This window comes from Actinomadura sp. 1N219, from assembly GCF_044326405.1.
Taxonomy (GTDB): Bacteria; Actinomycetota; Actinomycetes; order Streptosporangiales; family Streptosporangiaceae; genus Spirillospora.
Map to the genome: position 1 here is coordinate 229,034 of NZ_JBIRAY010000007.1, position 57,026 is coordinate 286,059.

Consider the following 57,026-nt stretch of genomic DNA (forward strand, 5'->3'; position numbering starts at 1 on the left):
CACCTTCGTCCTGCGCGAGACGGCGCCGAAGACCAGGACGGCGACGAGCGCGCCCACCAGCAGCACCGTGCTCTCCACGGACGCGATCGGCCACTCGACGGAACTGGTGTCGTTGTAGATGGTCACCGGCAGGAACTTGACCCGTCCGCCGCCCAGGATCGACGGGATGACCAGCGACCCGAGCACGAGCGTGAAGCAGATCTGCGCCCCGGCCACCAGGCCCGGCAGCGACAGCCGGAACGTGACCCGCCGGAACGTCGTGAACCAGCTCGCGCCCAGGTCGGACGACGACTCCAGCACCTCGGGCTCGATCTGCTGCAGCGACGTGTAGACCGGGTAGACGACGAACGGCAGGAACATGTGGACCATGCCGATGACCACGCCGCTGGTCTGGAACAGCAGCTCGGGCGGATGGTCGCTGAGATGGGCGGTCTTGAGGAACCAGGCCAGCGGGCCGTGGTCGGCGAGGACGACCTGCCACCCGTACGCCCGGACGACGGAGCTCACCAGCATGGGCAGGAAGGCGACGACGCCGAGCGTGACCCGCAGCCAGTCGCTGTCCGTCCGCCACATCGCGTAGGCGAGCGGGTAGCTGACCAGCACGGAGAACACGGTGGCGATCGCGGCGATCTTGACCGTGCTCAGCAGGATGTCGGTGTAGTAGCTGTCGGTCAGGAACGACCGGTAGTGCTCCAGGGTGAAGCCGGAGTCGCCGATCCCGTTGTCCTCGGTGGTGCCGAACCCGTACCTGAAGAAGATCACCATCGGCACGATGAAGAACAGGACGATCAGCAGCAGCGCCGGGAACAGCAGGAACCAGCCCGCGGCGGCGGAGCGCACGCGGGCCCCGGAGCGTCCGGCGGCGCCCGGCTTCGAGGACGTCGCGGCGGTCATGAGGCGAGCGGGATCGCCGCGTCCGGGTCCCAGCCGACGCGGATCTTGGCGCCGATCGGGTACGGGGACTCGACCCCGGTCCGGGGCACCTCGGCCACCAGCTCCCGCCCGCCGCCGTCCAGCCGGACGCGGTAGCGGATCGAGCCGCCGAAGAAGACGACCTCCTCGACCGCCGCGTCCGCGACGTTGGCGCAGTCCAGCTCGTCGCCGACCCGGACGCGCTCGTACCGCAGGCTGAGCGCCTCGCAACCGCCGTCGCCGGCGGCGGCGCGGTCCGGGGCGGCGAACGTCCGGCCGCCGACGGTCATCCGGCCGTCGCGGACGGGCTCGTCCAGCTCCAGCAGGTTGGTGTCGCCGATGAAGTCGGCCACGAACGCCGACCGCGGCTCGTCGTAGATCTCCTGCGGGCTGCCGATCTGCTGGACGCGGCCGTCCTTCATGACCGCGATCGCGTCCGACATCGTCATCGCCTCGCCCTGGTCGTGGGTGACGAAGACGAACGTGGTGCCGACCTCGCGCTGGATCCGCTTCAGCTCCAGCTGCATCTGGAGCCGCAGCTTGAGGTCGAGGGAGGCGAGCGGCTCGTCCAGCAGCAGCACCTGCGGCTCGATCGCCAGGGCGCGCGCGAGCGCCACCCGCTGCTGCTGCCCGCCGGACAGCTGGCTCGGCCGCTTCGCGCTGTGCTCCTCCAGGCCGACCAGCGCTAGCAGCTCGTCCACCCGCGCGCGGATCCGCTGCTTGCCGGCCTTCCGCAGGCGGAGCCCGTACGCGACGTTGTCCCGGACGTTCATGTGCGGGAACAGCGCCCACCGCTGGAAGACCATCGCGGTGGGGCGCCGGTTCGGGGGCGCGTCGGTCATGTCCCGCCCGGCGATGTGGAGCGTTCCGGCGTCCGGGGGCTCGAATCCGCTGATCACGCGGAGCAGGGTGGACTTCCCGCAGCCGCTCGGCCCGAGCAGCGAGAAGAACGAACCGTCCGGGACGTCGATCGACACGCCGTCGAGCGCGACGGCCCCGTTGAAGGCTTTCCGGACGCCCCGGATCTCGACCGCGTGGGGCGGCCCGGCCTGGCCCTGGTCTTTCATCGGGAGTACGGCCTCACTTCATCCGTGACTTGACTTCGCTGTCCCAGCGCTTGCGCCATTCGGCGTCCTGGGAGGCGACCGCGCCCCAGTCGAACCGCATCGCCTTCAGGCCCACTTCGGGCTGGAGCTCGGGGTCCTTCTTCTGCCGCTCGGTCAGCACCGCGTTGTCGGTCGCGGCGATGGTGCCGGTGAGATCGGCGTAACGACCGGCGGCCTTGGCGTCGAGCAGCCGGTTGATGATCTGCTGCGCGACGTCCTTCTGCTCCGAGTTCAGGTTGGACACCATGGCGAGGTAGGCGGGGAAGGAGACCGCGCCCTCCGCCGGGGTGACGTACTCGAAGGGGGCGCCGCCCTTGATCCACTCCTTGGAGATGCTGTACCACCAGTAGCTCAGCGCCGCGTCGCCGCTGGACATCAGGTTGAGCAGCTGGTCGTTGGAATTGAGCAGGGCCTTGAACTGGCTCGCGTGCTCGGCCCACACCTTGAATCCCGGGTCGATGTTCGTCTCGCTGCCGCCGTTCAGCCGCGCCGCGAGGACGAGCGGGATCCACTGGTAGTCGAAGACCGCCACCTTCCCGGCGAAGGCCGGGTCCCACAGCGCCTTCCACGAGGTGGGCGCGGCCGGGGCGACCTTCTTGTTGTGGAGCAGCCCGGCGAGGGTGAGCTGGTAGCCGGCGCCCAGGTTGTCCTTCACCTGGTACGGCTTGAGGACGTGGGACATGTTCGTCACGGCGGACGGGTTCAGCGCGTCCCACATGTCGTCCTCGACGCCCTGCGCGAAGGTGGAGGCGTTGAAGAACCCGAAGTCGACGTAGTTGTCGTCGGGCGTCGTCTTCTTGGCCGCGACCATCTTCGGATAGGTCACGGTGTTGTTGGACTCGACGAAGTCGATCGACACTTCGGGGTTCTCGGCGAGGAACTGCTTGACCACCTCGCGGGGCAGGACGCCCTGGTTCGAGCCGGCCCAGATGAACATGTTCAGGTGCAGCTTGCCGTCCTTGGACCCGCCGCCGCCCAGCGATCCGCAGCCGCCGAGGGCCAGCGCGGCCGCCGCGCCTCCCGCGATGCCGAACAGACGGCGCCTGCTGAGGACGGGCTCCGGTGCGCTCATGGTCAATACTCCTCCGGATCCATGGACGGTCCAGGCGTCGAGTTTCGGTCGGGACGGTGCCGCGTGGCCGGGCACGTGAGGGATGACGGTATACGATTCAACGTCTCGCGACAAGATAGTCCCAAGTCGCGAGATGGAGAGGAAGCGTTTTCGTATACAGTCCTCGGAATCCCCTCGATCATTTCGCCCCCCGGGAGTTGAGCCCATGCAGACCCGTCCGGAACTCAACGGCAGCTTCGGCATGGTGGCCAGCACCCACTGGCTGGCGTCCGCGTCGGCGATGAACGTGCTGGAGCGGGGCGGCAACGCGGCCGACGCGGCCGTGGCGGCGGGGTTCGTCATGCAGATCGTCGAGCCGCACCTGTGCGGACCCGGCGGCGACCTGGTCGCGCTGACCTGGAGCGGGCGGGAGCAGGCGGCGAGCGTCGTCTGCGGGCAGGGGGTGTCCCCCGCCGCCGCGACGGCGGAGCACTTCGCCGGACTCTCGCTCGGCCTGGTGCCGGGCAGCGGCCCGCTGGCGGCGGTGGTCCCCGGCGCGTTCGACGGCTGGCTCACGATGCTCGCCCGCTGGGGGAGCTGGGAGCTGGAGGACGTCCTCGCCTACGCGATCCACTACGCCGAGACCGGCTTCCCGCTGCTGCCGACGACGAGCGCGGCGATCGACGCCGTCCGCCCGCTGTTCCTCGACCACTGGCGCACGTCGGCCGAGGTGTGGCTGGACGGAGCCGTAGCGCCCGCGCCGAAGGCGTGGTGGCGGCTGCCCGCGACCGGGGCGACCTACCGGCGCATCCTCGCCGAGGCCACCGGGACGACCCGGGAGCAGCGGATCCAGGCCGCCAGGGACGCCTTCTACCGGGGCTTCGTCGCCGAGGCCATCGACCGTTTCCGCGCCACCGCCTGGCGCGACTCGTCCGGCGCCGACCACTCCGGCCTGCTCACCGGGGACGACCTCGACGCCTGGAGCGCCTCCGTCGAGGACCCCGTCTCGGCGCCCTTCGCCGACCGCTACACCGTGTTCAAGGCGGGCCCGTGGAGCCAGGGGCCGGTGCTCGCCCAGCAGGTCCGCCTGTTCGACGCCCTCGGCCTGTGGGACCACGAGGTCCGCTCGCCGGGCTGGGTGCACCTGATCACCGAGGCGGCCAAGCTCGCCTTCGCCGACCGGGAGGCCTGGTACGGCGACCCCGACCACGCCGACGTCCCCCTCGCCCGGCTGCTGTCCGAGGACTACGCGCGCGAGCGGGCCGCGCTCGTCACCGACCTGGCCGATCTCGACCTGCGGCCCGGCCGTCCCGACGGGCGCGCGCCCCGGCTGCCGCACCTCGCCCCCGCCGCCGGGACGGAAACGGCCGGTGAGCTGGGCGAACCGACCCTCGGCAAGCTCGGCGCGGCGCGCGGCGACACCTGCCACGTCGACGTCGTCGACCGCTGGGGCAACTTCGTCTCCGCGACCCCGAGCGGAGGCTGGCTGCAGAGCTCGCCGGTCATCCCCGAACTCGGATTCGGGCTGGGGACGCGGGCGCAGATGTTCTACCTCGACCAGGGGCGTCCCAACTCGCTGCGGCCCGGCGTCCGTCCGCGCACGACCCTGACGCCGTCGCTGGTGTTCCGCGACGGGGTTCCGTGGATGGCGATGGGCACCCCCGGCGGCGACCAGCAGGACCAGTGGCAGGCCGCGTTCCTGACCGACGTCGTCGCGCAGGACCGGCGCGGCTCGAACGACCTCCAGGCCGCCATCGACGCGCCGCTCTTCCACACCACGCACTTCCCCGCCTCGTTCTATCCCAGGGACTCCCGGCGCGGTGAGCTGGTCATGGAGAGCCGGTTCCCGGAACAGGTCCGGGAGGAGCTCACGCGGCGGGGGCATCGCGTCGTGGTGCCCGGCCCGTGGCGGCTCGGCCGCCTCACCGCCGTCGCCAAGGAAGGCCGGCGGCTCAAGGCGGCGGCCGACCCGCGCAGCGCCCAGGCGTACGCCGCCGGCCGCTGACCGGCCCGGAAGCTGACCGGCCCCGGAAAAGGAGCGCTCAGCCGATCCGGGGCAGGAGACGGTGCCGGACGCTGAGGACGTGGGCCCGCGCGGTCGTCTCCGCGAGTTCCTCGGCGCCCATCTCGATCGCGGCGATCAGGGGCTCGTGCTCGTCCCAGGCGTGCGGGTTCTTGAGCGAGGAGTGCTGGAGGAGCAGCCACTGCCCCCGCCGCACGATCGGCAGGGCGACGCTGATGAGGTGGTCGTTCCGCGACATCTCGAAGATCTTCGAGTGCAGCTCGGTGTGCAGGTCGGAGAGTTCCTGCGCGCTGCGCCGGGCGCCGTCCTGCTGCGCCATCGCGAGGATCTTCCGCAGCAGGTCCACCGCGGGCTGGGTGACATGGCGCGCCGCCAGCCGGGCGCCGAGGGGTTCGAGCGCGAGCCGCAGGTCGAACAGATCGTCCGCCTGCTTGATCGACAGCGTGGCCACGGACGCGCCGCGGCGGGCGGCGACCTGGACGAAGCCCTCGGCCTCCAGCGTCCGGAGCGCCTCCCGCACCGGGTTCCGCGAGACGCCCAGCTGCTCGGCCAGGTGATCCTCGGGCAGCCGCTCCCCCGGGCTCAGCCCTCCGGTGAGGATCAGTTCCCGGATGCGCCTCGCGACGACGTCACGAAGAGGAAGTTGCGCCTCGGCGCCCGCGTCCTCGCTCGTTTCCATGACGGGATTCTCGCACGCCCGGACAGGTGACGGTCAGGACGCGTTTGTCCGACCCCGCGGGCGGGAACCTCCGCATCCTTTCCACCGGGGGGCGGCGGACGGCTGATACGGCCGGGGATCGTGGGTAGGGAGGAGATATCGCGGGTGCGGCGGACCAACCGGGGGACGCGTGATGCATGACGCTGGCAGCCGTGGCATGGAGTGGCTGGCGCTGGAGGCGTTCGGCCCGACGCCGGTCGCGGTCGCGCTGACGGCCGGGCCCGACCACCGGGTGGCGTACACCAACCTCGCCTTCCGGACCCATGTCGGCGACCCTCCGCTGGGCCTGCCGATCGCGGACGCGTTCAGCGATCGGGTCCAGCGGGACTACGGCGGCCTCCTCGACCATGTGCTGGCCACCGGGGAGCCGGTCACCCTCGTCGAGGCGCCGGTGCGGACGGCGTCGTCCGCCGACCCGGACCGGTTCCTGTCCATCAGCCTGTCCCGGTTCACCCACGGGCGGCCCGGCGTGCTGATCATCGCCGTGGACGTGACCGAGCAGGTCGCCGCCGCGCGGCGGGCGGACCGGGCCACCAAGGAGCAGGAGCGGACCCGGCGCCGGTTCGAGAGCCTGGTGTGGCTGAGCGCGCAGATCGTGTGGGTGGCGGACCCATCCGGCCACGTGACGGAGTCGAGCGGCGTCTGGGAGGAGGTGACGGGCCAGTCGTGGGAGGAGTACCGCGGCGACGGCTGGTCGGACGTCCTGCATCCCGACGACCGCGCGCCGGCGCTGCGGTCGTGGCGGGAGACGTGCGGGCGGGCCCGTCCGTGGCACTACACCTATCGGGTGCGGAGGCGGGACGGCGAGTACCGGCACTACGACGTCCACGCCGCTCCCGTGTTCGAGGGCGACGTCGTGGTGGAGTGGGTCGGGACCTGCACCGACGTCGAGGAGCAGTGGCAGCAGCGGCAGCGCCGGGAGCTGCTCGACCGGGCCGCGGCGGCGGCCGGGGAGCAGACCGACCTGGCCGGGATGTTCGCCGCGCTCGCGGACGTGCTCGTCCCCGACCTCGCCGACGGCTGCGGGGTGCACCTGCTGCCCGACCTCGTCGACCGGCCGGCGGGCGCGCCGATCGTCGCGCACCGCATCGCGACCGCGTCGCGGGGCGGCGTGCGGCGGCAGCCGCCGGTCGGCGCGGAGCGCTTCGCCCCCGACAGCGGGTTCGCCCGCGCGATCAAGGCGCGCCGTCCGCTGCGCCGCACCTTCCCGCCGGGCCGCCCGCCCGAGGACCTGCTGCCCAGGACGACCGTCGCCTGGCTGAAGCGGGCCGAGGCCACCAGCGTCGTGCTGATGCCGGTCATCGTCGACGGGACCGTGGCGGCGGCGGTCACGGCCGCCCGGCGCGGCGACCGCGCGCCCCTCGGCCCGGCCGACATCGCCCTCATGCAGCAGGTCTTCAACCACACCCACGACGCGCTGAGCAGCGCCGTCCAGCACCACCGCACCCAGCAGCTCGCCCTGGCCCTGCAGCACAGCCTGCTCGCCGACCCGCCCGAGCTCGCCGACCTGCGGCTCGCGGCCCGGTACCTGGCGAGCCCCGCCGCGGCCGGGGTGGGCGGCGACTGGTACGACTCGTTCGTCCTGCCGGACGGCGCGACCGTCATGGTCATCGGCGACGTCGTCGGCCACGACCTGGCCGCCGCCGTGGAGATGAGCCGGCTGCGCAACATGCTCCGCGTGCTGACCGCCGATCGCCTCACCCCGCCCTGCGAGATCCTCCGCCGCCTCAACGCCGCCATGGAGACGGTGGACCCGGACGCGACGGCGACGTGCGTCCTGTCCCGCGTCGAGGAGGCCGCGCCCGGCCGGTGGCAGTTCACCTACGCCGTCGCCGGGCATCCGCCGCCGCTCCTGATCCCGCCCGGCGGCGACGGCCGCTTTCTGGACGAGGTCGCCGACCCCCTGCTCGGCTCCCCGCTCGACCAGCCCTACAGCAGCGCGACCGAACCGCTGCCGCCCGGCTCCACCCTGCTGCTCTACACCGACGGCCTCGTCGAACATCCCGGCGAGGACCTGGACGCCAGCCTGGACCGGCTCCGCCTGCACGCGTCCGCGCTCGCGTCCCGTCCCCTGGAGGATTTCTGCGACGCGCTCCTGGACGCGATGCCCAGCACCGGCACCGACGACATAGCCCTGATCGCCCTCCGCGTCGCCTCGTAGGCCCCGTGAAGCCGACGGCGTCGCCCGTCCCGGGTGAGCCGGGACGGGCGACGCTCGGGGCGGATCAGCGCGTCGGCGCGGGCGCGGCGGACTTCCGGGACCTGTAGTTGCCGATCGTGGCGGCGATCCCGGCGACCAGCGCGACGGTGATCCCGGCGCCCCGGACCGACGCCCCGGCGAACTCGCCGAACGCGTCGGCGTCCGCCAGGCTGCCCACGAAACCGGCCACCTCGGCCAGCGCGGCCAGGACGGCCAGGACGGGCGTCCAGCGCCAGCGGGTCGCGGTCATCAGCGCGGCCACCACCAGCAGGATGATCATGCCGGGCGGGACGACCGGCATCTCCACCCCGGCGACCTTCTGGATCAGGAGGCCCGCGGCGCCGGTGACCAGGCCCGTCACCGTGATCAGTTCGGCTCGGTCGAGCGTCTTCATCTCTGCACTCCCTGCTCGGTTCCTACGGTGAAGTGATGATCTGATGCGGTTTCGGGGTGCGGCGTCGTCCCCGGGAGGGCTTCGCCGGTACGTCGGACGGCGCAGGCGGCGGCAAGCACGGACGGGCGCATCAGCGCGGTCGGCGGGTCGAGGAGCCCGATCACCCGCACCAGCCGTCCGGCGATCTCGGGGTCGCGGGCCGCGGCCGCCTGGACGCGGCCGACATAGGCGTTGAGCAGCCGGATCGCCGGGCTACGCCGTCCCGGCACCTCGGGCATGGACAGGTCGGCGGCCACGGCCATCCGCCACGGGACGTCCAGCGCCCTGGCGACCGCGCGGAAGTACCGGCGGGTCAGGTCGCGGGCGCCGGAGGCTTCCAGGCACCGGGCGAGGACCTGCGCCTCCAGGCACGCGACCGTCATCCCCTGGGCGTAGATCGGGTTGAAGCTGCACAGCGCGTCCCCGGTCACCAGCAGGCCCGCCGGGAACCGCCGCAGCCGCTCGTAGCGGTGCCGCAGGTCGGACGGGTAGCGGTGGGCGGAGATCTCCCCGAGCGGCTCGGCCGCGCGGACCGCCCTCGCCACGTCCGGCGGGGCGAGGCCCTCCATGTAGGCCAGGAAGCCCTCGGGGTCGGTCGGCGGCCGGTGCCCCTTGTCGAGCCCGGCGACGGTCAGCAGGTGCCGGTCGCCCTCGATCGCGATCAGCGCCATCCCGCGCGGCCGTCCCGGCCCGGGGCCGACCACGACGGCCTTGTCGGGCGGCGACCCCAGCGGCAGCCGGACGGGACGGCTCGCGTACGCCACCCCGACCTCGATCTCCTCGCGCGGGGCCGGGTCGTAGCCGAGCGACTCCAGCCAGAGCCGGGTCCGCGCGGCCCGTCCGGTCGCGTCCACCACCAGGTCGGCGGGGAGCTCCTCTTCGGCGCTGCCCGGGACCCGGCGCATGATCCGCACGCCGGTGACCCGCCGGGGATCGGGCGCGACCAGCCCGACCGCGTCGCAGCCGTGGACGAACACGACGCCGTCCAGCGCCTGGACCCGTTCGCGGACGGCGCCCTCCAGCAGCGGGCGGCTCGCCTGCACCGCGCGGTCGCTGCGCGGCACCCGGCACAGCGCGTGCCCGCCCAGGTTGAACCGGTGCTCGGTGCTCGGGTCGGCGACCACGGCCCCGGCGTCGATCAGCTCGTCCTCCAGCCCGGGGAACAGGCCCCGCAGGATCTCCTGCCCGCGGGGCATCAGCATGTGCGCGTGCCGTCCCTGCGGCACGCCCTTCCGCGGCCTGCCGGGCTCGGGCGGCTCGTCCCGTTCGACGATCGTCACCTGGTCGTAGGCCCCGGCGAGGACCCGGGCGGCGAGCAGGCCCGCCATCCCGGCCCCGAGCACGACCGCGCGTTCTCCGACGCGTCCCATGTCCCGTACCTCCTTCGTAGCGGTGAGGTACGACGACCATCCGGCGGTCCGGTGTCCACTCGACAGGCCATCCGCTGTCCGACTTCTGCCCGATCCCGTGGCCTAGCGTTGGAGGACGGGGCAAGGTGGGCGCGGAGGGTGCCGATGAGCGGGACGTTCGGGGATCGGCTGCGGCGGGCCCGGCGGCGCCGGTTCGTGGGGCGGGCCGGGGAGATCGAGCTGTTCGGCGGCGTGCTCGAAGCCGATGCCGACGCGCCGTTCTCGGTGCTGTTCCTGCACGGGCCCGGCGGCGTCGGAAAGAGCGCGCTGCTCGCGGAGCTGGCCGAGGAGGCGCGCCGGTACGGGGTCGCGCCCGTGCTGGTGGACGCCCGCGTCGTGGACCCGGTCCCCGAGGCGTTCGCGCAGGCGGCCGGGACGTTCGAGCAGCCTGCCGGAACGGGCGCGGCCCGCCGGGTCGTCATGATCGACACCTACGAGCTGCTCGGCCCGCTGGACGACTGGGTGCGGGAGACCTTCCTGCCGTCGCTGCCGTCGGACGCGCTCGTGGTCATCGCCGGACGGGACGCGCCCGGCCCCCGCTGGACGGCCGATCCGGGGTGGCGGGAGCTGCTGCGGGTGGTGTCGCTGCGGAACCTGCGTCCGGAGGACACCCGCGCCTACCTGCGGGTGGAGGGCGTCCCGGACGACCTGCACGAGCAGGTCCTCGCCATGACGCACGGGCATCCGCTGGCGCTCTCGCTGACCGTGGACATGATCGTCCGGCAGCGGCGGGAGGGCCGCGCGGTGCCGGACGCGCTGGCCGGCGCCCCCGACGTCGTCCGGGCCCTGCTCGGACGCGTGATCGACCAGGTCCCCTCACCCCGGCACGCGCAGGCGCTTCAGGTCTGCGCGCACTCCCGGTTCACCACCGAGGAGCTGCTGCGCGCCACGCTCGACGGCGACGAAGACGTGGGCGAGTTGTTCGGATGGCTGCGCACGCTGTCGTTCATGGAGGAGGGAGTCCACGGCATCTTCCCCCACGACGTCGCCCGCGACATCCTGGACGCGGACCTGCGCTGGCGCGACCCGGACGGGTACGCGGCCTTGCACCGGCGGCTGCGCGGGCATTTCGTCGAGCGCGTCCGGCAGGCGACCGGGAACCGGCGCGACCGCCGCAAGCACGTCGCGGACGTGCTGTTCCTCAGCCGGTCCCATCCGGTCGTCAGCTCGTACTGGCAGCTCACCGGGCTGGGCCGCTTCTTCACCGACGGGGTGCGCCCGGACGACCACGCGGCGCTGCTCGACCTGACCCGTCACACCCAGGGCGAGGAGCAGGCCCGGCTCGCGGCGTACTGGCTGGACCGCCGTCCGGACGCGTTCGGCGCCTTCCGCGAGACGTCCGGCGAGATGTTCGGGTATGCGGCGTTCCTGCCCCTGCACGAGGCGGACGAGCGCGACCTGGCGGAGGATCCGGGCGCCCGGACGATGTGGGAGTACACCCTCCGCCACGGCCCGGCGCGTCCCGGAGAAAGCGTGATGGCCTGGCGGTTCTTCGTGGACTCCGAGGCGCACATCCGCCCGTCCCGCGCGGAGACGCTGATCCGGCTGTGGAACGGCCAGGAGATCATCGCGCACGGGCCGCGGGCGTGGGACATCGTCTCCGTCCCGTCCGACCGCGACTACTGGGATCCGCTGCTGAGCCATTTCGATTTCCACCACGCCATCCGGTACGAGATCGGCGGCCGTCCCTACGAGGTGTACGCTCACGACTGGCGGCGGCTGAGCGTCGAGGAATGGCTGGAACTGACCGCCGAACGCGAATTGGGCGCCGCCGCCACCCCACCCACCGGAACGGCCCCGGAACTGGTGCTCTCCCAGCCCGAATTCGCCGACGCAGTACGGGCTGCGCTGAAGGATCTGCACCGTCCGGAAAGGCTCGCGGGCAATCCGCTCATGCGATCACGGCTCGTCCGGCACCGCCCCGGAACGCTCCCGGACCTGATCACCGAAGCCGCCGACACCCTCCGCAGCGAGGAATCCCTGTACCGGGTCATCGACCGCACGTTCCTGCGTCCGGCACCCACCCAGGAACGCGCAGCCGAGATGCTGGGCCTACCGTTCAGCACCTACCGCCGCCACCGCAACCGCGCGGTAGAACGAATCACCACCTGGCTCTGGCAACGCGAAATCCACGGCCCCACAGACCCCGGTTAACGCGCCTCCCAGCCCGCGATGGCCCAGGTCAGGCCGTTCCTGCCTAGGAAATCGAGGAAATCGGCGGGAGAAAAGGCCTGGGCCGGGGCCAGGACGCCAGGTTTCGGCGGGTCGGCGATGAGCCGGCGGGCGGCCTCCACGGCCATCACGGCAGGGGTCCTGTACGCGTCGTTGCCGGTGGCCGTGGCCTGGACGGAGCTGCCGTCGTCGGCGGTGGCGTCGACGACGATCGTGAACCGCTGTGCTCGCCTGTCCTCCTCGCTCGGCCCTTCGGGCATCGCCTCAATCAGTTCCTCGGAAAGGGCTGCGGCGGTCACGCGTTCACCTGTCTCCGCATCAAGGAGGCCCTGGACGCGCTGGACGTCCACATGGCGCGGAATGGTGACGACCGCAGGCATGGCGAACTTCACCACCGGCACGTCCTCACCTCCAAGAAAGGTCACCGACTTGCGGAGGGCAGGGGCATCGGTGCGCCATTTACCGTCCTCGTAGGCGAGGCCCCCGGTGCGGAGAAAGTCGATGGTCTTCAGGGCGCTTCTCGCGGAGCCTCGCGAGAGCCCGCCGGTGTTGAGGTTCTTGTGGGCGAGGGCGATCTCGGCGGGCTGGAGCCGCGCGGCCAGCAATGCCGCCAGCAGATCATCGATGGCGCCGCTCTCGGTCATCATCGGGACGAGGGCGACACCGGCCCGTTCGGCGTCCGGTCCGAGGTCGTCGAAGAATTCCTTGACGTACAGCTGCTCGCCGGAAAGGTCGACGTATTGGCAGCCTGCCGTTATCGCCGCGCGTGCCACCGCCTGGCCCGACACCGTGTAGGGGCCAGCGCAGTTGATGAGCGCGTCCACGGACGCGAGTGCGTGCGAGCAGTCGGCGTCGGCTATCCGGATCTCGGCGTCGGCCACGCCGACCTGGCTCGCGGCGGCGCTGAGCCGTTCGCGGGAGCGGCCGATGAGCACCATCTCCATGCCCCGGCGCGCTAGTTCGGCCAGCACGAGCTTGCCCTGATACCCGTTGGCCCCATAGACGGCGATCTTCACATGTCCTCCTGGTGATCGAGAAGATCACGCTAGGAGCGAGCATCGCGATGCTCAATGCGTCATAGTGCCGCATTCATACGCGATCGTGCCATCACTGGCATTCTACGTACGATGGGCCGGTGGATCTGCTCAGCGACGCGATCCTGGTCATGCGGACCGGACGCCCTCACTCCGCTCGCACCGAACGACGTCCTCCGTGGGCGGTGAGCCATCCCCCCTTTCCCGGCGCCGGGGTCCACGTGATGTTGCAGGGAACGTGCGTCCTGACAGTGGCGGACGGCGACCCCGTCACCGTGGGTCCGGGCGACGTCGTCCTGCTGCCGCATGGTGACGCGCACGCCTTGGGCGACGCGTCGTCCGGCCCGCCGCCGGGCGGCCCGAGCGTCACCCCGCTGACCGGGCTCGACGACCAGCCCCCGGCCGACGGCCCCGTCGTCATGCTCTGCGGCGCCTACCTGCTGGACGTCGCCCGGCGCCATCCCCTGCTGGGCGAACTCCCCGCGGTCGTGCACCTCCCTGCCCGCCACGGACGCCATCCGTCACTGCACGCGGCCGTCGATCTGCTCGCCACCGAACTCGAACGTCCGCACCCGGGATCGGACGCCCTCCGAGCGGCCCTGCTGGACGCGCTGCTCATCTACGCGATTCGGGCTTGGTACGAGCAGCAGTCCGACCACCACCACAGCACGACCGGATGGGGAGCGGCATTGCGTGACCCGGCACTCCAACCGGCCTTGAACGCCATTCACACCGACCCGGGCCGCGCCTGGACCGTCCAGGATCTGGGCGCGAAAGCAGGACTGTCCCGGACGACCTTCTCCCGCCGTTTCACCGCGACCCTCGGCCAGCCGCCGATGGCCTATCTCACCTGGTGGCGGATGACCCTCGCGGCCCGCCTCCTCCGCGACTCGGACGCGCCGCTCAGCGCGGTGGCCCAGCGGATCGGCTACACGTCCGAGTTCGCATTCGCCAACGCGTTCAAACGCGAATTCGGCGTGGCTCCCGGCAGATACCGCAAACAATGCCAGGAGACCTGAGCCCGGTCAGGAGCGGCGGACGTTGAAGGCGTTGATTGCGGTGTGGGCTTCGGGGCTTTGGATTACCTCGACCTGGTTGGCGGCCTCGGCGTTCAGGGCCTCGGCGAAGGTGGTCTGCCATGTTTGGTTCAGCATGCGTTTCGTTCCGGCCAGTGCTGCCGGGGACAGGTCGTGCAGGCGCTCGGCCAGCTCGGTCACCGCCCCGTCGAGGCCGTCCGCCGGGACGACCCGCGTGATCATTCCCATGTCGAGCGCCGAAGGGGCGCCGACGCGGTCGCCCAGGAGGCACAACTCGCGGGCCCGCCGCTCCCCCACCAGCCTTGGCAGCAGCCAGCTCGCGCCACTGTCGACCGACAGCCCGCGGCGCACGAACAGCTGGGCGAAGTAGGCGTCCTCGGCCGCGAGGACGAAGTCGCAGGCCAGCGCCAGGTTTGCGCCCGCCCCGGCGGCGGGCCCGCCGACCTTGGCGATCGTCGGGACGGGCAGCTCGCGCATCGCCAGCACGCACCGGTTCGACACGGCGATGCGGTCGGGCAGCGAGCCGGGGTCGTCCAGGAGGCCGGAGACGTCCGAGCCGCCGCAGAAGGAGCCTCCCGCGCCCGTGATGACCAGGACGCGGGTCTCCCGGAGGTCGGTGAGGGCCTCCTCCAGGGCGCTCCACATCGCGTCGGTCATGGCGTTGCGTTTGGCGGGACGGTTCAGCGTGATCTCGGTGATCCCGCCGTTGCGGACGATGTCGACGCTCATCGCCGCGCCCCCGCCACGTCGCCGCCGTCCAGGGTCCGCGCGATGATCTCCTTCATGATCTCGTTCGTGCCGCCGAAGATGGTCTGGATCCTGGCGTCCAGGTACGCCCTGGCGATCGGGAACTCGCGCATGAACCCGTAGCCTCCGTGCAGTTGCAGGCAGCGGTTGACGACCGTCTGCTGCAGTTCGGTCGTCCAGTACTTGGCCTTGGCCGCGTCCTCGGCGGTCAGCTCGCCGCGGCCGTGGGCCTCGATGAGGGCGTCGACGAAGGTCTGCCCGACGTCCACCTGGACGGCGAGGTCGGCGAGGGTGAACCGGGTGTTCTGGTGCGCCATCAGCGGCTGCCCGAACACCTCGCGCTGCTTGCAGTACTCGACCGTCCAGGAGAGGGCGGCGCGGGCGGCCGAGATCGCCGACACCGCCAGGCCCAGCCGTTCCTGGGCCAGGTTCCGCATCAGGATGGAGAAGCCCTCGCCCTCGCCGCCGAGCAGGTTCGCGGCGGGGACGCGCGCGTCGGTGAAGAACAGCTCCGCGGTGTCCTGGCTGCGCAGCCCGATCTTGTCGAGGTGGCGGCCGCGGGTGAATCCGGGCGTCCCGTCCTCGACCACGAGGAGGCTGATCCCCTTGTGGCGCTGCGCGGGGTCGGTGCGGGCGACCAGGACGACCAGGTCGGCGTTGAGGCCGTTGGTCACGAACGTCTTGGCGCCGTTGACGACGTAGTCGTCGCCGTCCAGGCGGGCGCTCGTGGTCAGCGCCGCCAGATCGGAGCCCGCGCCGGGCTCGGTCATGGAGATCGCGCCCATGAGCTCGCCGGTCACCATTCCCGGCAGCCAGCGCCGCTTCTGCGGCTCGTCGGCGAAGTGCAGCAGGTACGGCAGGACGACGTCGTTGTGCAGCGTGATGCACATGCCCGACCCGATCACGTTCGCCCGCTGCAGCTCCTCGCCGATGACGGCGTTGAACCGGAAGTCGTCCTCGCCGAGGCCGCCGTACTCCTCCGGGACCGCCATCGCCAGGTATCCGGCCTCGCCCGCCGCCGTGAACATCTCGCGGTCCACCCGCCCGGCGTCCTCCCAGCGGTCGTGGTGCGGGAGGATCTCGGCGGCGACGAAGGAGCGGAAGCTCTGCCGGAAGTCCTCGTGGACGTCGTCATAGAGCCGTCTGCGCATCGATGCTCCGCTCATCGGGCGGTCCAGCCGCCGTCCACGGCGATGGTCTGGCCCGTGATGAAGCCGCCCGCGTCACCGGCCAGGAGCAGCAGCGCCCCGTCGAGCTCGTCCAACCGGCCGGGACGGCGCATGGGCGTGTTCCGCCGGAGCCACCCCATGGCCTTCTCGTCGGCGAACATCTCCTCGGTCAGCTCGCTGGGGAACCAGCCGGGCGCGATGGCGTTGACGCGGACGCCCTCGTCCGCCCACTCCGCGCCGAGCTGCCGGGTGAGGTTGACGACCCCGCCCTTGGCGGCGCAGTAGGCCGCCTGCGTGACCGGCCACGACGCGCCCAGCCCGAAGATCGAGGCGATGTTGACGATGGAGCCGCCGCGTCCCCGCATGGCCTGCGCGGCGTGAACGCTCATCTCGAAGGTGGCGGTGAGGTCCACGTCGAGCGTCCGCCGGAACTCCTTGGCCGTCAGGTCGAACGCGGGCACCGGGTCGCCGAAGCCCGCCGCGTTGACCAGCACGTGCGGCCCGCCGAGCTCCACCGCCCGCTCCACGACGCGGGCGCAGTCGTCGGTGACCGTGACGTCGCACGCCTGCGCGATGATCCGGTCGTCGGTCTCGGCCAGCTCCCGCAGCCGGGACTCCCGGCGTGCCGCGGCGACGACGGTCGCGCCCGCCCCGGCCAGGACGCCGCACATGTGCCGCCCGATGCCGCTGGACGCGCCGGTGACGATCGCCACCCGCCCGTCCAAGGAGAACAGCTCGCTCGCCCCGCTCATGAGAGGCGCTCGATGATCGTCGCGTTGGCCATGCCGCCGCCCTCGCACATGGTCTGCAGCCCGTACCGGCCGCCGGTGCGCTCCAGCTCGTGCAGCAGGGTCGTCATCAGCTTGGCGCCGGACGCGCCGAGCGGGTGCCCCAGCGAGATGCCGCCGCCGTTGACGTTGAGCCTGTCCAGGTCGGCGCCGAGTTCGCGCTGCCAGGCGAGGACGACCGGCGCGAACGCCTCGTTGACCTCGAACAGGTCGATGTCGTCCACGCTCAGGCCGGTCTTGGCGAGCACGTCGCGGGTGGCGGGGATGGGCGCGGTGAGCATCTCGACCGGGTCGTCGCCCACCACGGACATGCCCCTGATCGCCGCGCGCGGCGTCAGGCCGAGGCGCTCGGCGGCGGTGTCGCTCATGACGAGGACGGCGGCGGCGCCGTCCACGATCTGCGAGGAGTTCCCGGCGGTCACCCGCCCCTCGGGGACGAACGCCGGCTTGAGCCCGCTCAGCGCCTCCGCGGAGGTGGCGCGGATGCACTCGTCCTCGGCGAGCAGCCCGCCGGGCTTGGCGACCTCGCCGGTCTCCCGGTCGCGGACCTTCCGCGCCACCGGGACGATCTCGCGGCGGAACCGCCCCTCGGCGGTGGCCGCCGCCGCCCGCTCCTGGCTGCGCAGGCCGTAGGCGTCGAGTTCCTCGCGGGTCAGCTTCCAGCGGTCCACGACCAGCTCGGCGGAGATCCCCTGCGGGACGAGCCCGGACGTCCCGTAGGAGACGCGGTCGGCGTACCGGGCCTGGACCTCGTCCCCGTACACGGCCCTGATGTCGCCGCCGGGGGCGTTGGAGAACATCGGCACGGTGCTCATGCACTCGACGCCCGCGGCGACGACCACGTCCATGAAGCCGGACGCCACGGCCTGCGCCGCGAAGTGCACCGCCTGCTGCGACGAGCCGCACTGGCGGTCCACGGTCGTCCCCGGGACTCCGGCGGGCCAGCCCGCCGCCAGGACGGCGTTCCGCGCGATGTTGGTGCTCTGCGGGCCCACCTGGGTCACGCAGCCCATGATCACGTCGTTGACGGCGGACGGGGGGATCCCGGCGCGCTCGGCGAGGGCCTTGAGCGTCTCGGCGGCCAGTTCGGCGGGATGCCACCCTGACAGCGACCCGCCCCTCTTGCCCGCGGGGGTACGGACGGCCTCCACGATGACGGGAGTCGGCACGGCATGTCCTTTCAGAATCGTCGGGGAACGGAGATCAGCTGACAGGGGCGCGGGTGAGCAGCGACAGGCATCCGGCGGTGACGGCGTCGTCCCGCAGCCGGGACGGCGGACCGTCCAGCGCCGACGCCGCCCGCGCCCGCCGGAAGTACAGGTGGGCGTCGTGCTCCCAGGTGAACCCGATGCCGCCGTGCACCTGGATGAGCGCGTCGGCCGCGTCGTCGAACGCCTCGGACGCCTCCGCCTTCGCCAGCAGGACGAGCTGATGCGCGGCCGCACGGTCCGCCGCCTCGTCAGCGGTGTCGATCGCCTTGGCCGCGGCGAGCACCAGCGCCCGTGCCCCGGCGACCGCGATCGCGACCCGCGCGCAGCGGTGCTGGATCGCCTGGTAACCGCCGATGATTTGGCCGAACTGCGTGCGGATCTTCGCGTAGTCGACCATCTGGGCCAGGCAGCCCTGCGCGCCGCCGACCTGCTCGGCAGCCAGCAGCAGCCGGGCGGCGTCGAGCGTTCGGGCATGCGCGCCGGTGTCGCCGGGCGCCGCCACGACCGTCGCCGGGACCGCCTGCAAGTCGAGGTCGGCCAGGCTGGCGGTCAGGTCAGTGGCCTGGACGGGCCGCCTGACGATCTCGCCGCCCGGCGACCCGTCCAGCCGGACCAGCACGGGGACGGGCCCTTGAGGCGAGTCGGCCGGAGCGAGCAGCACGTCCGCCGACGGGCCGTGCGTGACGCCGCGCACCGTGCCGGAGACGCGGCCGTCGCCGGACAGCGCCAACCCCGGCCGCCGGTCGCCGAACGACTGCGGCATGCCGACGATCTTGGCGCCGTCCAGCAGATCTTCGACGCCGTCCGGAGCGCCCGGGAGGCCGAGCGTCCAGGCGGCGAGGACGGACGCCCGCACCGGCCCCGGGTAGAGGCACGCGCCCGCCTCTTCGAGCGCCGCCGTCAGATGGACGAGCCCGAGCCCCAGACCGCCCGCCGCCTCCGGACCGGCCATCGCGACCAGGCCGACCTCGCCCGCGAGCGCGCGCCAGCGGACGCGGTCGAAACCGTCCCGGCCGAAGGCGCCGGGGTCGTCGCGCAGCGCCCGCGCCTCGTCCAGCACGGAGGCGTCGGCGAAGTACGCGCGCAGCGCGGACCGAACCTCCTCCGGGCTCAGCAGTTCCTCGCTCACTTCGCGCCCGCCCAGCCGCGCTCGGCCAGCCACGCGCTGATCGTGTCGACGGCCTCCGCCAGCCGCGGGCGCTGGCTCCGGCCCGAGTAGTAGTGGTTGGCGCCCTCGACGGTGTGCAGCGTCCTGTCCTTGTGCCCGACCGCCTCGTAGAGCCGCCGCGTGTGGCTCGGGGTGCAGGCGTCGTCGGCGGAGTTCCCGATGACGAGCGTCGGGACCTCCAGGTCGGCGGCGCAGCGGAGGCCGTCGCCGTTCGCGTCGTCGTAGCTCCACTGCGACAGCCAGCTCCGCAGCGTGGAGAAGCGCGCCAGCCCCACCGGCCCCATGTTCACGACCTTGGGGTCGCCCAGGTAGCACCAGCCGGGACGCCGGTCGTTGGGGTCGACGGCGGGGTCCAGCCAGCGCGGGTCGGCCATCGTGCCGTGGGTGACGAACCCCCGCTCCTCCAGGGGCCGCCCGCTGCTGCGCAGCTCCGCCAGCGTCGCCTTGACCCGGGCCGTGATCCGCCGGTTGCGGTCGATCTGCGCCTGCCGGTACCGGGTCAGGAACTCCTCGGTGTACGGCGGCTGGTTCGGGTTCTCCGGGTTGTAGAGGTCGAGTTCGGGGTCGCGCTTCTCGGGGTCGTGCTCGTCCAGGATGGAGGCGTCCATCCATTCGGTGAGCGTGCCGTGCCTGCTGATGTGCGCGGCGAGCAGCATGAGGCCGTCCGCGGGCTGCAGGCCGAGCTTGGTCAGGTCGGGCGCCTCACCGGCGGGGGTGGCGGTGACGGTCGGCGACTGCGCCTGCTGCTGGTAGTACAGCGACAGCGAGCCGCCCCCGCTCCAGCCGCCCAGGATCACGTTGCGGTAGCCGAGCCGCTCGCGGGCGTCCCGGACGCAGGCCCCCAGGTCCTGGACGACCTTCTCCATGATCAGCGCGCTGTCCACGCCGCGGTACCGGCTGTTGCAGTAGATGACATGGTGCCCGGCTCGGGGCAGCGCGTTCGACATCGGCAGGTAGGCGCCCCCGCCGATCGGGTGCATGAAGACGATCACCGTGTCGGACGGGACGCCGCGCGGCTTCAGCAGGTAGCTCTCCAGCACGACGTCCTCGACCACGCCGCCGTAGGTGTCGCGGTACGCGGAGTCGTCCTTGAAGATCACCAGGTAGGGAACGCGGTCGTATTCATACCGGTCGGTGGTCATGGGGTCTCCCCGAGGGCCGCGTCCAGCAGGGCCTGGCTCGGGGTGAGCCTTCGCCGCGTGTCGATCGCGATGACCTTCCACTCCACGCGCTGGTCGACGTCGAACCTCCGCCGCGACCGCTCCCGCGCCCGTTCCGGAATCCCGTGGTGGATGCCCTGCGGGACGACGGAGAGCAGCCCCTCGGGCATGTCCACGCCGAACACGTTCCCGCCGTGGTAGAACGCGACCTCGTCGTAGTCGACGTTGCGGTGGTACCAGGGAAGCCGCTCCACGCCCGGGACCATTTCGGCCGGACGGGGCAGGAAGTTCATCACGTACACGCCGGTGGCCTGCATGAACAGGTGCACCGTCGGCGGCAGGTGGACGCTCTCCGACGTGATCGCGTCGTAGTCCTCGATGTTGAACGTGAAGGCGACGTTGTCGCCCCGCCAGCCCTCCGCGTCCAGCGGGTGGTGGGGGGTGAACAGCGACGTCCGGCCGCCGAGGTGGCGGAGGCGGATCTCGTACTCGTCCTGCCGGGGCTCCTCGAACACCTCCGGCTCGGGGACCGTGATCAGCGCGGGGTCGTAGGGGAAGTACCGGCCGATCGCGCCCGCCTCGGGCACCCGGAACTCCTCCCGCGCCTCCACGATGAGCAGGTGCGACTCGCCGTCCGGGACCTGCCGGTACGTCGTCGCCTTCGGCAGGTAGACGTAGTCGCCCGGACGGTACGGCAGCCGCCCGAACTCGGTCTCGAAATGCCCAGCGCCGCGATGGACGAAGTAGAGCTCGTCGCCGTCGACGTTGCGCTCGAAGAACGGCGCGGTCTGCCCGCGGCGGCTGAGCAGGATGCGGCAGTCGTCGTTGCCGAGCAGCGGCAGCGGCTCACCGGCGGCGTCGTGCAGGTCGGTCGGTTCGAGCGTGCCGGTCTGGACGTCCAGGGGCCGCAGATCGCCCTCGACCCGGTACTTGGACGGGTCGTTGCGGCGATAGAAGAAGGTGGTGCGGCCCGTGAACCCGGACCTGCCCATCTCGTCTTCCTTCAGCCCGTCCAGGTCGCGGTGGACCTGCCGTGGCGTGGTTCCCTTGCGCAGTTGGATGAAGGATTCCATCGTGCAGTCCTTAGTTGACTCGTGCAGTCCTTAGCTGAGCGGCTTGGGCGGCCGGGGCAGGCCGAGCCCGCGCTGGGCGATGATGTTGAGCTGGATCTCGTCGGTGCCGCCCGCGATGTGCATGGCCGGGGCCCCGAGGACGAACTCCGACCAGGCGTAGGCGTCCGGCTCGCCGCCGTCGGCGAAGGCGCGCTCGCCGAGGACCTCGCCCGCCAGCGCCGCGATCTCGTCCACGGCCCGGGTCATGAGCATCTTCAGGACGGACCCGGACACCGACGCCGTCCGGTGCCCCCAGGAGCCGTCCGGGAGCGCGGCGGCGGCGCGCATCGCGGTGACCGCGGCGACGGTCCGGGCGATCCGCGGCCGGTGGACGGGATCGTCCGCCGCGCCGAGCCGCTCGACCAGCGCCGCCAGCCGCTCCAGCACGTACGGGCTGACCGGGCCGTCGCCCCCGATCATGGTCTCGCGCTCGCTGCCGAGGCTGGTCCCGGCGACCCGCCAGCCGTCGCCGACGTCGCCGACGCGGTGGGAGTCGGGGACGCGCACGCCGTCCAGGAACACCTCGTTGAACGCGGACCCGCCGGTCATCTGCCTGATCGGGCGGACGGTGACGCCGGGAGCGCGCATGTCCACCATGAACACCGTCAGCCCGCCGTGCTTGGGCGCCGACGGGTCGGTGCGGACGAGCGCCTCGCCCACGTCCGCGAGGTGGCCCATCGACGTCCACACCTTCTGGCCGGTGAGGATCCAGTCGTCGCCGTCCCGGACGGCCCGGGTCGCGACGCCCGCGAGGTCCGAGCCGGCGCCCGGCTCGGAGAACAGCTGGCAGCCGATGATGTCGGCGCGGTAGAGCGCGGTCAGCATCCGCCGCCGCAGCTCGTCCGTGCCGTGCGCGTTGATCGCGGGCGCGACGATGTGCAGCCCGACGAACAGCATCTCCCGGGACGGGAACCCCATGTCGGACAGCAGCCGGTCGACGATCTGGTCATGCTCGCGGGTCAGCCCGCGGCCGCCGCAGTCGGCGGGGCCGCTCGGCCAGGCCAGCCCGGCGTCGAACAGCCGCGCCTGAAGCTCCCTGGCCTGCTTGACCTGGAGTTCGTGCCCCTCGCCCAGCTCCTCCACGGCGGCGATCCGGTCGGACGCGCGGCGGCCCGAGGCGAACCCGGCGGTTCCGGCGTCGATGAACTCGGCGGCGATCGACCGCAGGAACTGCTCGGCCTCCTCGCGGAAGGCGTCCAAACTGAGGGAGTCGTTGTCGCTCGGCACCGGATCAGTCCTCCGCGAGCCCGGCGAGCTTGAGCGCCAGGGCCTTCGCGTCGTCCATCGGGTAGTGCTTGCGGGCCACGAGGCGCTGCGCGTAGAGCCCGCCGCCGGACTGCAGCATGGTGACGAGCTGCCAGCCGCCGTAGGCGTCGGCGGTGAAGTCACGGATCGCGTGGAACAGCCGGGTGCGGTACTCGCCGTCGATGCCGTCCTTCGTCCGCATGTACTTGCGGATGAACGGGCCGACCTCCGCGTGCTCCAGGTCGCTGACGGACGGCGCGGTGACGATCGCCCCGCCGCCGATGTCGTGCAGGTGGCGGATCATCGTGCTGAACTCGGCGGCGCCGTAGTGCTTGGCGGCGTTGGTGTACAGCTCGCTGGGGAAGTACCAGCCCTCCGGGCTGGCCTCGGCGTTGGCGATGGCCGCCTCCAGGGAGCCGCGCACCAGCGTGGCGTAGATGACCATCTCGGCGATCTTCTCGCGGATGTGCGAGACGCGTTCGGTGCCGTTGGCCTCGGCGATGAGCTGCGCCAGCCCCACCAGGGTGTCGCCGTACTCGGCCAGGTGCGCGGTCCCGCCGAGCCGCTCCCACAGCCCGAGGGAGTGCGCGAACGTCGCGGAGTGCTCGATCTCGCCCGCGAGGAACACGCGCTCGTTGGGGACGAAGACGTCGTCCAGGATGACGAAGCCCTCCGGCATGTTGTGCCGGGAGCTGACCGGGAAGTCGGCCTGCCGCTCGCGCGGCGCGTAGCTGGTGTTGACGATCGTCACGCCCGGCGCGTTCACCGGGATGGCGCACGCGACCGCCCAGTCCTCCTCGCCCGGCTTCATGTTCTTGGTCGGCATCACCACCAGTTCGTGGCTCACCGCCGCCGACGAGATGTGGAGCTTGGCGCCGCGGACGACGATGCCGTCCGGGCGCCGCTCGACGATGCGGGTGTAGACGTCGGGGTCGTCCTGCGCGCTCGGGGGGCGCTTGCGGTCGCCCTTGGCGTCGGTGATCGCCTGCACGCAGCGCAGGTCGTTGTCCCGGCAGTGCGCGAAGTAGTCCTCGATCCGCTGCGCGTACTCCTGGTTCGCCGGACGGATCCGCGCCGCGGCGGTGAGCAGCGCGAGCAGCCCCTGGGACGTGGTCACGGTGACCATGTCCCAGCCCAGCAGCAGTTCCAGGATGTCCTTCAACTCAGCCGGGCTGCGCGGGATCTTGAAGTACGGGCCGCTGGCGTCGTCCCCGGGGCGGTGATGCCGGTCGTACCCCTCGCCCACCAGCTTCAGCGCGGTCGCGAACTGCGGGTGGGTGGTCAGGTCCTTGATGTCCTCGCCCTCGGCGACGATCCGCCTGCCGTCGTCGAGTGAGGCGAGGTACTCCTCCCCGGTCATCATCGCCATGGGTGCGTCCCTTCGATCGGCCGTTCGGTCGTGCGGCGGGGGAACGCCGCGTGCTGGCAATAATACTGATGCTAAATTCAGTTTTAGTCAACGCCGTTCACCCGCCCGCCGGGGGCCGATCCTCTAGACTCGGGCCACCACGTCACCGGGTGCGCGGGAGCGGTCCGCGGTCATCAGAAGGGGTTGCCGGATGCCTGCGAGGCCACCCACGCCGAAGGGACGGCGGACCGAGGCGGCGTTCCTGGACGCGGCGCGGAAGGTCTTCGCGGAGCAGGGCTACTTCAACGCCAAGATCTCCGACATCGCGCGGGAGGCGGGCAAGTCCCCCGGCTCGTTCTACAACTACTACGAGAACAAGGAGGAGCTGCTCCAGGCGCTGCTGGAGCAGTTCTCCGTCGAGGTCCTGGAGACCTCGTTCGAGGCCCAGGGCGACGACCCGATGGAGGGCATCCGCGCCGCCGTCCGGGCGTACTGGACCACCTACCGCAAGTACCTCGCGGAGATGGTCGGCGTGTTCCAGATGTCCATGACGGACGAGGCGTTCGCGCAGCGGTGGCGCGAGCACCGCGCCATCGGCATCCGCGTGGTGCGGGCCGGGATCAGAAACGCGGAGCGGTCGGGGTACCGCGTCGGCGCCGCGCCCGGGCTCCTCGCCTCGGCGATCGTCTCGGTGCTGGAGGCGTTCTGCTGGGTCTGGATGGTGTCGGGCGGCGACACCGACGTGGACGCCCCCGACGACGAGGCCGCCATCGAGACGCTCAGCCTGCTCTGGTACCGCGCCGTCTACCACCGCGAGCCCGAGCGCTGATTCTGAAGATCGTTCCAGGTCAGGCCCTGGTCGCGGCGTTCAGCCTGGGTCCCGCGCGCATGATCTGGCCCGGCAGCTCGCGTCCGGTGATCTCCTCCGCGAGCCGGGCGGCGGTGACCAGCCGGGACAGGTCCAGCCCGGTCGCGACGCCGAGCTCGTGGGCCAGATGGACGAAGTCCTCGGTGCTGATGTTGCCGCGGGCGGACGGCGGCGCGAACGGGCAGCCGCCCATGCCGGCGACCGAGGCGTCGAACAGCGTGACGCCGAGCGTCAGCGCGGTCAGCGCGTTGGCCATGCCGAGCGCGCGGGTGTCGTGCAGGTGGAGCCCCACGGGACGGCCGCCGGCGGCGGAACCTGCGACGGGCACCAGGGCCGCGATCGACGCGGGCGTGGCCATGCCGGTCGTGTCGGCGAGGGAGACCTCGTCGGCGCCCTCCCGCACCGCCAGGCTCACCAGGGAGAGCACGGTCTCTTCGGGGACGTCGCCCGCGTAGGGGCAGCCGAACGCGGTGGCGACGACGACGCTCAGCGGCGTCCCGGCCTCTCCGGCGAGCCCCGCGACGCGGTGCAGTTCGCGCGCCGACCGCTCCGTGGTCATCCGCACGTTGCGCTCGTTGAACGTGCTGCTCGCCGCGACGACGAACACCAGGCGGTCGACGGCCCCGGTGGCGATGGCCCGCTCGGCGCCGCGGCCGTTGGGCACCAGCGCCTCGATGGACACGTCCGGGAGGTCGCGGACCGCGCGGACCACCTCTTCGGCGTCCGCCATCTGCGGGACGGCGCGCGGGCTGACGAACGACGCCGCCTCGATCCGCCGCACGCCCGCCGCCGCGACGGCGCGGATCAGCCGGACCTTGTCCGCGGCGGTCAGCGTGGCGTCGATGTTCTGCAGCCCGTCCCTGGGGCCGACCTCCCGGACCTCGATCGCGGCGGGCAGCCGCTCCGGCCAGTTCCAGGGCAGCGGGGAGGTAGCGTCGGCGGACTGGACGGGCATGCGGATTCCCTTCTGGGGCGGCGGCGTCGGATCGGACGCCGGCGCCGTGGTTGCCTGGAGCCGACACCAAGACTAATTTCAGATTCAGAAAAATCAAGACCGGCGGCGTCGTCCGCGGCGTTGCGCGATGAACCAGACTGAGACTAGATTCAGTTTCAGTTTGCTGGAAAGGACCGATCTCCGTGACCCACCGCTGCACCGTCCGGCCCTGGGACGCCCCGTGAGCCGGGCCCCCCTCGACGGCGTCCGGGTGCTCGAACTCGGGAGCTTCATCGCCGGTCCGTTCGCCGGCCAGCTCCTCGGCGACTACGGCGCCGAGGTCGTCAAGATCGAGCCCTGCGACGGCGACGCCATGCGCCGCTGGGGCCTCATGCGCGACGGCCAGTCCCTGTGGTGGGCGCAGCTCGCCCGCAACAAGCGGTCCGTGGCCGTCGACCTGCGCGATCCGCGCGGCCGGGACCTGGTGCGGCGGCTGGCGAGCAAGGCCGACGTCGTGGTCGAGAACTTCGCCCCCGGCCGGCTGGCGGGCTGGGGCCTGGACTACGCCGCGCTCTCCGCCGCGAACCCGAAGCTGATCATGGCGCACGTCTCCGGCTTCGGGCAGAGCGGGCCGCGGGCGCACGACCGGGGGTTCGGCAGCGTCGGCGAGGCGATGGGCGGCATCCGCGCCCTCACCGGCCATCCCGACCGTCCGCCGACGCGCGTGGGCGTGAGCCTCGGCGACGCGCTGGCCGGGATGTTCGCCGTGATGGGGGTGCTCGCCGCGCTGCAGGAGCGCCACCGCAGCGGGCGCGGCCAGGAGATCGACGTCGCGCTGTACGAGGCCGTGTTCGCGCTGATGGAGTCGAGCCTGGCCGAGCACGAGCTCGCCGGTTCCACCCGTACGCGCACCGGCAGCACGCTGCCGGGGGTCGCGCCGTCCAACGTCTACCGGGCGGGCGACGGCGGCGAGCTGCTGATCGCCGCCAACGGGGACGCGCTGTTCGCCCGTCTCTGCGCGGCGATGGACGCCCCGGACCTGGCCGCCGACCCCCGGTTCGCGACGCACCAGGCGCGCGGGGAGAACATGGCCGAGCTGGACGCCCTGATCGGCGACTGGGTCGCCGGGCTGCCGCTGGAGGAGGCCGAGCGCCTGCTGGACGAGCACACCGTCCCCCGCGGACGCATCTACACCCCTGCGGACATGCTCGCCGACGCGCACTACGCCGCCCGGGACATGATCGTGCGGCTCGCCGATCCGGGCACCGGCCTGGAGATCCCGATGCCGAACGTCGTCCCCAAGCTGAGCCGGACGCCGGGCGCGGTCCGCGCCCCGGGCCCGCTGCTCGGCGCCGACACCGATCAGGTCCTGCGGGACTGGGCCGGGTGCCCGGAGAAGGAGATCGACCTCCTGGCCGCGCGGGGAGTCGTCCGGCGCGCGGACGCCGCTCCCCGCCCCACCTCCGCCGGCCGGCACTAGCAAGGGAGAATCGAGGATGCGCACCACCGAGTCCCTCGTCCGGGGGCACGCCGAGTTGCGGCCGGACGCCGTCGCCTTCGCCGGCCACGACGGCCCGCCGCTCACCTACCGGGACGTGGACGCCGCCGCCGACCGGATCGCCGCCGGGCTGCGCGCCGCCGGGATCGGGCCGGGCGACCGGGTGGCCTGGCTCGGCCGCAACCATCCCGACTACGCCCTGCTGCACCTGGCGGCCGAACGGGCCGGAGCGGTGATGAACCCGCTCAACTGGCGGCTGTCGGCCCGCGAGCTGACCGCGGTGATCGCGGACGCGGGTCCCGGGATCTTCGTCGTCCAGGAGGAGTTCGAGCCGCTGCTGCGGGACTCGCTGCCCGCGGACCCGTCCGCGCCCGTCGTCGTCATCCGCGGCGCCGGGGCCGAGGACGGCTTCCGCGCCTGGTACGGCGACTTCCCGGCGGACGGGGGCGGACGCGGCACCCTGGAGGGCGACCCGACGCTGCTCTATTACACGTCCGGCACCAGCGGCCGGGCCAAGGGCGTCCTCTACGAGACCGGGCGCTGGATCAAGGCGCTCGACGCCTACCCGGGATGGGAGTGGCCGGAGTCCCCGGTCCTGCTGATCGTCGCGCCGGTCTTCCACGTCGCCGGGGGCGTCTGGACGATGTACGGGCTGCGGCTCGGCGCCCGGATCTCGCTGGTCGCCGACGCCTCGCCCGCCCACGTCCTCGGCACCCTGCAGGGGCAGGGCGTCACGCATGCGCAGCTCGTCCCGGCGATGCTGCGCATGATCGTCGACAGCGGGCAGGTGGACGCGCACGACCTGTCCACGCTGCGCCTGGTCGCCTACGGCAGCTCCCCGATCACCCCGGCCCTGCTGAAGGCCGCCCGTGCGGCGCTCAGCTGCGACTTCGTCCAGGTCTACGGGCTGACGGAGACCTGCGGGACGGTCTGCACCCTCGGCGCGGACGAGCACGACGAGGCGGGGCCGTACCTGTCGTCGGCGGGACGTCCGGTGGCGGGCGCCGAGATCCGGATCGTCGGCCCCGTGGACCGCCGCGTCCTGCCGCCGGGCCAGGTGGGCGAGGTGACGCTGCGGATGCCGTGGATGATGGCGGGCTACTGGGGCATGCCGGACAAGACCGCCGAGGTCGTGGACGCCGACGGCTGGTTCCGCAGCGGCGACGCGGGCTACCTGGACGAGTCCGGCCACCTGTACCTGACCGACCGCATCAACGACATGATCGTCAGCGGCGGCGAGAACATCTACCCGGCCGAGGTCGAGAACGTCCTCGCCGAGCATCCGGCGGTGCTGGAGGCGGCGGTGGTGGGGCGGCCCGACGAGCGGTGGGGCGAGTCGGTGCTCGCCGTCGTCGTGCCGCGTCCCGGCGCGGAGCCGGACGCGGACGAGGTGATCGCCTTCTGCCGGGAGCGGCTGGCCCACTACAAGTGCCCGCGCCGCGTCGAGGTGGTGGAGGCGCTGCCGCGCAACGCCTCGGGCAAGATCCTGCGCAGGGAGCTCCGGGGCGGGCCTGCGGTCCCTAGCTGAGCCCTGCCGGGGAGGCCGTCACGCGCCGGGCGGGGTGCTGCTTGCCGTTGCCGCCGTCCGGCGCGTGGTCGGGTGCCTGGTCGAGCGCGTGATCCGGGGCGTCGGCCGGGTCGTCGGCCGGGGCGTTGAAGAAGACCGTCCGGTACCAGATGGCGGCCAGGGTGCGGATCGCGGTCTCGTCGTCCGGCGCCGGGACGCCCTCGTCGCCGCCGCCGACCATCCACACCCAGCAGAACGATTCGAGGGTGGACACCAGTGCGGAGGCCAGCACCTCGGTGTCGAGGCCGGGGTCGTAGCCCTCGCTGCGGGCGCGGACGATGCCGTCCACGATGCTCCGCACCCCCGCCGCGCGGTTGTGGCGCCATTTGCGGGCGTACTCGGGGTCGGTCATCGACATCTGGAAGACCCCGATCATCTCGGGCAGGTACTTCCGGTAGGCGGCCCAGTAGGCGCGCACGGCCTCGACGATGTTCTCGTACGGGTCGCCCTTGTGGTGCAGCCGGGCGGTGGTGCCCTGCACCTCGGACGAGAACTGCCCGAGCAGCGCTTCGAGTAGCTCTTCCTTGTTGTCGTAGTAGTTGTAGAAGGAGCCGGCCGAGCGTCCCGCGGCGTCCGCGATGTCGGAGATCTTGGTGTTGAAGTAGCCCTTCTCGGCGAACACCTTGCGCGCGGCGTCCAGGAACGCCGCCTCCGTGCGCCGGCCCTTCGGAGTGTTAGCCATCCCGCTCGGTCCTCCACTGCGTGTGTACGCCCAATGGTAGCCAGATCTTGCATATACCTGAAACTGAATCTATCATCAGAAATTCTGGAACCGGAAGCCCCGACACCCCCCTTTGGAGCCCGCATGTCCGACGAGGTGCTGGTCGAGCACGCCGACGGCGTCACCGTCATCACCCTCAACCGCCCGTCCGCCCGCAACGCGGTCAACCGGGCCGTCAGCGACGGCGTCGCCGCCGCCCTGGACGAGTTCGACTCCCGTCCGGACCTCACCGTCGCCGTCGTCACCGGCGCCGGCGGGACGTTCTGCTCCGGGATGGACCTCAAGGCGTTCGTCGCGGGCGAGGACGTCAGCCATCCCGAGCGCGGCTTCGCGGGGATCGCCGAACGTCCGCCGCGCAAGCCCGTGATCGCGGCGGTCGAGGGCTACGCGCTGGCCGGTGGCTGCGAGATCGCGCTCGCCTGCGACCTGATCGTCGCCGCCGACGACGCGAGCTTCGGGCTGCCGGAGGTGAAGCGGAGCCTGGTCGCGGGCGCCGGCGGCCTGCTGCGCCTGCCCCAGCGCATCCCGCCGGGCATCGCCATGGAGCTGGCGCTGACCGGCGGGCTCTTCACCGCCGCCGACGCCCACCGGCACGGCCTGGTCAACCGGCTGACAGCGCCCGGCGAGGCCCTGGCCGCCGCCCGCGGGCTGGCCGCCGAGATCGCCGCCAACGGCCCGCTCGCGGTGGCCGCCACGAAGGAGATCATCGTCTCGGCCGCCGACTGGAGCACCGGCGAGGCGTTCGCCAGGCAGCAGGCGATCATGGACCCGGTGTTCACCTCGGAGGACGCCCGCGAGGGCGCCGTCGCCTTCGCCGAGAAGCGCCAGCCGAAGTGGCGGGGCCGCTGAGTTCGCCGACCGGCGGAAGGCCGGGCCGGACGCCGCCCACGTCCGGCCCGGCACCGCTACCGCCGTCCCAGGCCGGACGGCTCGAAGCCGTAGACGCGCTTGGCGTTGGTGATCCGGAGCTTGTGCTGGACGTCCTCGGGGAGGCCGGTGAGCTGCGCGTCGATGGCCTTGCGGACGTCGGGCCAGATCGAGTCGCCGTGCGGGTAGTCGACCTCGCACATCACCGCGTCGGCGCCGAGGTCCTCGATGAACCGGATGCCGACCGGGTCGTCGATGAACGCGCCGAAGACGTTCCTGCCGAAGTAGTCGCTGGGCCGGCGCCTCAGCGTCGAGTCCACCCAGTCGGGACGGTCGTCGTAGTACCGGTCCATCGTCTGGAGCTGGTACGGGATCCAGCCGATGCTCGCCTCGGAGTAGACGACCCGCAGGTCAGGGAAGCGGTCGAACGTCCCCGAGAAGATGTACTCGGTCATGGAGTACGGCGCGTTCAGCCACACCTCGCTCATGTGGGTGAGGTAGTCGCCGTCCGCGGGGCTGTCCACCCGCGACGATGATCCGATGTGGCAGGACAGCGGAAGGTCCATCTCCTGGGCCGCCGCGGAAAGCGGGTCCCAGTAGCGGTCCTTGTCGAACAGGGACGGGAAGCCCTGGTGGTGCGGGCGCTCGGAGAACACCACGCTGCGCACCCCGCGCGGCGCGACCCGCTCCAGCTCCTTCACGGCCAGGGCCGGGTCCCACATCGGGACGAGGACGGCGGGGATCAGCCGTCCCGGCGCGGCCGCGCACCACTCCTCGGTCATGAAGTCGTTGTATGCCCGGATGCAGGCGTAGGACAGGTCCCGGTCGGTGTTCAGGTTGAGGTACGTCCCGCCGAACCCCGGCATGGTGGGGAAGCACATCGAGGCGAGGACCCCGGCGGCGTCCATGTCCTCGATGCGCCGGTCGACGTCGGAGCATCCGTCGTACAGGTCCTCGAACCGGGGGACGATCCGCCGCCGCTCGGTCTCCGTGAGCTGGTCGACCGAGCACATCATCCCGGAGAAGAACCGGACGTCGCCGTCGAAGTCCCAGGCGATGCCCTCGTCCCCGCGCTCGACCACCTTGGGCGCGCGGTCCTTGTACTTGGCGGGGACGCGGGACGTCCAGGTGTCGGGCGGCTCGATCACGTGATCGTCCACCGAGATGACAGCCCATTCCTCTGCTGCCTCTGCCATCCGCGGGCACTCCTTCCGGTCGTCGGGTGAAAGTCAGAGCTTGAGGACGCGTTCGGCGTTGCGGTGGGCGATCTTGGCGCGGTCGGCGGCGCAGATCGGGGCGCCGTCGAGGAACCGCACGGCGACGTCGGTGCGCTCGAAGGGGTAGTCGACGCCGAACATGATGTTGTCGGCGCCGACCGCGGCGATGGCGCCGGTGAGCGCCTCCGCCGAGCACACCCCGGTCGTGGTGATCATGACGTTGCTCTCCAGGTACTCCGACGGCCGCTTGCCGAGCCGCAGCGTCATGAACTCGTACCGGGCGTCCAGCCGGGCCTTCTGGAACGGCAGGAACTCGCCCATGTGGCCGAGGACGAGGGTCGCGCCGGGAAAGTCGTCGAAGACGCCCGCGTAGATGAGGCGGAGCGCGTGCGCCGCGGTCTCCGCCGCCCAGCCGAACGTGGGGCCCTTGAGGTACGGGTGGCCGCGGAAGACCTGCCAGTCGTCCTGCGGCGGGGCGCCCGGGTGGAGGTACAGCGGGACGCGCAGCTCCTCCAGCCTCTCCCACACGGGACGGAACTGCTTCTCGTCGAGGTACTGGCCGAACGTGTGCCCGTTGACGAGGGCGCCGTTCAGCCCTAGCTCGCCGATCGCCCGGTCCAGCTCGGCGCGGGCGGCGGCCGGGTCCTGGAGGGGGAGCGCCGCGAGGCCCGCGAAGCGGGTGGGGTGGGCTTCGATGGTCGCGGCCAGGAAGTCGTTGGCGGTCCTGGCGTTCGCGATCGCCGTCGCGGTGTCGCGCTCGGCCTGGATCCCGGGGGCGGTCAGGGACAGCACCTGGACGTCGATGCCGTGCGCGTCCATGTCGGGGATGCGGAACTCGGTGAAGTCGGTGAGCCTGCGGTTCCAGCGCTCGACGGCCTCCGCCCGGTAGTGCGGGTTCCCCACCATCCTGCCGACCTCGGAGCCCATGCCGGGCAGGGAGAACGCCTCTTCGAGGGCGATCCTCCTGAGCTTGCCGTTGTTCGTCATCGCGCCGCCGTCGCCCTCCGTGCCGATCGTCGCCCGGTCCCCGTGCGTGGACGGCCAGTATGAAGATGAATTTAGAATTAGTAAACCCTCGAAGGCGGCCGGACTGGGCTTCCGCACGAAGGTTGACGCAGTCAACGAACTCGGGGCGAGACCGAAGCCGCCCTAACCCTTGCCCGTCACCAAAAAACTGAGTATAAAATCACTTTCAGGGAATCGACTGGCCATCACCGCTGGTCGCACCCCATGGCGCGGGATCTTGTCCAGAGAGAATCGGTGGTCGGGACATGAACAGACGGACGGCGATCGCGGCCGCGGCGGCGGCGCTCCTCGGGCTGACGGCCGCCTGCGGCCCGAACGAGGGCGGGACCAAGTCGGACGACGGGGTGCTGAAGGTCGGCGCCACCTTCGCCTCGACCACCCTGGACCCCGCCCGGCTGCCCCTCCGGCAGATGGCCATGTACACCGCTCCCCTGTACGACTCGCTGACCCTGCTCGGGTCCGACGAGAGCGTGCAGCCGCTGCTCGCCACCAAGTGGACGCCGGGCGACGACGCCGAGGGCCCCTACCTCGACATGACCCTGCGCACCGGGCTGAAGTTCCCCGACGGCACCGCGTTCACGTCCAAGACGGTCGCCGCCAACGTCAAGCGCTCGCAGACGCTCAAGGGGAGCACCAACGCGCCGCAGCTCGCCGGGGTGACCGTCGAGGAGCGCGGCGCCACCGAGGTCAGGCTCCGGGCGAAGAGCGGGGTGGGGGCGCTGCCGCGCATCCTGTCCGGCACGGCCGGGCAGATGATCTCCGACAAGGCGATCGCGGACGGCGCCGACCTGACCCGCACGCCGGCCGGGATCGGCCCGTTCACGCTCCAGCGCGTCCAGGCCAACCGGGTCGTCTACACGGCGAGCAAGAACTACTGGGACGCGAAGGCCGCGGCGGCCGGGTCGCTGGAGATCGCCTACCTCGCGGACGACGCCAAGCTCAACGCGGTCCGCTCGGGCGACCTGGACGTCACCATCCTTCCCGAGAAGATGGTCAAGCCCGCGGAGACCGCCGGCTACAAGATCGAGCGCAGCATGGGCTCGGAGAACTACACCTTCTCCTTCAACACCGCGATGAAGCCGTTCGACGACATCCGGGTCCGCCGGGCGGTCAACTCCGCGCTCGACCGGAAGGCGATCTGCCAGGGCCTGCTGGACGGCAAGTGCGAGCCCAACGGGCAGTTCTTCGGCGCCGGCACCAAGGCGTACGCGCAGGGCGTGGACCTGAAGCTCGTCCCCTACGACCTCGCGAAGGCCAAGTCGCTCGTGGCGGAGGCCGGGGCGACCGGGGCCAAGGTCGAGATCGTCACGGTGGCGGGGAACCAGGTGTTCGAGCAGCTCGCGACGATCGTCCAGGAGCAGCTGAAGAAGATCGGGCTGAGCGCGTCCGTGGCCGCGGTGGCGCCGCCGCAGGTGGTGAGCCGGTTCACGGCGGAGAAGAACGTGGCGATGGCGTTCGGCGCCACCGGGAACGCGTTCGACCCGTCCGACACCCTCGACCGGTACGGCCTCGCCAAGGGCCTCTACAACCCCGGCGGGCTGAAGAACGACAAGGTCGAGAAGCTGGCCAAGGACGCCCTGAAGGAGACGGACCAGGCCAAGCGCATGGCGATCTACCAGCAGATCTCCAGCGTCATCATCACGGAGGGCATGCTCCTCGTGCCGGTGCTGACCCCGGAGACCGCCTACGTCATCGCGCCCGGCGTCTCCGGCTGGAAGGCGCCCTGGGCGCCGTCGTTCCCCTCGTTCCGCGGCGTCAAGGGGTGATCGGATGCCACCGACCGTCCGGGGAGTGACGCCATGGCGGCGCTGATCGTCAAGCTGGTGGCCAGGCGGCTGCTGGCGGCCGTCCCGATCCTGATCGTCGTCACGTTCGCCACCTACCTGATGCTGTTCTCGATCGGCGACCCGGCGTCGGTGGTCGCCGGGGAGAGCGCGACGCCGCAGCAGGTGGAACAGGTCAGGCAGGACCTGGGGCTCGACCGGCCGCTGGCGGCGCAGTACCTGTCGTGGCTCGGCGACGCGGTGCGCGGCGACCTCGGCGAATCGCTGCACCACCGGGGCTCGGTCACCGCCCTGATCGGGGAGAACCTGGCGCCGACGCTGCTGCTGTCGCTGCTGGCCATGGTGATCGCCGTGGTGACGTCGGTGCTGATGGGCTCGGCGATCAGCATGCGTCCCGGCGGGCTGCTGGACCGCGTCCTGCGCGGGGTCGCGGTCCTCGGGATCGCGATCCCCAACTTCCTGGTCGGGCTCATGCTCATCCTCGTGTTCGCGGTGTGGCTGCCGTGGCTGCCCGCGGGCGGGTACCGCAGCCCGTCCGAAGTGGGTCTCAGCGACGCGCTCTGGTACCTGCTGCTGCCCGCGCTCGCGCTGGCGCTGTCGCTGATGTGCCAGCAGATGCGGACGTTCCGGGCCTCGCTGGTCAAGGAGTACGGCGCAGACTACGTCGGGACGGCCCGGATGAAGGGCGTCTCGCGGCGAGGCATCTTCTTCCGCCATGTCAGCCGCAACGCGTCCGCGCCGCTGGTGACGGTGATCGGCCTCGAGGTCGGGGTGCTGATCACCGGGGCGCTGCTGGTGGAGGTCGTGTTCGCGATCCCGGGCATCGGGACGCTGACGCTGGACGCCGTCCGCGGCCAGGACTTCCCCGTCGTGCAGGCGCTGGTGGCGCTGTTCGCCCTGGTCGTGCTCGGCGCCAACCTCGTCGCCGACCTGGTCGCGTCCTGGCTCAACCCCGAGGCGAGGAGCCGGTCATGAAGGGTGCCGTCGTGGAAGCGGCCGGGCCCGCGAAGGCGGCCCCGGCGGACGCGGGCCGCCGGAGGCGGCGGACGCGGGGGCTGCGGCGGCTCGGCTGGGGACGGTGCGCCGCGCTGGGCTTCGTCGTCCTGTGCCTGCTCGTCACCGTGCTGGTGCCGTTCCTGCCGGTGGCCGACCCGTCCCGCCAGGACGTGGGCCGGACGCTCGCCGACATGTCCGGCGACCACTGGCTCGGCACCGACCAGCTCGGCCGCGACCTGTTCAGCCGGCTGCTGTGGGGCGTCCACACGTCGATGCTCGCCGCGCTCACCGCGCTCGGCGTCGCAGCGGCCGTCGGGGTCCCCACCGGGCTGCTCGCCGGCTATCGCGGCGGCTGGATCGACGGGATCACCGGACGGATCGCGGACGTCGTCCTCACCGTCCCCGCCCTGATTCTCCTGCTGACGGTGCAGGCCGCGCTGCGCACCGGGATCCAGGGCCAGATGGTGACGCTCGGAGTGATCTTCGCGCCGCGGATCTACCGGGTGGTCAGGGCCGAGACGATGCGGCTCGCGGTCAGCCCGTTCGTCACCGCCGGGCGGATGTCCGGCTGCTCGCACACCCGGATCGTGTGGCGCTACCTGCTGCCCGGGGTGCGCGACCAGGTCGCCGTGCAGATCAGCTACCTGCTGGGCCTCGCGCTCGTCGTGGAGGCGGGGATCAGCTTCCTCGGCGTCGGCGTCCAGCCGCCCGGCGCGAGCCTCGGCACGCTGCTGACCGGCGCGTCGGCGATGCTCGCGTCCGAGCCGCGGGTGGTGCTCGTCCCCGCCGTGGTGATCACCCTGCTGATCCTCTGCCTGAACCTGCTCGGGGACGTCGAGGACAAGGAGGAGCGCCGTGACTGACCGCGCCGACGCCGGGCCCGCGCTCCCGGACACCGCGCCCGCGCTCCGCGTGGACGACCTCACGGTCGAGCTGGACCGGGCCCACTCCCCCGCCCAGCTCGTCACCGACGTGTCGTTCGACATCCGTCCGGGCGAGATGGTGGGGCTGGTCGGCGAGTCGGGGTCGGGCAAGAGCCTGACCGCGTCCGCGGTCGCGGGGCTGCTGCCGCGCGGCGTCCGGCTGGCCGGCGGACGGATCGAGCTGGCCGGGCAGGTGGTGGACGGCGACGGCGTCCGCACGCAACGGCGCGACTCGCTGGCGATGGTGTTCCAGAACCCGATGACCAGCCTCAACCCGTCGATGCGGGTGGGCGACCAGGTGGCCGAGGCGCTGCGGACGCGACGCAAGGGCATGTCCCGGCGCGACGCCCGCAAGCGGGCGGTCCAGATCCTGGACGACGTCGGCATCGACCGGGCGGCGGAACGGGCGCGGCAGTACCCGTTCGAGTTCTCCGGCGGCATGCGCCAGCGCGTCATGATCGCGATCGCCGTCGCCGGGGACCCGTCGGTGCTGATCGCGGACGAGCCGACCACCGCCCTGGACGTGACCGTCCAGCAGGGCGTGATGGACCTCATCGACCGGCTGCGCCGCGACCTCGGCCTCGCGATCCTGCTCGTGTCGCACGACCTGGCTCTGGTCAGCGAGCGCTGCGACCGGCTGCTGATCATGTACGCCGGAGAGCTCGTCGAGACCGGGAAGACCTCGGCCGTGCTCGGCGACGCCCTGCACCCCTACGTCAACGCGCTCGCCCGCTGCATCCCGGAACGCGCCATCGAGCTGGGGACCATCCGCTCCCTGCCCGGGTCCGTCCCGCAGCCGGGGCAGATCGCGTCGGGGTGCCGGTTCCTGCCGCGCTGCTCGTTCGGCGTCGACGCCTGCGCCGGGCATCATCCGCCGCTCGCGGAGCACGTCCCGGGCAGGAACGTCCGATGCCTGCGCGCCGGGGAGCCCGCCCTCGCCGAGGACCCGGAAGACCGGGTTCCGACGCCGGTCCCGACACAGGTCCCGATGGAGAAGGACGCCGATGCCTGAGGCACTGCTGGAAGTCGAAGCGGTCACCAAGACCTTCCGCACCGGCGGCTGGCCCCGGCGCGGCAAGCCGGTCGTCGCGGTCGACGGGGTCGGCCTCAGCATGGCCGCCGGGGAGTCGCTCGGGGTCGTCGGTGAGTCGGGGTCGGGCAAGTCGACGCTGGCGGGCATCATCTGCGGGCTCACCCGTCCGGACTCGGGACGGGTGCGGATCGCCGGGCGCGACATCCACGCGGGCCGCCGCGTCGACCGGGAGGTGTGGCGGACGGTCCAGATGGTGTTCCAGGATCCGTACACCTCGCTGAACCCCTACATGAGCGTCGAGGAGATCGTCGCGGAGCCGCTGCGGCTGTGGCGGGAGCTGCCCGCGGCGGAGGCGCGCAGGCGTGCCGTGGAGATCCTCGACCGGGTGGGGCTCGGCTCGCAGGTGGCGTCGCGGCGGCCGTCCAGCCTGTCGGGCGGGCAGCGCCAGCGGGCCTCGATCGCCCGTGCGCTCGCGGTCTCCCCCGAGCTGATGGTGCTGGACGAGTCGGTCTCGGCCCTGGACGTCTCCGTCCAGGCGCAGATCCTCCAGCTCCTGCTGGAGCTGAAGCAGGAGGAAGGGCTGTCCTACCTGCTGATCAGCCATGACATCAGCGTGATCCGGCTGGTCTGCGACCGGGTGCTGGTGATGAACAAGGGCGCGGTCGTCGAGGAGTGCACCGCGGCGGGGCTCACCGCGGACGCCGTGCAGCACCCGTACACCCGGCGGCTGCTGTCCGCGGTGCCCGAACTGGCGGTTGGCTGAGCGTCCGGGCCGGGCCTCTGATGCTCCGGCCCGGACGCCGCGTCGTCAGCCCATGGCCTGGGGACGGAGTCGCGGCTCGCGCTCCGGGGGCAGGTTCTCGTAGAGGTCGCGCACCAGCTTGGCCTTGACCTCGGCCACGGAAGGGTCGTCCCACCGGTTGACCCACTGGTAGGGGTCGTCGGCCAGGTGGTACAGCTCGCCTTCGCTGCCGTCGTAGGTGATCTCCCGCTCGGGCGGGCGCATCCCGAAGTCGGCGTACCGGTCGGCCTTCGGCATGCCGTACTCGCGGTCGGTCGGCTCGTACACGGTGCAGATCCAGCCGTCCTGGACGATCGTCCGCATCCGGTACCCGGTGTCGAGCTGGCTGTCCCACTCGACGATGGCGCGCTCGCGTCCCGACCCGGCGGCGAGCGGCAGCGGCTTCCCCTCCATCCAGTCCGGCACGGGCACGCCCGCGATCGCGCAGAAGGTCGGGGCGAGATCGATCTGGCCCACCGGCTCGGGGACCACCGCGGGCGCCGCGCCCGCCGACCGCGCCGGACGCCACACCATCGGGAGCCGCATCAGCGCGTCCACGTGGTAGGGGCCCTTGAAGAGGAGGCCCAGCTCGCCCTGGAACTCGCCGTGGTCGGTGGTCACGAACACGTCGGTGTCGTCGCCCCAGCCGCGTTCCTCGATCTTGGCTAGGACCTTGCCGAACGCCTCGTCCAGCAGCTCGTTCTTGGCGTGGACCAGCGCGTTCAGCTCCCGGATCTGGTCGTGGGTGAGGTCCGCGGGGACGAAGTCGCCGGGCGCGGCGTCGACGTTGGGCACGGAGCCGTCGTACCAGGCCAGCCAGTGCTCGGGACGGCCCGCCAGGATCTCCCTGATCCGCTCGTCGGACCCGGGGTGGCCGGGCGGGAGGTCGAGCTTGCGCCAGTCCACCCGGCCGACCTCGGAGGCGGGCACGTCCCAGGGGTGGTGCGGGTCGGGGAAGCTCATCCAGCAGAACCAGTCGTCGTCATCGTCCAGGGTGTCGAGCCAGGCCGCGGTCCGGTCGGCCACCCAGTCGGTGTGGTAGTGCTCGCGCGGCACCGGGTTGTGGGCCACGCCCGGCGCCCCGGTGTCGCCGCCCGGCGCCGCCGAGAAGATCCGCAGGAACCCGCCGGTCTCGTCGGGGTGCTCCTCGCGCAGCCAGTTCGCGTAGTGCGAGGCGCCCTGCGGGCCGTGCCCGGCGAACTCGACGTACTCGAAGCCGCGGTAGGGGCCGTGCTCGCCCGCGAGCGGGATCCGGTTCTGCTCCCATTTCCCGGACGGGTCCGCGATCGGCTCGAAGTGCACCTTGCCGATGAGCGCCGTGCGGTAGCCGCCGTCCCGCAGCACCTGGGCGACGCTGGGCGCGTCGTCCGGCAGCGGCACGCCGTTGGCGATCGCGCCGTGCGTCCGCGGGTACTGCCCGGTCAGCATGCTGGACCTGGCCGGGGTGCACACGACGTTCTGGCAGTAGGCCCGCTCGAACCGCACCCCCTCGGCGGCGAGCCCGTCGGTCACGGGGGTCCGCGCCACCTCGCCTCCGTTGCACCCGTACGCGTCGTACCGCTGCTGGTCGGTGGTGATGAACAGGATCCTGCGCCCCATGTGACTCCTCCGGGAACGTGCGGGCATGCGTCGGCGACTCCTGAAAATGATACTAACTTCAGAATTACTAAATCGCCATGCGTGCCCGGTCACGGGGCTGGTCCGGGGCCGGGAGCCGGAGGTGAAGGTCAGCTTGCGGCGAGGTCCCAGCGGCCGGCGGCGAGCTTCTCGCGGAGCTCCCCCGCGCTGCCCGCGTGGACGATGATGTGGGCCCCGCGGACGGCGGTCCACCGGTGGGCGTGCCGGTCGAAGATGATCCCCCAGCCGCCGGCGGTGCTCGGGTTGAACTCGGCTCGGACGATGGCCAGTTCGCGTTCGCACGTCGCCGCGTGGTCCTGCGATCCGGGGAAGCGGGTCTGATCGATGGCCATGAGCGTTCCTGGGGGTGGGAAGGCCAGTTTTTTGGACAACGTTTGGACATATCCTGACGTCGTCCCAGGTCGCTAGCCCAATCCCACTTCCCCATTGCGCGGAGGCTATGACCCGCCACCGGGAGTGATCACGCTCAGGCTACGCGGGCATGGAAAGGCCCCGCCGATCGGGGGCGCAAAACTCGGCGGGGCCTTGGTCTGGGGTTCGTCCGGTCAGCTCTCAGCCCCACTGACCAGGCTCGTAGTCACCGGCGGGCTGCTGGACGATCACGTTCATCCGGTTCCAGGCGTTGATCAGGGCGATCTCGGACACCAGGGCGGCGAGCTGGTCGTCGTCATAGTGCTTGGCGGCGTTCGCCCAGACCTCGTCCGGCACACCGCCGGCGGCGTCGGCGATGCGGGTGCCCTGCTCGGTCAGGTCCAAGGCGGCGCGCTCGGCGTCGGTGAAGACCTTGGCCTCCCGCCAGGCGGCGATCATGTTGATGCGCGCCGGGGGCTCCCCCGCATGCGCGGCGTCCTTGGTGTGCATGTCGACGCAAACGCAGCAGCCGTTGATCTGGCTGGCGCGGATGTGCACCAGCTCCCGCGTCGCGGCGGGCAGCGAGGTGGTCCCCAGGGCCTTGCCCGCCGACTGGACGTACTTCATGAACTTCGCCGTGGTCGGATTGCCGTAGTAATCGATGCGAGCGTCCATCACGATCTCCTTGCCGTTTCAGCCGGTACACAAGGAGAGACGGAACGGCACGGCGAGATGTGACGTCCGTACGGAGGTAATGCGCTCCTCATCGCTGCACGGGGATGTTCGGCACCGGGTGGAAGGCGGGGATCTCCACGGTCACGTGGGTGGCGGTCGGGCTGATGACGAAGACCTGGCTCAGCGGGATCTCCTCGCCCTTGTAGAGCGAGCTGTAGTCGATGCCGGGCGGGGTCCGGTAGCACAGGCACCAGTTGTCGTGGAAGAGGGTCGCATGGCGCTCCCCCTCGTACACGATCCTGATGCCGGACGGCTGGACGACCGATTCCCCCCAGCGTTCGGACGCGGCGAAATCCCCCGGCCCGATGCTGTCGGAGCCGTCGCTCTCGTTGCGCAGGGTCCAGTAGAGGACGCCGAGGCCCTGCCCGTCCGCCTTGAACCCGTTGATCTTCACGACGGCCCCGGTCCGGTCGGAGCCGTTGGAGTTCTTCGCCTCGGCGGGGTTGAACTTGGCCTCGGCCAGCACGGGCAGCGTCGGCCGCCCGGCCGGCCCGGCCGGCGCGGGAGACCCCGGAGAGGGTGCCCGGCCCTGAACGGGAGCGACGGCGCCGTCCGCCTGGGCGGGGGCGGCGTGCAGGGCCGGGCCGGCCAGCAGGAGCAGGGCGGCGAGGAACGCGGTCATGGGACGGCGGGACATGCGGATGCTCGCTTTCATCGGGCGGACGGCCTGCTTCGCTCGCGCGGCCCTCATCGTGCGAAGCCGATCGTGACGCGCCGGTTGCGCTTGCGGTTCTCCTCGGTGTCGTTGTCCGCCACCGGATCGGCCGAGCCGTGCCCCGTCGCCTTGTAGGTGATCCCGGGCTTGGTGACCAGCGGCGCCAGCGCCCGCTGCACCGCCTGCGCCCGCCGCTGCGAGAGCGGGACGTTGATCGCGTCGTTGCCGGTGTCGTCGGTGTAGCCGTCGATCGTGACGACGGTCGCCGACTTCGACGCGTTGATCTGGGACGCGACTTTGCGCAGGACGTCCTGCGCGCGCGGGTTCAGGTCCGCCTTGTTGAGGGCGAACAGCACGTCCGCGGACAGCCGCACCTCGACCTTCTGGTCGTTCTCGGTCTGTTCCCTGCTGCCGTCCAGGGCCGCGGACTCGTCGGTCAGCGGGACGATCTCGGGACCGTCCAGCGCGACCTTGGCGGGATCGCGCTCCTGCTGCCCCGCGGGCGCCGTCACCGGACCGGGCCGGTCCCCGATCGGCACGTTCATGAACGGCGGGGTGTTGGGCACCAGCAGCATCACCGTCTTCACCGGCGGCACCGGGAAGTTGACGAAGTACTCGATGCTCTTGCCCGGCCGGATGAACATCCCGTCCGCACCCTCGATGGAGCAGGCGCATTGGCCGTCCGCGCCCCACCACGGGTAGTAGCGCTTGCGGTTGACGCCGTCGATGAGCGTGACCCCGGACAGCGAGGACTTGGGGTTCCGGCGTCCGCCGAGATCGGACTGGCTGAACAGGAACGAGCCCTCCGAGCCGGTGTGGGTGACGCGCAGGCGGGCGGTGACCGCCTTGCCGGACGTCTTGTCGAGCGAGAGCAGGTCGACCCGGACGGGCTTGGTCGCCAGGATCCACTGCGTCATCCCCGTGGCCGGCAGCTTGCCGCCACCGCCGCCGTTCCCCTTGCCACCGCCGCCGTCGCCGCCTCCGTCCCCGTCCTCGCCTCCGAACAGGGAGCAGCCCGACAGCAGGACCGTCCCGGCCACCGAGAAGGCGGCCAACCGCCGCAGGGGCCGCAGGCGGGGGCGCCGGGAACGTTGCGGGGATCGGCGGAGCATTCATGCACCTTTCACAGGGATGCGACTGGCGGAATTGCGGACATGCGGCACCTAGGCGAGTTTGCGTGACCACCCGCTCTCGGTCCGTTCTGGTGGTTTACGCTGTGCCGCGTTGTGCAGCAAGGGGGGCCAAAGCTGCACAACCCCTAATGGACGCGGTGAAGCCGGAAACCGACGAGAGAACCGGGAGTGGCCCGTGCCCCGTCCCGAGCGAGAACTCGACCCGCGGGCCGACCCGCTGCACGGCTTCGCGCACGGGCTGCGGGAGCTGCGGCGGCAGGCCGGGGAGCCCGGCTACCGGGAGCTGGCCGACCGGACCCGCTTCTCGGCGTCGGCCCTGGCCGCGGCGGCGCGCGGGGAACGGCTGCCGAGCCTCCAGGTCACACTCGCCTACGTCGACGCCTGCGGCGGCGACCGCGACGAGTGGAAGCGCCGGTGGGAGGACCTGCGGCGCCGCCTCACGGAGGGGACGGCCGACGCCCCCGGCGCGGAGCCTCCCTATCTCGGGCTCTCCCGCTACGAGGCCGGTGACGCGGGACGGTTCTTCGGACGCGACGCGCTGGTGGACGAGATCGTCGCCAGGACGCGAAAGGACCGCTTCGTCGCGGTCTTCGGCCCGTCGGGAAGCGGCAAGTCCTCGCTGCTGCGCGCGGGCGTCGTCCCCGCCCTTGGCCTGGACGCCACGGTCGTCACGCCCGGCGCGCAGGGCATGCCGCCCGAGGCCGGGGTGCTGGTGGTCGACCAGTTCGAGGAGGTGTTCACGCTCCGCCCGGACGCCGCCGGCCGCCGCGCCTTCCTCGACGCGCTGCTCGCCCGCCGGGGACGGACGATCATCGCCGTCCGGGCCGACTTCTACGGGCGCTGCGCCGAGCATCCGGGGCTGGTCGCCGCGCTGCGCGGCACGGGCGTGCTGGTCGGCTCGATGCGCGGGGAGGAGCTGCGCGAGGCGATCGTGAAACCGGCCGCCGCCGAGGGCCTGGTGCTGGAACCGGCGCTGGTGGCGCGGGTGATCCAGGACGCGGGCACCGAGCCGGGAGCCCTGCCGCTGGTGTCCCATGCGCTGCTGGAGACCTGGCGGAGGCGGCGCGGCAAGGCGCTGACCCTGGCCGGATACGAGGCGGCGGGCGGCGTCCACGGCGCGATCGCCGACACGGCCGAGGAGATCTACCAGCGGCTGTCCGAGCCCGACCGGCGGGCGGTGCGGCGGCTGATGACGCGGCTGGTCGTCGTCGGCGACACGGGGCCCGAGCTGGGCGTCCGGCGTCCCGTGTGCCGTTCCGAGCTGGACGGCGCGCCGCACTCCGCCGCCCTGGTCGAGCGGCTGGCGGACGCCCGCCTGGTCACCCTGCACGGGGACGAGGTCGAGATCGCGCACGAGGCGCTGATCCGCACCTGGCCCCGGCTGCGCGAATGGCTCGCCAAGGATCGCGAAGGGCTGCGCCTGCACGCCCGGCTGGCGGCGGCCGCCGCGGAATGGGACGCCATCGGACGCGACGAGGAGACCCTCTACCAGGGCCCGCGCCTGACCATGGCCGCCGAGTGGGCCGAGGCGCACGACGAAGATCTCGGCGACCTGGAGCGCGACTTCCTGGACGCCTCGTCCGCCGCGCACCGCAGGCGCACGGCCGCGGCGGAGCGGCGGACGCGCGTCCTTCAGGGCCTGGTGTCGGCGCTGTCGGTCCTCCTGCTGGTCGCGGTCGCGTCCGGGGCGCTGGCGGTGAGCGAGCGGGCGGAGGCCGACGAGCAGCGGCGGCTGGCCCGGTCGCGGCAGCTCGCCGCGGAGGCGATCGCGCGGCTGCCGACCGACGTGCGCGGGGCCGCCCGCAGCGCCGCCGAGGCGTACCGGACCGCCCCGACCCTGGACGCCCGCAGCGCCGTGCTGAGCATCGCGGCGCGCAGGCCCTACCAGACGAGGTTGGACGGGCACGCGGGCATGGTGAAGGCGGTCGCGATCCGCCCGGACGGCGCGGAGCTGGCCACCGGCGGGCAGGACGGCGCCGTGATCCTCTGGGACGGCCGCACGCACGCCGAGAAGGGCAGGCTCCAGCCGGACGGCGGCGTCGTCCGGGCCCTGGAGTACAGCCCGGACGGCAGCCTGCTCGGCGCGGCCGACCTGGGCGGCGGCGTCACGCTGTGGCGGACCTCCGACAGGACGCGGGCCGTCCACATGCAGACCGAGGGCATCCTCGACGGGCTCGCGTTCAGCCCGGACGGGCGCCTGGTCGCCGCGTCCGGGGCGGCGGGGAAGACCGTGGTCTGGGACGCGTCCACCGGACGGAAGCTCGACGAGCTCGACGGGTACGGCGGCGCGATGACCGAGGTCGCGTTCGCGCCGGACGCGCGCACGCTGGCCATCGCGGACGACGGCGGCCGCGTCGCCCTCTGGACCCCGCGCACCGGCCGGGCCGGGTCGGGGAGCGGCGCGGTCGAGACGCTGGACGTGAGCGACGCGCCGCTGTTCGCCGTGGCGTTCAGCCCGGACGGCCGCCGCCTGGCCGCCGCGGGCGAGGACCGCGAGGTCCATCTCTGGGACCTGGAAGACCGCCGCCCGCTGAAGCCCGAGCGGCGGATGTCGCATGACGGCCCCGTCCGGGCGCTGGCCTTCACCGACGGCGGCCGGACGCTGATCTCCGCCGGGTACGACCAGGTCGCCAAGCTGTGGGACACGGCCTCGCTGGCCGCCGTCACCGAGCTCACCGGCCACACCAGCGGGCTGTACGACGTCGCCGCCGCCCCGGACGGCGCGACGATCGCCACCGCCGCCGGGGACCAGAGCGCCCTGATCTGGGACCGGCGGACGATGCCGTACACCGGCCACACCGGGTGGGTGAACGCCGTCTCCCTCGTCGAGGACGGGCGGGCCGCCGTGTCGGCGGACCAGGAGGGCGCCGTCCGCTGGTGGGACACCCGCGACCACCGCGCGGCCGGCCCGCCCGCTTCCGGCGGCGAGGCCGGGACCGGGGCCATGGACACCGCCTCCGGCGGGCGGACGGTCGCGACCGGCGGCAACGACGGGACGATCCGGATCTGGCAGGACCGGCGCCAGGTCGCCACCCTGGCGGGGCACGCCGCGGGCGTCCGCAGCGTCGCGTTCGCGCCGGACGGCCGGACGCTGGCCGCCGCGGACCAGAGCGGCGCGGTCATCTGGTGGGACCTGGCCGCGCGCCGCCCGGTCGCCACCCTCAAACGCGGCCGCCCTCTGGTCGGCGACGTCGCGTTCAGCCCCGACGGGCGGACGCTCGTCACCGGCGGCGACGACCGCGCCGTGACGTTCTGGGACCTCGCCGCGCGGCGCCCGGTCGCGCGGCTGTCCGGGCACGCGGGCGACGTCGAGGAGATCGACTTCAGCCCGGACGGGCGGCTGGTGGCGTCCGGCGGCGGCGACGGCCGGGTGCTGCTGTGGGATGTGCGCACACGCCGCCGGGTCGGCGTCCTCGCCGGGCACGCGGCGGAGATCCGGGCGATCGAGTTCGGCCCGTCGTCCGGCCGCCTGGCCACCGCGAGCCTCGACCGCTCGGTCGTCGTGTGGGACGTCCCCCGGCGCACGCGATGGGCCACGCTGACCGGCCACACCGACCTCGTCCTCGGCCTGTCGTTCGGCCGGGACGGACGCACCCTGCTCTCGTCCAGCGGCGACCACACGATCACCGCCTGGGACCTCACCCCGGAGCGGGCGGCCGCTTCCCTGACCGCCCTGACCCGTTGACCCGCTGAGCCGCGTTCCCCGGGTCAGCCGCGGATGAAGACGCGGTGGATCTCGACGGGCTTGGCGGGCTCGCCGTCCTCGGGGCCGTTCGGGCCGGGGATGATCCCGCCCTTCACGATCCGGTCGAGGACCGGGAGGCCCCAGGTGACCTTGCCCAGGACCGTGTACGCGGGCGGGATGTTCGCCCGTGAGTGGACGAAGAAGAACTGGCTGCCGTTGGTGTCCGGACCCCAGTTGCCCATGGCGACCGTCCCGCGCGGGTAGGTCTCCTTGCCGGTGAGCTCGTCGTCGAACTTGTAGCCGGGGCCGCCCTCTTCCGCCCGGTAGATGTCACCGCACTGCAGGACGCCGAGCCGCGCCGAGTTGGTCAGCCGCCAGCACCGCGTGTCGTTGTAGAACTTCTGCCGGGACAGGCTCACGAAGCTGTGCACGGTGCACGGGGCGTTCCCCCGGTCCATCCTGATGGCGACGACGCCGAAGTTGGTGACCACGACGACGTCGACCTTGCCGTGCGCGCGGGCCTTGGAGCGGGGCGGGCGCACCGGCTTGGCGGGCGGGTTGTCGGGCGTCGGGGTGTACACGCACCGGACCGTGTTCCCGCCGCCTGCGGGAGGAGCGGGCGGGGCCGCGGGCGACGCCTGGGCGGCGCCCGCCGGGAGGAGTGCGGCGGCCAGGGCGGCGGCCAGCGTGAGGACGGTCCGGCGCGGTTTCATAACGCCCCAACGTAGTGATCATCGAGGTGCCGGGATAGTGGCAAATCACGACGAACGACAGCGGTGGCCGCAGGAGGTCACCGGCCCTGGCAGGTGAACGCGGCCCAGGCCGCGGGGGCGGCCAGATCCGCCAGGGCCGTCTCGTCGGCGAGCTTCGGGTCGGCGTCCGCGGGGAGGCGCCGCGCGGGGTCGAGCATCCAGAGCTGCGCGGCGCGCAGGGCCCGCGCCGGGTCGTCGTAGCCGGAGTTCAGGTAGTGGTGGAACATCGCCATGAGCAGGGCCGTGGGGACGTCGTCGACCGGCCAGCGGGCGCCGACCGCGCCGGACGCCCCGGCGGCGAGGAACGCCGCCGCCAGCGTCAGCGCCTCGTCGTGGTCGGTGGCCGTCAGGTCGCTGCCGCAGGCCGCGAGGACGACCAGCCCGCCGGGCGAGCCGGGCGGGCGGGCCCGCGCGCGTTCGAGGACCTCGCTCATGCTCAGCTCCTCGCCCCGCAGCAGCGCGAGGGCGGCGTCGACCGGACGCGGAGCGGGGTGCGCGTGGCAGCCGAGATGCAGCAGCGACGCCCCGCCGGAACCGCGCCGGGGCAGGAGCCCGCTCACCCTGTCCTTGGTCGCGGCGTCCTTGGTCGCGTCCGGGGACCTCGGGCCGCCGCGCCTGCGCGCGCCGAGCAGGACGCCGTGCGCGTAGTGCCGCCGGTGGATCTCCTCGATCTCCTTCGACGCCCAGTACAGCGCGCTGCCCCCGACCCGGACGAGGGCGGGCGCGTCGCGGGGCGGGAGGCGGCCGCGGGCGCACGCGTCCGCGAACTGCCGGGCCGAGCCCGCGTAGGAGATGACCGCGTCCTGGCACGCGTACCGCCACCGCCCGTCGGCCACCCGCCGCCGCGCCGCATGCCACGGCACCTGCCCGAGCCCGCCGACCGGCACGAGGACGGCCCGCGCCGGACGCCCGCCGGGCACGGCGGCCAGGACCTCCTCCATCGCCGCCTCCCACGCCCAGTCGCACAGGTCGCCGAGCGCGTGCGTCCAGCGGCGGCGGACGCGCTTCTCGTCCGCCGGGCCGGCCTGGACGAGGTCGCGCTGCGCGGTCGCGAAGGCGTCCACCCTGCTGTTCGGACCGGCGATCAGGCGGGGCAGGGGGATCTCCCGGACGGCTCCGGACACGTCCACGACGACGGCCGTGCCGGGCCCGTGCCGGTCGCGCGCCAGCAGGTACACCAGCGCCTCCGCCCCGGCGACCCGCAGCGCGTCCGCGATCTCCGGGACGGACGGCGGCGCGAGCAGGCTCCGCTCCACCTCGGTGCCCTCGATCGCGGCGAGCACGCGATGCCGCAGATCGCTCGGCTCCCTCGATTCGGGCAGCCGCGCCAGGACCTCGGCCACGTCCGGCGTCCCACCGGCGCCCGGCCGGAGATTCCACGGCGCCGGGTCGGTGGCCGTGTGCGGCGCGTCCTCCCACTCCTCGGCGAGGTCGGTGAGGCCCGCTCGGCGGAGCATCTCCGGCACGCTGGAGTCGGTGGTGGCGGCGTGCAGGACCGTCGCGCGGCCACGCTCCAGTGCCTCGACGGCCGCATCGGCAAGCCCCTCGCCGAGAGCCCAGCGGGCCACTTCCACGGCCTCCGCCGCGACGGAGAAGGCCATCTCGAAGGCGCGCTCGGGGCTGGCCTGGAGCAGGACGGCGGTCGCACGCTCCCCCAGTGCCTCAAGCCCCAGCCGGACAGCGCGGCGCCTGTCCTTCAGCGACCGATCGTCGCGCTGGTGGTAGGCGCGGGCCAGGTTGCTGAGGGTCTCGACGGGGGCGAACGCGAGCGCGACGCCGGTCATCGCTCCGCGCGCCGCCTCCAGCCGGTCGATGCCGTTGCTGAGATCGGCCCGCTCCCCGGTCAGCTCGTGCCGGAGGATCAGGCCCATCCCGAGCATGCTGAGCACGCCCGCGAACGCCGGTTCCCAGCGGCGGCCCGGCGGCAGCGCCTGGACGAGCCCGTACGCGTCGCTCATCACCGAGAGGCCCTCGTCGAGCGTCCGCAGGTCTCGCGCGGAGTACCCCGCGCCCACCTTGAGGTTTCCGGCCAGCGCGAGCTGGAGCGGGTAGCCCGTGTTGTCGGTGTCGGCCCCCTTCAGCGAGGCGGTCAGCATCTCGGCCACCGCCGCCGTCTCTCCCGTGTCGCCGCCCGGCCGCGGCGCGCTCAGCACCCCGCCGGGCCCGACGCGGGCGCGGAAGAAGCGCGCGAACGCCAGGTGCTCCTCAACGTCGGCGCGTCCGGACAGGGCCTCCAGACGCTCGATCGCCTGGTCGAGCACGGCCCGGGTCACCTGCCTCGGGTTCCTGAACACGGGTGAGACCGCGAGGTGGCGCTCGCTCATCAGCACCTCTTCGCTGGACGTGTCGCCGCTCTCCCGCCCGGCCCGCACGACGAGTTCGGCGTAGTGGTCGGCGGCGTCCAGGAACTCCAGGCCGCCCTCGGCGTCGTGGCGCTGGGAGTACAGCGACGACAGCGCGTTCAGGATGGTGATCCGGAGCCAATGCCCCTCGGGGACGAGGGCGGCGGCGTGCTTGAGCCGTTCGGCGACCCCGTCCAGCCGCCGCGTGTCCCCGCCGAGGTAGGCCTCGACCTGGTCCACGCGCGCGAGGAGGTAGTGGTTGACCGCCTCGTTCTCCGGGCCGGCCGCCGGGCGGTCGACGGCCTCGTGGAGGAGCCGGCGCACCCGCTCGAACCGTTCCGGAGAGTGGTCGAACTTCGCATGACCCATCAGCACGCGGCCGAGGTGCGTCAGCGTCTGGGCGCGGGACGGGTGGCCGTCCGGCATCTGCCGCAACACGCGCTCCAGCAGCACCACCACGGCGTCGCGCCGCTCGGCCGATCCCGGCTCGTCGGCCCAGGAGCCGCCGAGCGACTCCCCGAGCATGCCGAGCAGCGCCGGACGGAACCTGTGCGCGGGATCGAGTTCCTCGGCGGCCCGCGCGAGGGTCTCGACCACCTGCTCCTCGTCGTCGGGCCGTCCGGACCGGTCGGCCCGGTACGAGATCCACTGGGCGAGCAGTCCCAGGCGCATGCCGCGATCGGGGTCGTCCTGCCTGGACTCCCGGAAGGCGGCCTCACCGTCCCGGACGGCCCGTTCGACGTCCTCCTCCGTCGGCCCGTCGGGGCGCAGGTAGAGCATCGCGTACGCCCTCAGCTCCAGGACCTCTTCCGGGGGCACGGCGCCGCGCTCGGGGGAGATCATGTCCAGGTTGGCGAGCGCGCGCTCGGCCTCCTCGGGACGCGGCCCGGATTCCGGCGCGGAACCGAACTCGGCCATTCTCCGGTGGACGTCGTAGTCGTACGCGCCGAGACCCTGCAGCAATCCGGACGGCACGGGTTCGACGACGAGGACGCGGGCGAGGTTGAATCTGCAGACGTCCGCGTCGCCGGCGCCGATGCCGGGAGAGGCCGCCAGCGCCTCCAGTTCGGCGAGCGCCGCCTCGCGGTCGCCGGCGTCGCCGCCGAGGGCCAGGAACCTCATGGCCAGCGTCATCCCGAGCTGGGACCAGGCCCAGGCGCGGAACGGATGCTCGGGGTGCAGCGCGTCCCGCGCGCAGGTCAGCAGCCGGATCGTCTCATCTGCGCGTTCCCGGGTCGCTTCCGGGGCGGCTCCGTCCCTCTCGATGTCGGCTCCGACCCAGGACGAGAGCGCCAGGCCCAGCACCGCCGTCAGCTCGTCGGAGGACGGGGCCGGGATCGGCGGGAGCGCCAGCGCCCGCCGCAGGCAGGCGACCGCGTCCGCCAGCTCGGAGCGGGGATCCGCCGGGCCCAGCGCGGCGCGCCGCAGCCGGCCCCAGCCGAGCAGGTAGAGGACGAAGGCCCGGTCGGGCTCGGCGTCGTCCGGCAGGACCGCGAGGGCGCGGTCCGCGTACCCGATCGCGGCCGTGTAACCGGCGGCGTCCATCGTCTCGTCGGCCTTGTCGATGAGCAGCTCGGCGAGCCGCTGGACGTTCACCAGCATGTCGCGTCTCTTGGTGAGGAACAGCGCGTCGAGCGCCGTGCGGTACCAGCGGATCGCCTCGTCGCGGTCGGCTTCGGCGTCGAGGATCTCGTAGCGGTCCGCGAGCGCGTCGGCGAGGTCGGCCGCCGCGAACGGGTCCGGTTCCGGGTCCTCGGTGGCCGAGACCAGCAGGTCGATGGCCGCGTGGAGATCGTCTTCGTGGCGCCGGAGCAGCCGGAAGCGGGTGTGGAGCATGTCGCCGCAGGACGCGGCGATCGTCCGCCGGTCCTCCCCGGAGGCGTTCGCCAGCGCGTCGCGCGTGGTCTCGATCGCGTCGTCCAGGTCGTCCAGCGCCTTCGTGACGTCGTCGTCGCCGGCGGCGGCGTCCAGGGCCCGCCAGAACCGGAGGAAGAGCGCGTCACCGAGGGCCTCCAGGTCGGACGCCTCGCGCAGCAGCTCGATCGCCTCGTCCAGGACGCCGGCGTCGCCGTCGAGGGCCTGGAGGTAGAGCCGCCGGCCGTCAGGGGCGCCGGTCATGGCGGGGCCTGGTGACGCGGGCGCGGTAGGCGGCGAGCTGCTCGTTGATCCAGGCGGCTCCTTCGAGATCGTCCAGGTCCTGTCCGGAGGCGGGGTCGGCGACGAGGCAGCCGTCCGGGCAGCGGTCGCGGAACAGGACGAGCGCGGGCCTGCTCCCCTCGCGCTTCGACGGCCAGATCAGCCCCTGCGCCGCCGGGACCTGCTCGCGGATCCAGCTCGCCCAGCGCCGGGTGGCGTGGTACTCGCCGGACTCGGCCTGGACGAGCCAGGTGTCCTGCGCGACGGCCGCGAGCGCCTCGCCCGAGCACAGGTCGACCAGGTTCAGCGCGTCGGTCGTCTCGACGACGCTGGCGCGGCGGCCGTGGACGCGGGCGCGGCGGATGGTCCGGAAGCCCTTGTCGTTGAACGGGATGTCCCGCAGCAGCGTCTCGGCCAGCGCGGTCCCGGCCTCAAGGCCCGCGTAGTACGCCTCGTACGGGGCACGGTCGGTGCCGTCGAAGCGGCCGCCGCCGAAGTTGTCGTCGGACGGCTTCGGCTTCACCGAGGTCGGGTCGTGCCTGCGGTCGTGCACCCGCCACAGCCGCTCGCCGGCCTTCAGCAGGTGCATGTGGGGGGCCGGGCGGAAGAGCCGCGGGGGTTCGGCGTTCGGCATCTCACGCTCCCCCGGTCTCGGCGCGGGCCGCGGCGATCAGCTCGTCGTCGGGGAGGCTGCCGATGAGGCGGGCGGGGGCGTCGCCGAGCCTGCCGTTGCCGCCCAGCCACCAGTCGGCCGCGCCGAACGGGTCGTCGGACGCCGCCAGGATCCGGTTGATCTCCAGGACGATCCGCAGCGGGCTGCCGTCGGCCGCGAACTGGAACGCGGGCCAGCGGCCGTCGCCGCCGCCGGCACGGTCGAGGCGGATCAGGTCGGGGTCGCCGGGGTCGAGGCCGCGGGCGCGCAGCTGGTCGGCGTCGAGTGCGGGCGCGTCGAGCAGCCACGACTCGGCCTCCTGCTCGACCTCCGTGGAGGTCGGGCCCGGAGGGCGGCCGAGACGGACCTGCAGCGGGCCGGTCAGGCCGAACCAGGCGGACAGCTCCACGGCCCGGCGCGCGGCGTCGGGCGCGAACCGCTCCTCCCGCGCGCGCAGCGCCACGAGGAACGGATGGTCGCGGGGCAGGCGGGCGCGGAGCAGGTCGGCGATGTCCTCGGCGAGTTCCTCCGACGCCACCCGGTCGCCCTCCCGGGTGAACGCGTCGACGAGCGCCTGCACCTCGTCGAACTCGCCGGGCGACAGCCGCTCGCGGACGTCGTCCCACTGCTCGGCCAGCGCCGTCAGCGCGTGGCGTAGTCCCATCGTTCTCCTTCCGGGCCTTCAGGCGGTCACGAGGTGGTGTCGTGGCGGGCCACGGCGGCTTTGGCGTCGTCCACGGCGGCCCTGTCCATGCCGCCGATCTGCAGGTCGAAGCGGACCTCCCGGCCCGACCGCGGCTCCACGGCGTGCACCGAGAGCCGCCCCGTCTCGCTCATGTGGAAGGTGATCTCGATCGGCGTCCGGCGCGGCAGCCGGGGCGGGAGGCCGCGCAGCATGCCGCGCCCGATCATCGTGTTGTCGGCGAGCTCCTCGGTGCCGTCCGGCCGCGTCTGCTCCCACACCTCCACCTCCAGCATCGGCTGGTTGTCGAGGACCGTCCCGAACACGACCGGGCCGGAGTCGGCGGGCAGCGGGGTGTCGGCGGGCAGCAGGTGGACGACGAAGAACCGGGCCCGCATCGGGTCGGTGGCCGCGAGCGGGTCGTGCTCGTCGATGACCTTCACCCCGAAGCCGCGCGGCACCACCGTCGTCACGTTCCGGGACCGCATCGACTCGGCCTGCTCGGCGCTGATGCCGAGCCGGTCGGCGACCCGCTCGTTCCGGTCGGCGCGGCCGTCCTTGCCTTCGTCTTCCCGCTGGACCTGCTTGATCAGGGCGAACAGCGCGGCGCCCTGCGCGACGGCGAGGTCGGGCTCGTGCCGCCTGGGCGTGCCGTCCGCGGGGCCGTCCTTGGCCAGCAGGGCCTCCAGCCGGGACGCGACCGCCGGCGTCCGCGTCATGCCGCCGACCAGGATCACCTCGTCGAAGCCGTCCACGCCCTGGCGGCGCGCGCGGTCGATCGTGTCCTCGGTGATCTTCAGGGTGCGCTGCAGCAGGTCGGCGGTCAGCTCCTCCAGCCGCTCCCTGGTCAGCTCCACCTGCACGGTCGAGCCCGCGAAGCGCAGGTTCCGGCGCCGGGACCGCGCGCTGCTCAGCTCCTTCTTGAGCTGCTCCGCCATGATCCACAGCTCCTGCATGAACTGCTCGTCGGCGGTGGGGTCCAGGCGGGGGTGCCGCGCGGTGAACTCCTCCAGCAGGAACGCCCGGATCCTGGCGTCCCAGTCGGCGCCGCCGAGGTCCCGGTCGCCGCCGGTGCAGACCACCTTGACGTCGTCGCCGTCCACGCGGATCACCGTCGTGTCGAACGTGCCGCCGCCGAGGTCGTAGACGAGCAGGTGGCGCGGGCTTCCGGCGGGGTGCCCGTGCTGGTGCGAGAGGGCCGCGGCGACCGGTTCGGCGAGGACGTCCAGGACGTCCAGCCCGGCGATCTCGCCCGCCCGCCGGGTCGCCTCCCGCTCCGCGACCCCGAAGTACGCGGGCACCGTGATCACCACGTCCCGGACGGGGCGGCCGAGCCGCCGCTCCGCCGCGGCGGCCAGCTCCTTGAGGACCAGCGCGGAGATCGTCTCCGGGGTGTAGCGGGTGCCGTGGAAGTGGAAGTCGACGTCCTTGCGGCCCATCCGGCGCTTCACGTGCCGGACGGCCAGCTCCGGAGCGAGCAGCGCGGCGTTGGCGGCGGCGCTGCCGACCACCACCGAGTCGCGCCGCTCGAAGTAGACGACGGACGGCGTGGTGTTCTCGCCGATGGAGTTCCGGACGACCGCCGGCCTCCCCGACTCGTCGATGTACGCGAGACAGGAGTTGGTCGTCCCGAGGTCGATGCCGAACGCGGTCATGCGGGCCCCCTCATCGGCCTTGGTAGGTGAACGCCGCCCAGGACTCCGGCTCGTCCAGCGGAGCCGCGTCCAGCAGGTCGGCCAGCTCGGCGGACAGGTCCGCCGGGACGCGCCGCCGCGGGTTCAGCATCCACAGCTGGGCCGCGCGGAGCGCGACGGCCGGGTCGCCGTAGCCGGCGTTCAGGTAGTGGTGGAACAGGGTCATGAACAGGGCGGTCGGGAGGTCGTCCACGGGCCAGCGGGCGCCGACCACGCCCACCGCCCCGGCCGCGAGGAACGCCGTCGACAGCGTCAGCGCCTCGTCGTGGTCGCGGCTCGTCAGGTCGCTGCCGCAGGCGGCCAGCACGACCAGCCCGCCGGGCACGCCGGACGGCCGCACCCGCGCGCGGCGCAGGATGTCGGTCATGCCGAGGGCCTCGCCGCCCGCCAGCATCAGATGCGAGTCCACGGGACGCGGCGCCGGATGCGCATGGCAGCCGAGGTGCAGCAGCGACGCGCCTCCCGACTCCGGGCCGGGCAGCAGCCGCCGCACATTGCCGGCCGTCGCGCCCGGCGAGCGGGCCTCGCCCGGACGGCCCGGACGGCGGCGGCCGCCGAGCAGTTCCCCGTCCGGGTAGTGCCGCCGGTGGATCTGCTCGATCTCCTTCAAGGCCCAGTACAGCGGCGGGCTGCTCCCGCCGACCCTGACCAGCGCCGCCGCGCTCGGCCACGGCCGGTGGCCGTGCCGCCGGGCCTCGATGAACTGGCGCGCGGACGCCGCGTAGGAGACGACCGCGTCCTGGCAGGCGTAGCGGCGGACGCCGTCGCCGACCGTCCGGCGGGCGGCGTGCCAGGGGACGGCGCCGAGCTCCCCGACCGGGACCAGCACCACCCGCGCCCGGTTCCCCCCGTTCCCGGGGGCGCCTGCGACGGCGTCCAGGACGGGCTCCATCACCGCCGTCCACGCCCAGTCGCACAGGTCGCCGAGCGCGAACCGCCAGCGCCGGTGGACGCGCGCGGCCTCGTCCGTCCCCGGTTCGGCCCGCTCCCGGTCGTGCTGCGCCCGGACGAACGCCTCCACGCGGCTGCGCGGCCCGGTCGTCAGCCGGGGCAGCCGGACCGGCCGCACCTCTCCGGCGTCGTCCACGACGAGGGCGAGACCGCCGCGTCCGTCCTCGCGGGGGACGAGGTAGGCCAGCGCCGCCGCGCCGGACTCCCGCAGCGCCGCGCCGATCTCCGCGGGGACGGCGGGGCTGAACAGCCGCCGCTCGATGTCGCTGCCCTCGATCGCCTCCATCACGCGTTCGCGCAGGTCGCTGGGCACGCGCAGCTCCGCGAGCCCCGACTGGAAGTCGGGCATGCCGCCCGGCCCGCCTGGGAGGTCCCACGGCGCCGGGCCGTTCTCCCCTGTCGCCTCCTCCCACTCGGCGGCGAGATCGTCGTGGCCGCCGTCGCGCAGGAGCGCGGGAAGGTTCGCGTCGGTGGTCGCCGTGTGCAGGACCATCGCGCGTCCCCATTCCAGAGCCTCGACGGCAAGGCCGGTGTGCCCGTCCGCGGTGCACTGGTAGGCCACGGCCGCGCCCTCCCCGGCGGCGGCGAGCGCGGCGGTGAAGGCGCGTTCGGTGCTGCTCTGCAGCATCACGCTCCACGCCCTCGCCCGGAGCGCGGCGAGACCGCTCTCGCCCGCCCGCCGCCGGTCGTCCAGGGCCGCGTCGCCGCGCAGGTGGTACGCGGTGGACAGGACGGCGAGGCTCAGCGCCGTCACGCTGCCGAGCGCACCCGTCTCGCCCGCCCGGACGCCCGCCTCCAACCGGTCGATGGCATTGTTCAGGTCGGCGCGGTCGAGGCCGATCTCGTAGCGCAGCAGGAACGCCCACCCGAACACGCCGAGCAGCCACGACCGCAGCGGCCACACCGGGTCGGCGGCCCCGTACGCCTCCGCCATCAGCGCCAGGCCCTCGTCGAGCCGGACGAGATTCCGGGTCAGGTAGCCGTTGTGCACCTTGCGGAACCCGAGGACGCCCAGCTCGGTGGGGAACAGCGGATGGTCCGCGCCGAGCGCACGGGCGGTCTCGACCTCGATCTCCTCGACGTCGTCCGGGACCTCCGCGCCTGGCATCAAGCGGGCGTGCGGTGCCGCAGTGGCCGTTTCGAGCTGCCGCTGGACGAATTCGAGCGTCCGCGTGCTGCTCTCGATCAGGGCCCGGGACGGGTGGCCCTCGGGCAGCCGCTCGGCGAGGGTCCGATGCGCGCGGGCCGTCCGGTCCAGGAGCTCGGCGTCCGGCGGGCCCGTGGCCCTGGCCATCGGGGAGGCCGCCCGGAACCACTCCATGAGGGCGTGCATGTCCTCGCGCGCCCGGTCGCCGTCGGGTC

45 protein-coding genes (2 of these 45 running past the window's edge) are annotated in these 57,026 nt (G+C 72.8%); 14 read left to right on the forward strand and 31 right to left on the reverse strand.

Annotated elements, in window-relative coordinates:
- The 3 genes in view from ACH35V_RS22910 to ACH35V_RS22920 are tightly spaced (at most 13 nt apart) and all read right to left on the reverse strand, a layout consistent with a single transcriptional unit that may run on beyond the window.
- Positions 1 to 894: the 5' portion of an ABC transporter permease gene (locus ACH35V_RS22910; protein ID WP_395974998.1), read on the reverse strand. 6 nt of this gene lie to the left of the window's left edge; the window shows 894 of its 900 coding nt (coding positions 1–894); its start codon is at positions 892 to 894; its stop codon lies beyond the left edge, outside the window.
- The gene (locus ACH35V_RS22915; protein WP_395974999.1) at positions 891 to 1,979 is read right to left on the reverse strand and encodes an ABC transporter ATP-binding protein; all 1,089 of its coding nucleotides are present in this window, start codon (positions 1,977 to 1,979) and stop codon (positions 891 to 893) included. The genes ACH35V_RS22910 and ACH35V_RS22915 overlap by 4 nt, the downstream gene beginning before the upstream one ends.
- Before the next feature lie 13 nt (positions 1,980 to 1,992).
- A complete protein-coding gene (locus ACH35V_RS22920; RefSeq protein WP_395975000.1) occupies positions 1,993 to 3,090 on the reverse strand; it encodes a PotD/PotF family extracellular solute-binding protein in 1,098 nt (365 codons plus the stop codon).
- 205 nt (positions 3,091 to 3,295) lie between these two features.
- On the opposite strand from ACH35V_RS22920, the gene ACH35V_RS22925 reads away from it, so the two are divergent.
- Positions 3,296 to 5,074 carry a gamma-glutamyltransferase family protein gene (locus tag ACH35V_RS22925; protein ID WP_395975001.1) on the forward strand — a complete coding sequence of 593 codons (1,779 nt, stop codon included), beginning with the start codon at positions 3,296 to 3,298 and terminating at the stop codon, positions 5,072 to 5,074.
- Positions 5,075 to 5,111: 37 nt separating this feature from the next.
- Here ACH35V_RS22925 and ACH35V_RS22930 read toward each other — a convergent pair whose 3' ends face one another.
- A complete protein-coding gene (locus ACH35V_RS22930; protein WP_395975002.1) occupies positions 5,112 to 5,771 on the reverse strand; it encodes a GntR family transcriptional regulator in 660 nt (219 codons plus the stop codon).
- A 172-nt stretch (positions 5,772 to 5,943) separates the two neighbouring features.
- Between ACH35V_RS22930 and ACH35V_RS22935 the strand changes: the two genes are divergently transcribed.
- Positions 5,944 to 7,971 (forward strand): SpoIIE family protein phosphatase, encoded by a 2,028-nt coding sequence (locus tag ACH35V_RS22935; RefSeq protein WP_395975003.1) that lies wholly within the window; start codon positions 5,944 to 5,946, stop codon positions 7,969 to 7,971.
- 64 nt (positions 7,972 to 8,035) lie between these two features.
- Here the strand turns inward: ACH35V_RS22935 and ACH35V_RS22940 are convergent, their stop codons facing one another.
- Together ACH35V_RS22940 and ACH35V_RS22945 are read right to left on the reverse strand one after the other, a co-directional pair.
- Positions 8,036 to 8,404, reverse strand: a complete 369-nt coding sequence (locus tag ACH35V_RS22940; protein WP_395975004.1) for a hypothetical protein — start codon at positions 8,402 to 8,404, stop codon at positions 8,036 to 8,038.
- A complete protein-coding gene (locus ACH35V_RS22945; protein ID WP_395975005.1) occupies positions 8,401 to 9,813 on the reverse strand; it encodes an FAD-dependent oxidoreductase in 1,413 nt (470 codons plus the stop codon). Before ACH35V_RS22945 ends, ACH35V_RS22940 begins: the two co-directional genes overlap by 4 nt.
- Before the next feature lie 144 nt (positions 9,814 to 9,957).
- On the opposite strand from ACH35V_RS22945, the gene ACH35V_RS22950 reads away from it, so the two are divergent.
- Positions 9,958 to 12,006: an AAA family ATPase gene (locus ACH35V_RS22950; RefSeq protein ID WP_395975006.1), complete on the forward strand. Its 2,049-nt coding sequence runs from the start codon at positions 9,958 to 9,960 to the stop codon at positions 12,004 to 12,006.
- On the opposite strand, the gene ACH35V_RS22955 is transcribed toward ACH35V_RS22950, so the two are convergent.
- On the reverse strand, positions 12,003 to 13,040 hold the full coding sequence (locus tag ACH35V_RS22955) for a saccharopine dehydrogenase family protein (protein ID WP_395975007.1): 1,038 nt from the start codon (positions 13,038 to 13,040) through the stop codon (positions 12,003 to 12,005). The two genes, ACH35V_RS22950 and ACH35V_RS22955, sit on opposite strands and share 4 nt — an antisense overlap.
- A 119-nt stretch (positions 13,041 to 13,159) precedes the next feature.
- Between ACH35V_RS22955 and ACH35V_RS22960 the strand changes: the two genes are divergently transcribed.
- The gene (locus ACH35V_RS22960) at positions 13,160 to 14,077 is read left to right on the forward strand and encodes an AraC family transcriptional regulator (RefSeq protein ID WP_395975008.1); all 918 of its coding nucleotides are present in this window, start codon (positions 13,160 to 13,162) and stop codon (positions 14,075 to 14,077) included.
- Between the two features lie 6 nt (positions 14,078 to 14,083).
- On the opposite strand, the gene ACH35V_RS22965 is transcribed toward ACH35V_RS22960, so the two are convergent.
- Genes ACH35V_RS22965 through ACH35V_RS23005 form a run of 9 tightly spaced genes read right to left on the reverse strand, consistent with a single transcriptional unit; the run spans position 14,084 to position 24,064 of the window.
- Entirely contained in the window at positions 14,084 to 14,824 is a 741-nt protein-coding gene (locus ACH35V_RS22965; RefSeq protein WP_395975009.1) for an enoyl-CoA hydratase/isomerase family protein, read from the reverse strand.
- Positions 14,821 to 15,993 (reverse strand): acyl-CoA dehydrogenase family protein, encoded by a 1,173-nt coding sequence (locus tag ACH35V_RS22970; RefSeq protein ID WP_395975010.1) that lies wholly within the window; start codon positions 15,991 to 15,993, stop codon positions 14,821 to 14,823. Before ACH35V_RS22970 ends, ACH35V_RS22965 begins: the two co-directional genes overlap by 4 nt.
- An 11-nt stretch (positions 15,994 to 16,004) precedes the next feature.
- Positions 16,005 to 16,763, reverse strand: coding sequence for an SDR family NAD(P)-dependent oxidoreductase (locus ACH35V_RS22975; protein WP_395975011.1), 759 nt, complete (start codon positions 16,761 to 16,763; stop codon positions 16,005 to 16,007).
- Positions 16,760 to 17,968, reverse strand: a complete 1,209-nt coding sequence (locus tag ACH35V_RS22980; protein WP_395975012.1) for a thiolase family protein — start codon at positions 17,966 to 17,968, stop codon at positions 16,760 to 16,762. Before ACH35V_RS22980 ends, ACH35V_RS22975 begins: the two co-directional genes overlap by 4 nt.
- Positions 17,969 to 18,002: 34 nt before the next feature.
- Positions 18,003 to 19,172 carry an acyl-CoA dehydrogenase family protein gene (locus ACH35V_RS22985; RefSeq protein WP_395975013.1) on the reverse strand — a complete coding sequence of 390 codons (1,170 nt, stop codon included), beginning with the start codon at positions 19,170 to 19,172 and terminating at the stop codon, positions 18,003 to 18,005.
- Complete coding sequence (locus ACH35V_RS22990; protein WP_395975014.1) at positions 19,136 to 20,320, reverse strand: alpha/beta fold hydrolase; 1,185 nt, start codon at positions 20,318 to 20,320, stop codon at positions 19,136 to 19,138. The genes ACH35V_RS22985 and ACH35V_RS22990 overlap by 37 nt, the downstream gene beginning before the upstream one ends.
- Positions 20,317 to 21,411, reverse strand: coding sequence for a homogentisate 1,2-dioxygenase (locus ACH35V_RS22995; RefSeq protein WP_395975015.1), 1,095 nt, complete (start codon positions 21,409 to 21,411; stop codon positions 20,317 to 20,319). Before ACH35V_RS22995 ends, ACH35V_RS22990 begins: the two co-directional genes overlap by 4 nt.
- 30 nt (positions 21,412 to 21,441) lie before the next feature.
- Complete coding sequence (locus ACH35V_RS23000) at positions 21,442 to 22,677, reverse strand: acyl-CoA dehydrogenase family protein (protein WP_395975016.1); 1,236 nt, start codon at positions 22,675 to 22,677, stop codon at positions 21,442 to 21,444.
- Between the two features lie 4 nt (positions 22,678 to 22,681).
- On the reverse strand, positions 22,682 to 24,064 hold the full coding sequence (locus tag ACH35V_RS23005) for a 4-hydroxyphenylacetate 3-hydroxylase N-terminal domain-containing protein (RefSeq protein WP_395975017.1): 1,383 nt from the start codon (positions 24,062 to 24,064) through the stop codon (positions 22,682 to 22,684).
- Between the two features lie 190 nt (positions 24,065 to 24,254).
- Here ACH35V_RS23005 and ACH35V_RS23010 point away from each other — a divergent pair, with 190 nt between their 5' ends.
- Entirely contained in the window at positions 24,255 to 24,872 is a 618-nt protein-coding gene (locus ACH35V_RS23010) for a TetR/AcrR family transcriptional regulator (RefSeq protein WP_395975018.1), read from the forward strand.
- A 19-nt stretch (positions 24,873 to 24,891) separates the two neighbouring features.
- On the opposite strand, the gene ACH35V_RS23015 is transcribed toward ACH35V_RS23010, so the two are convergent.
- Positions 24,892 to 25,866 carry a hydroxymethylglutaryl-CoA lyase gene (locus tag ACH35V_RS23015; RefSeq protein ID WP_395975019.1) on the reverse strand — a complete coding sequence of 325 codons (975 nt, stop codon included), beginning with the start codon at positions 25,864 to 25,866 and terminating at the stop codon, positions 24,892 to 24,894.
- Positions 25,867 to 26,086: 220 nt separating this feature from the next.
- Between ACH35V_RS23015 and ACH35V_RS23020 the strand changes: the two genes are divergently transcribed.
- Together ACH35V_RS23020 and ACH35V_RS23025 are read left to right on the forward strand one after the other, a co-directional pair.
- Entirely contained in the window at positions 26,087 to 27,325 is a 1,239-nt protein-coding gene (locus ACH35V_RS23020) for a CaiB/BaiF CoA transferase family protein (protein ID WP_395975020.1), read from the forward strand.
- 16 nt (positions 27,326 to 27,341) lie between these two features.
- Positions 27,342 to 28,871, forward strand: coding sequence for an AMP-binding protein (locus ACH35V_RS23025; RefSeq protein WP_395975021.1), 1,530 nt, complete (start codon positions 27,342 to 27,344; stop codon positions 28,869 to 28,871).
- Here ACH35V_RS23025 and ACH35V_RS23030 read toward each other — a convergent pair.
- Positions 28,864 to 29,592 (reverse strand): TetR/AcrR family transcriptional regulator, encoded by a 729-nt coding sequence (locus ACH35V_RS23030; RefSeq protein WP_395975022.1) that lies wholly within the window; start codon positions 29,590 to 29,592, stop codon positions 28,864 to 28,866. The genes ACH35V_RS23025 and ACH35V_RS23030 overlap by 8 nt on opposite strands.
- 123 nt (positions 29,593 to 29,715) lie before the next feature.
- On the opposite strand from ACH35V_RS23030, the gene ACH35V_RS23035 reads away from it, so the two are divergent.
- On the forward strand, positions 29,716 to 30,480 hold the full coding sequence (locus ACH35V_RS23035) for a crotonase/enoyl-CoA hydratase family protein (protein WP_395975023.1): 765 nt from the start codon (positions 29,716 to 29,718) through the stop codon (positions 30,478 to 30,480).
- Between the two features lie 56 nt (positions 30,481 to 30,536).
- On the opposite strand, the gene ACH35V_RS23040 is transcribed toward ACH35V_RS23035, so the two are convergent.
- Positions 30,537 to 31,694: an amidohydrolase family protein gene (locus tag ACH35V_RS23040; protein WP_395975024.1), complete on the reverse strand. Its 1,158-nt coding sequence runs from the start codon at positions 31,692 to 31,694 to the stop codon at positions 30,537 to 30,539.
- Between the two features lie 33 nt (positions 31,695 to 31,727).
- Positions 31,728 to 32,702, reverse strand: a complete 975-nt coding sequence (locus tag ACH35V_RS23045; RefSeq protein WP_395975025.1) for an amidohydrolase family protein — start codon at positions 32,700 to 32,702, stop codon at positions 31,728 to 31,730.
- Positions 32,703 to 32,986: 284 nt separating this feature from the next.
- Here ACH35V_RS23045 and ACH35V_RS23050 point away from each other — a divergent pair, with 284 nt between their 5' ends.
- The 5 genes from ACH35V_RS23050 to ACH35V_RS23070 are packed head-to-tail and all read left to right on the forward strand — an operon-like array spanning position 32,987 to position 38,240.
- Positions 32,987 to 34,507, forward strand: a complete 1,521-nt coding sequence (locus tag ACH35V_RS23050; RefSeq protein ID WP_395975026.1) for an ABC transporter substrate-binding protein — start codon at positions 32,987 to 32,989, stop codon at positions 34,505 to 34,507.
- Between the two features lie 33 nt (positions 34,508 to 34,540).
- Complete coding sequence (locus tag ACH35V_RS23055) at positions 34,541 to 35,500, forward strand: ABC transporter permease (RefSeq protein ID WP_395975027.1); 960 nt, start codon at positions 34,541 to 34,543, stop codon at positions 35,498 to 35,500.
- Positions 35,497 to 36,384, forward strand: coding sequence for an ABC transporter permease (locus ACH35V_RS23060; protein WP_395975028.1), 888 nt, complete (start codon positions 35,497 to 35,499; stop codon positions 36,382 to 36,384). Before ACH35V_RS23055 ends, ACH35V_RS23060 begins: the two co-directional genes overlap by 4 nt.
- Positions 36,377 to 37,456, forward strand: a complete 1,080-nt coding sequence (locus ACH35V_RS23065) for an ABC transporter ATP-binding protein (RefSeq protein WP_395975029.1) — start codon at positions 36,377 to 36,379, stop codon at positions 37,454 to 37,456. The genes ACH35V_RS23060 and ACH35V_RS23065 overlap by 8 nt, the downstream gene beginning before the upstream one ends.
- Complete coding sequence (locus tag ACH35V_RS23070) at positions 37,449 to 38,240, forward strand: ABC transporter ATP-binding protein (protein WP_395975030.1); 792 nt, start codon at positions 37,449 to 37,451, stop codon at positions 38,238 to 38,240. Before ACH35V_RS23065 ends, ACH35V_RS23070 begins: the two co-directional genes overlap by 8 nt.
- 45 nt (positions 38,241 to 38,285) lie before the next feature.
- Here ACH35V_RS23070 and ACH35V_RS23075 read toward each other — a convergent pair whose 3' ends face one another.
- The 5 genes from ACH35V_RS23075 to ACH35V_RS23095 all read right to left on the reverse strand — a co-directional run bounded on the left by ACH35V_RS23075 (position 38,286) and on the right by ACH35V_RS23095 (position 42,749).
- On the reverse strand, positions 38,286 to 39,857 hold the full coding sequence (locus ACH35V_RS23075; RefSeq protein WP_395975031.1) for a sulfatase: 1,572 nt from the start codon (positions 39,855 to 39,857) through the stop codon (positions 38,286 to 38,288).
- Positions 39,858 to 39,985: 128 nt separating this feature from the next.
- Positions 39,986 to 40,228, reverse strand: a complete 243-nt coding sequence (locus tag ACH35V_RS23080) for a hypothetical protein (RefSeq protein WP_395975032.1) — start codon at positions 40,226 to 40,228, stop codon at positions 39,986 to 39,988.
- A gap of 220 nt (positions 40,229 to 40,448) precedes the next feature.
- The gene (locus ACH35V_RS23085) at positions 40,449 to 40,922 is read right to left on the reverse strand and encodes a carboxymuconolactone decarboxylase family protein (RefSeq protein ID WP_395975033.1); all 474 of its coding nucleotides are present in this window, start codon (positions 40,920 to 40,922) and stop codon (positions 40,449 to 40,451) included.
- 88 nt (positions 40,923 to 41,010) lie between these two features.
- Positions 41,011 to 41,637: a hypothetical protein gene (locus tag ACH35V_RS23090; RefSeq protein ID WP_395975034.1), complete on the reverse strand. Its 627-nt coding sequence runs from the start codon at positions 41,635 to 41,637 to the stop codon at positions 41,011 to 41,013.
- 32 nt (positions 41,638 to 41,669) lie between these two features.
- Complete coding sequence (locus ACH35V_RS23095) at positions 41,670 to 42,749, reverse strand: OmpA family protein (RefSeq protein ID WP_395975035.1); 1,080 nt, start codon at positions 42,747 to 42,749, stop codon at positions 41,670 to 41,672.
- A gap of 196 nt (positions 42,750 to 42,945) precedes the next feature.
- Here ACH35V_RS23095 and ACH35V_RS23100 point away from each other — a divergent pair, with 196 nt between their 5' ends.
- Positions 42,946 to 46,455 (forward strand): hypothetical protein, encoded by a 3,510-nt coding sequence (locus ACH35V_RS23100; RefSeq protein ID WP_395975036.1) that lies wholly within the window; start codon positions 42,946 to 42,948, stop codon positions 46,453 to 46,455.
- Between the two features lie 23 nt (positions 46,456 to 46,478).
- Here the strand turns inward: ACH35V_RS23100 and ACH35V_RS23105 are convergent, their stop codons facing one another.
- The 6 genes from ACH35V_RS23105 to ACH35V_RS23130 form a co-directional block, all read right to left on the reverse strand.
- Positions 46,479 to 47,168 (reverse strand): peptidylprolyl isomerase, encoded by a 690-nt coding sequence (locus ACH35V_RS23105; RefSeq protein WP_395975037.1) that lies wholly within the window; start codon positions 47,166 to 47,168, stop codon positions 46,479 to 46,481.
- Between the two features lie 77 nt (positions 47,169 to 47,245).
- Positions 47,246 to 51,667, reverse strand: a complete 4,422-nt coding sequence (locus ACH35V_RS23110) for a CHAT domain-containing protein (protein WP_395975038.1) — start codon at positions 51,665 to 51,667, stop codon at positions 47,246 to 47,248.
- On the reverse strand, positions 51,651 to 52,319 hold the full coding sequence (locus ACH35V_RS23115; protein ID WP_395975039.1) for an RES family NAD+ phosphorylase: 669 nt from the start codon (positions 52,317 to 52,319) through the stop codon (positions 51,651 to 51,653). Before ACH35V_RS23115 ends, ACH35V_RS23110 begins: the two co-directional genes overlap by 17 nt.
- A gap of 1 nt (position 52,320) precedes the next feature.
- Positions 52,321 to 53,001: a hypothetical protein gene (locus tag ACH35V_RS23120; RefSeq protein WP_395975040.1), complete on the reverse strand. Its 681-nt coding sequence runs from the start codon at positions 52,999 to 53,001 to the stop codon at positions 52,321 to 52,323.
- A gap of 26 nt (positions 53,002 to 53,027) precedes the next feature.
- The gene (locus ACH35V_RS23125; RefSeq protein WP_395975041.1) at positions 53,028 to 54,674 is read right to left on the reverse strand and encodes an Hsp70 family protein; all 1,647 of its coding nucleotides are present in this window, start codon (positions 54,672 to 54,674) and stop codon (positions 53,028 to 53,030) included.
- A 10-nt stretch (positions 54,675 to 54,684) separates the two neighbouring features.
- Positions 54,685 to 57,026: the 3' portion of a CHAT domain-containing protein gene (locus tag ACH35V_RS23130; RefSeq protein ID WP_395975042.1), read on the reverse strand. 1,702 nt of this gene lie beyond the right edge of the window; the window shows 2,342 of its 4,044 coding nt (coding positions 1,703–4,044); its start codon lies beyond the right edge, outside the window; the stop codon is at positions 54,685 to 54,687.

Bases quoted from the DNA above. Each gene is read 5' to 3' on its own strand.
- ACH35V_RS22915 (WP_395974999.1), bottom strand. From the start codon at position 1,979: ATGAAAGACCAGGGCCAGGCCGGGCCGCCCCACGCGGTCGAGATCCGG.
- ACH35V_RS22920 (WP_395975000.1), bottom strand. From the start codon at position 3,090: ATGAGCGCACCGGAGCCCGTCCTCAGCAGGCGCCGTCTGTTCGGCATC.
- ACH35V_RS22925 (WP_395975001.1), top strand. From the start codon at position 3,296: ATGCAGACCCGTCCGGAACTCAACGGCAGCTTCGGCATGGTGGCCAGC.
- ACH35V_RS22930 (WP_395975002.1), bottom strand. From the start codon at position 5,771: ATGGAAACGAGCGAGGACGCGGGCGCCGAGGCGCAACTTCCTCTTCGT.
- ACH35V_RS22935 (WP_395975003.1), top strand. From the start codon at position 5,944: ATGCATGACGCTGGCAGCCGTGGCATGGAGTGGCTGGCGCTGGAGGCG.
- ACH35V_RS22940 (WP_395975004.1), bottom strand. From the start codon at position 8,404: ATGAAGACGCTCGACCGAGCCGAACTGATCACGGTGACGGGCCTGGTC.
- ACH35V_RS22945 (WP_395975005.1), bottom strand. From the start codon at position 9,813: ATGGGACGCGTCGGAGAACGCGCGGTCGTGCTCGGGGCCGGGATGGCG.
- ACH35V_RS22950 (WP_395975006.1), top strand. From the start codon at position 9,958: ATGAGCGGGACGTTCGGGGATCGGCTGCGGCGGGCCCGGCGGCGCCGG.
- ACH35V_RS22965 (WP_395975009.1), bottom strand. From the start codon at position 14,824: ATGAGCGTCGACATCGTCCGCAACGGCGGGATCACCGAGATCACGCTG.
- ACH35V_RS22970 (WP_395975010.1), bottom strand. From the start codon at position 15,993: ATGCGCAGACGGCTCTATGACGACGTCCACGAGGACTTCCGGCAGAGC.
- ACH35V_RS22975 (WP_395975011.1), bottom strand. From the start codon at position 16,763: ATGAGCGGGGCGAGCGAGCTGTTCTCCTTGGACGGGCGGGTGGCGATC.
- ACH35V_RS22990 (WP_395975014.1), bottom strand. From the start codon at position 20,320: ATGACCACCGACCGGTATGAATACGACCGCGTTCCCTACCTGGTGATC.
- ACH35V_RS22995 (WP_395975015.1), bottom strand. From the start codon at position 21,411: ATGGAATCCTTCATCCAACTGCGCAAGGGAACCACGCCACGGCAGGTC.
- ACH35V_RS23005 (WP_395975017.1), bottom strand. From the start codon at position 24,064: ATGGCGATGATGACCGGGGAGGAGTACCTCGCCTCACTCGACGACGGC.
- ACH35V_RS23010 (WP_395975018.1), top strand. From the start codon at position 24,255: ATGCCTGCGAGGCCACCCACGCCGAAGGGACGGCGGACCGAGGCGGCG.
- ACH35V_RS23015 (WP_395975019.1), bottom strand. From the start codon at position 25,866: ATGCCCGTCCAGTCCGCCGACGCTACCTCCCCGCTGCCCTGGAACTGG.
- ACH35V_RS23025 (WP_395975021.1), top strand. From the start codon at position 27,342: ATGCGCACCACCGAGTCCCTCGTCCGGGGGCACGCCGAGTTGCGGCCG.
- ACH35V_RS23030 (WP_395975022.1), bottom strand. From the start codon at position 29,592: ATGGCTAACACTCCGAAGGGCCGGCGCACGGAGGCGGCGTTCCTGGAC.
- ACH35V_RS23035 (WP_395975023.1), top strand. From the start codon at position 29,716: ATGTCCGACGAGGTGCTGGTCGAGCACGCCGACGGCGTCACCGTCATC.
- ACH35V_RS23040 (WP_395975024.1), bottom strand. From the start codon at position 31,694: ATGGCAGAGGCAGCAGAGGAATGGGCTGTCATCTCGGTGGACGATCAC.
- ACH35V_RS23045 (WP_395975025.1), bottom strand. From the start codon at position 32,702: ATGACGAACAACGGCAAGCTCAGGAGGATCGCCCTCGAAGAGGCGTTC.
- ACH35V_RS23050 (WP_395975026.1), top strand. From the start codon at position 32,987: ATGAACAGACGGACGGCGATCGCGGCCGCGGCGGCGGCGCTCCTCGGG.
- ACH35V_RS23055 (WP_395975027.1), top strand. From the start codon at position 34,541: ATGGCGGCGCTGATCGTCAAGCTGGTGGCCAGGCGGCTGCTGGCGGCC.
- ACH35V_RS23060 (WP_395975028.1), top strand. From the start codon at position 35,497: ATGAAGGGTGCCGTCGTGGAAGCGGCCGGGCCCGCGAAGGCGGCCCCG.
- ACH35V_RS23070 (WP_395975030.1), top strand. From the start codon at position 37,449: ATGCCTGAGGCACTGCTGGAAGTCGAAGCGGTCACCAAGACCTTCCGC.
- ACH35V_RS23075 (WP_395975031.1), bottom strand. From the start codon at position 39,857: ATGGGGCGCAGGATCCTGTTCATCACCACCGACCAGCAGCGGTACGAC.
- ACH35V_RS23080 (WP_395975032.1), bottom strand. From the start codon at position 40,228: ATGGCCATCGATCAGACCCGCTTCCCCGGATCGCAGGACCACGCGGCG.
- ACH35V_RS23085 (WP_395975033.1), bottom strand. From the start codon at position 40,922: ATGGACGCTCGCATCGATTACTACGGCAATCCGACCACGGCGAAGTTC.
- ACH35V_RS23090 (WP_395975034.1), bottom strand. From the start codon at position 41,637: ATGAAAGCGAGCATCCGCATGTCCCGCCGTCCCATGACCGCGTTCCTC.
- ACH35V_RS23095 (WP_395975035.1), bottom strand. From the start codon at position 42,749: ATGCTCCGCCGATCCCCGCAACGTTCCCGGCGCCCCCGCCTGCGGCCC.
- ACH35V_RS23105 (WP_395975037.1), bottom strand. From the start codon at position 47,168: ATGAAACCGCGCCGGACCGTCCTCACGCTGGCCGCCGCCCTGGCCGCC.
- ACH35V_RS23110 (WP_395975038.1), bottom strand. From the start codon at position 51,667: ATGACCGGCGCCCCTGACGGCCGGCGGCTCTACCTCCAGGCCCTCGAC.
- ACH35V_RS23115 (WP_395975039.1), bottom strand. From the start codon at position 52,319: ATGCCGAACGCCGAACCCCCGCGGCTCTTCCGCCCGGCCCCCCACATG.
- ACH35V_RS23120 (WP_395975040.1), bottom strand. From the start codon at position 53,001: ATGGGACTACGCCACGCGCTGACGGCGCTGGCCGAGCAGTGGGACGAC.
- ACH35V_RS23125 (WP_395975041.1), bottom strand. From the start codon at position 54,674: ATGACCGCGTTCGGCATCGACCTCGGGACGACCAACTCCTGTCTCGCG.